The sequence below is a fragment of the Janibacter sp. Y6 genome (assembly GCF_040900765.1).
In the GTDB taxonomy this organism is placed as follows: domain Bacteria; phylum Actinomycetota; class Actinomycetes; order Actinomycetales; family Dermatophilaceae; genus Marihabitans; species Marihabitans melonis.
In genome coordinates this window covers 54,017-108,406 of sequence record NZ_JAKLYZ010000007.1, presented here as the reverse complement: position 1 = coordinate 108,406, position 54,390 = coordinate 54,017, and the positions used below count along the sequence as shown (strand labels likewise).

Genomic DNA, 54,390 nt, shown 5'->3' with positions numbered 1-54,390 from the left:
GTGCTCGCGCAGCAGCGGCCAGTCGATCTCGCGGTCGCCCGGCACGAGGACGAAGAGGTGGTCGTCGTCGCCCCGGCGCACGACGAGGGTCTTGACGATGTCGGCGGGCTGCACCCCGCGGGCGGCAGCGGCCTCGGCGAGCGAGCCCACCCGGCCGTGCCGGGTCACCTCGTGCTCGATGCCGGCGGCGAGCATCGCCGCGACCGCCCTGCGCTCGCCGTCGGAGGTCTCGGCCGGCTCGCGCTCGCTCATCGCCCCAGCGTAGGGGCGGGCGGTGTCAGCCGAGCAGCGCGGCGACGTCACGCTCGAAGAGCGCCCGGGTGTCGCGCTCCTGCTCCGCGCTCTCCCACGCGACCTCGTCGAGCTCGGCCAGGGCCTGCTCGGTGACCTCGGCGACGCCTGCGTCGGAGATGAGCCCCAGCCCCCGGGCCACGCCGGCAGCGCCGACGTAGGTGTCGACGACGTGCACGCCGAGCGCGGCGAGCCGGTCGCGCTCGGGCTGCGCCGTGGCGACGACGTCGTGGACGAAGACGGCGGGGCAGTCCTGCGGGTAGGCCTCGCGCATCCGGGTGCCGACGAGGACGTCGCCCTGCCCGGTGTCGCCGACGAAGACGACGCCGTACTCGGGGAAGGCCTGCCGGTAGCGCTCGACGTTCGCGAGCTTGACGTCGGCCATCGCGTCCTTGCTGCGCAGCCCGAGGAGCTCGCCGGCGAGCACCGATGAGGAGACGACGCCGGCCGTGCGCAGGGCGTCCTTCGTCGAGCCCTCGACGAGACCCATCGCGAGCTCGGGCCGGGCGGTGACGAAGGTGAGGTCGCCGCGCGAGAGCGGGTTGTCGACCGGTCCGTCGTCGAGGGCCTGGAGGAAGGCGAGGACCCCCGGCACCGGGGTGTGCCCGCGGGGGTAGCGCGTCTCGTGGATCATCGGGAAGACGGTGTCGTCGATGTCGGAGAGCACCTTGACCCCGACCCTGCCGAGGGCCTGCGCCTCGGCGGCGAGATGGGCGAGGACCCGTGCGCGGATCTCGTCGTCGTCGACGTCGTCGAAGAGCAGCTCCTCGAGGTCGTGGTGGTCGTCGCGCCGGTTGATCGCGTTCTTCAGCTCGGTGAGCTCGACGCCGTGCACGCCGAGGAAGATCTCCGCGAGCCGGCGCTCGTCGGCGGCACTCGTCCACCCCTCCTGCAGCTCGTGCACCTCGGCGACCAGGTCCGTGCTCATCGGGCTCCTCCTACGACGTCGACGGCGCGTCGCTCGACGCGCACCCGCAGCCGGTCGACCCGGCCCATGATGTCTCCGTCGAGCTGGACGTGCAGCGGTTGGTCCGCGGTCACCTCGAGCTCGGCGGCCCGGCGGGTGCGCAGACCGGGCACGTCCCGGCGCAGCCCGAGGACCCCCTTCGCCGCCACGGGGAGCCAGCCGACCGGGCGGGCGACGGTCACCTCGAGGACGTCGAGGAGACCGTCGTCGAGCAGGGCGCCCGGGGCGATCTGGACGCCGGCGCGCACCCGGCCGCAGCTCGCGGCGAGCACGCTCCACGCGACGACCTCGCGGGCCGGGCCGTCGTCGAGGCGCACCCGGACGGGCACGGGGCGGCGCAGCGCGTGCCGCGCCGCCGGGGTGACGTAGGCGGGCCAGCCGATGCGGTGCTTGAGGTCGTCGCGGGTGTCGGCGACGGTGGCCGCGTCGTGGCCGATGCCGGCGAGGACGACGAAGGGGTGCTCGCTCCCGTCCTCGCCGAGGCGGGCGAGACCGAGGTCGAGGGGGCGGCGACGGCCGTCGAGGGCCGTGTCGACGGCCCGGCCCGTGTCGCGGGTCGCGAGACCGAGGTTGTGCGCCAGGAGGTTCGCGGTGCCGACGGGCACGAGCGCCATCGCGGCCCCGGTGCCGGCGAGCCCGTGGGCGACGGCGCGCACCGTGCCGTCGCCGCCGCACGCGAGGACGAGCTCGGCGCCGGCCCGAGCGGCCGCGGCCGCCTGGTCGCGACCGGTCGAGTCGACGGCGGTCTCGAGCACCTCGGGCTCGGGCCACCCGCGCTCGGCGCACCCCTGCGCGACCCGGTCGGCGACCCCCTTCGCCCGCGTCTTGGAGGGGTTGACCACCACCGCGACGCGCGTCATGCCCGAAGGCTACGGGTCGCGCCCGCCCGAGATGCCGGCACGAGCGCCGGGTACGGCCCGTGGACGCGCCGCGTCTGGGGTGTTGACATACAACCGATCGGTTGTATGTTTGTCGTGTGGCTGACGACGAGGACCGCGCGGACGCGATGTTCCACGCCCTCGCCGACCGGACCCGGCGCGACATCCTGCGCCGCGTGCTGGCCGGGGAGCACTCGGTGTCAGCGCTCGCGGAGAAGTACGACATGTCCTTCGCCGCGGTGCAGAAGCACGTCGCCGTCCTCGAGCGCGCCGGCCTCATCACCAAGCGACGCGAAGGTCGCACGGCGATGGCCAGCGGAGACGTCGAGGCCGTGCGCTCGGTGGGTCAGCTGCTCGGCGAGATCGAGCAGGTCTGGCGCGGCCGGGTCGCCCGGATCGACGACCTGCTCCTGCGCGGCAGCACCGACGTCTCACCGACCACCCCACCCGAGCAGGACCGAGAGGACTGAGCACCATGCCCGTCACCGACATCACCCCCGACGTCGAGGGTCGTACCCTCACCGTCGTCGCCGACTTCGCCGCCCCCGTCGACCGCGTGTGGCAGGTCTACGCCGACCCGCGCCAGCTCGAGCAGGTGTGGGGCCCGCCGGACTACCCCGCGACCTTCGTCGAGCACTCGCTGACCCCCGGCGGCCGGATGGTCTACTACATGACCTCGCCCGAGGGTGAGAAGTACTACGGCTACTGGGAGGTCGGCGACGTCGAGGAGCCCCGCCGCTTCGACTTCGCCGACGGCTTCGCCACGGACGAGGCCGGCACGCCCGCCCCGGAGCTGCCGGTGTCGCGCGCGACGATGACCTTCGAGGCCACCGACGGCGGCACCCGCCTGACGACCGTGTCGACCTACGAGAGCGCCGAGGCGCTCCAGCAGGTGCTCGACATGGGCGTCGTCGAGGGCACCGCGAGCGCGATGAACCAGATCGACGCTCTCCTCGCCGCCTGATCCCCCTTCGCCCCCTCCACTTTCCCGCCCAGGGCGGGAAATCTGTGACTGGGGAGCGAAGGGGGACGAGGGCGAGGTCAGGCGCCGCGGCGGGAGTCGTCGTAGACGACGATCGAGCCGGAGTAGCAGGCCACCCAGACCCGCTTGTTCGTCGGCTCGTAGGTGACGCCGATCGGCAGCCCGTCAGTGGGCTCGGAGTCGACGAGCTCCATGTCGGCGGTGAGGATCTTCGAGACCCGCGCCGCGCCGTGCTCGACGACGTACAGGGCGGCGCCGTCCGGCGAGATCGCCGTCGAGCGCGGGTCGGCCGCGGTCTTCGCCTCGGCGACGACCTCCCCGCTCGACACCTCGACCTTGCTCACCGTCGCGGCCCCGCTGTTCGTCACGTAGAGGTAGTCGCCCTCGGGCGAGATGACGACGTGGCGCGGCTTGTCGCCGGTCTCGGCGAGGGTGCGCACGCTCCCCTTCGCGAGGTCGACCGCGACGGTGCGGTCGCTGCCCATGATCGCGACGTAGGCCGTCGTGCTGTCCGGGCTCACCGCGATGCCGCGGGGGTGCTGCCCGCCCGTGGGGATCGTGCGGGTCACCGTCCCCTTCGCCGCGTCGACGACGGTGAGGTCCATCGAGCACCAGTTGCTCACGAGGACCGAGCGTCCGTCGGGAGTCACGGCGACGTACTTCGGCACCGCGCCGACCTCGACGACCCGCCGCACCTCGAAGGTGCTCGTGTCGAGCTCGTAGAGATAGCTGTTGGAGATGCCGGCGCCCGAGGTGCACGAGTCGGCGCCCTCGGGGGCGAAGCCCTTGCCGTACATCGAGTACTGGCTCACCCACGCGGTGCGCCCGTCGGGGCTGAAGGCGACCTCGACCGGCGCCCCCTTGCTGCGACCGGGGTGGCCCTTCACCCCGAAGTCGGACAGGTCGACGGTGTCGGAGACCGTCGCCACCCGGGCGCCGTCGGGCCGGTAGGCGGTGACGGTGTGGCTGTACATCATGTTCTGCGCGAGGACGAGACCCTGGCCGCTCGCGACGACCGACTTCGGCGTGAGGCCGCCGGTGATCCGCTGCACCCGGACGAGCTCGGTGTCGGCTGTGCCCGCCGGCTCGCCCTGCTCCTCCTGGGGGCGAAGGGGTGGCGCCGCCTGCTCGACCGTCGTCGCCTTCTTCGCCGGCGCGTCCGCGGCGACGGGGGTGGCGGCAGCGGCGGGCTCGGCGTCATCGCCCCCGAGGAGCACCCGACCGAGCGCGCACAGCGCGAGCACGACGGCGATGACCACCGCGAGCGCGACGAGGCGGCGCCTCTTGTAGACCGGGTCGTCGTCGACGTACATCCCTGCTCCCCCTTCGGGTCTCGCGCGTCCCCCGCGCGACCCGGCCACGCTATGGCGGGTCCGTCGTCGGCCCGGGGAGGCGCACCGCGAAGGGGGTACCTGGGGAGGGGGTGCACCAGCCCGCGGGCTGAGGACGACGAGGTGGGAGGGCGCCTACCGTCGAGACGTGACCGACACGACCGACGAGACGCCCCAGATCGACATCGAGGACCCGCAGGTGTGGGTGCTCGACATCGACGGGCGCCGGCACGAGGTGCGCACCTCGCAGCGCGGCTTCCGCAACCTCGCGACGTGGTCGGTCGACGGCGTCGAGGTCGCGTCGAGCAGCGGCAGCGCGGACTCCCTCGAGCTCGTCGTGCCCGACGACCACGAGCTCGTCGAGGAGATCGGCGCGATGAAGGCCCGCTTCGCCGCGACCGGGCGCCCGCGCCGGGTGACGCACTTCGCGGGGGCGAAGTCCGCGGCGCTGCCCCGGGCGCTCGTCGGGACCGGGGGCACCGACCTCGACCCCGAGCCGGGGAGCCGGGCGCACCGCCGGGAGGAGTGGGCCGTGCGGCACCCGGTGCTCGCCTCCGCCGACGACGTCCTCGGCGGTGCGGGCAAGGTCGTCGTGCCGCTCCTCCTCGCCGCGCTGCTGCCGGTCCTCGGGCGCCTCCTCCCGGACTGGGGCCTCGACCTGCCGAGCGTGGACCTCCCCTCGATCCCGTGGCCCGACCTGCCCTCGATCCCCTTGCCCGACCTGTCGGTGCCCTGGCCGGACGTCACCCTGCCGGGGTGGCTGGGCGCGCTCCTCGGCGCCGCGAAGGTGCTGTGGCCGCTGCTGCTCGGCATCGCCATCGCGGTCGGCGAGCACCGCCGTCGGCGACGCAACGCCGCGGCGCGCGACGACCGGGAGGCTCAGCAGACGGGCGAGGGGGCTCGCGACGGGGACGCGGACGCCGGGGCGGCGCGGCCCGGCCTGGACGAGGAGGAGTGAGCTGTCGGAGGTGCAGCGTAGCGTGATCTGGTGACAACGGCCCGCCCCGCACCCGCTCCGACCAGCTCCACGAACGCCCAGGGCCCGGACAACCCCTGGCCCGCCCTCTGGGCCCTCGTCGTCGGCTTCTTCATGATCCTCGTCGACGCCTCGATCGTCTCCATCGCCACCCCCGCGCTCATGGCCGACTTCGGCGCCGACATCGAGTCGGTCGTGTGGGTGACGAGCGCCTACCTCCTCGCCTACGCGGTGCCGCTGCTCATCACCGGTCGCCTCGGCGACCGCTTCGGGCCCAAGCGCATCTATCTTGTCGGGCTCGTCGTCTTCACCCTCGCCTCGCTCGCCTGCGGCCTCAGCGGGTCGATCACCGCGCTCGTCGTCGCCCGCGTCGTCCAGGGCCTCGGCGCGGCCATGATGACGCCCCAGACGATGTCGGTCATCACCCGCACCTTCCCCGTCGACCGTCGCGGCTCCGCGATGGCGCTGTGGGGCGCGACCGCCGGCGTCGCCTTCCTCGTCGGCCCGCTCCTCGGCGGCGTCCTGCTCGACAGCGTCGGCTGGGAGTGGATCTTCTTCATCAACGTGCCCGTCGGCATCGCCGGGCTCGTCGCCGCGTGGCGGCTCGTCCCCGACCTCGAGACCCGCGGCCACTCCTTCGACTGGGTCGGCGTCGCGCTGTCCGCCGTCGGCCTCTTCGCCGTCGTCTTCGCCGTCCAGGAGGGCGAGCGCTACGAGTGGGGCACGATCACCGGACCCCTGTCGGTGCCGCTCCTCGTCGTCGTCGGCCTCGTCGTCCTCGCCGCCTTCGTCTGGTGGCAGTCCCGCGTGCGCCCCGAGCCGCTCGTGCCGCTCGGCCTCTTCCGCGACCGCAACTTCTCGCTGTCGAACATCGCCATCACGACGATGGGCCTGGCGATCACCGCGATGATGTTCCCCCTCCTCGTGTGGCTGCAGAGCGTGCGGGGCCTGTCCCCCACGCAGGCGGCGCTCGTCCTCGCCCCGCAGGCGATCGCCTCGATCGTGCTCGCCCGCCCCGTCGGCCAGCTCGTCGACCGCATCCACCCCCGGATCCTGCCGACCATCGGGCTGAGCGGCTTCGCGGTGACCCTCGTCGTCCTCGCCCTGCTCATGCGCGCCAACGCCCCGCTGTGGGCGGTCGTGATCACCTCGACCTTCGTCGGCGTGACCGGCGCCTCGATCTGGGGCCCGCTCGCGACGACCGCCAACCGCAACCTCCCGGTGCAGCTCGCCGGGGCCGGCTCGGGCGTCTACAACACGACCCGCCAGGTCGGCTCGGTCGTCGGCAGCGCGGCCATCGCCGCCCTCATGAGCTCGCGCATCGCGGCCAACGTCGGGGGTGGCGCCGGTCAGGGCATGAGCATGGAGGGCGCCGGGGCGTCGGCCCAGCAGATCCCGCCGGCCGTCGCCGACGCCCTGTCGAAGGCCTTCGGCGAGGCGATGCTGCTGCCCGCCGCCGTCCTCGTCGTCGGCGCCCTCGCCGCTGCCGGCCTGGAGCGGATGCGCCACACGAAGGGCTGAGCCCCCCGGCCCGGCGGATCACCCCTTCGCCCTCCTCTCCCGCACCCGCCGCCGCTCTCCCCCTTCGCCGAGGTATGGCAATCGGTCGGGATCCGCATCGGATCCCAACCGATTGCCATACCTCGGCGGAGCGGGGTGGTGAGGGGGCAGGGGCGAAGGGGGGTCAGGCGTGGGGGTGGTGGATCGGGCCGTCGCGGTGGGAGAGCCGGGTGCCCGCGCCGCCCCACTGGAGCGCGATGATCTCGGCCGCGATCGACACCGCTGTCTCCTCCGGGGTCCGCGCCCCGAGGTCGAGGCCGATCGGCGAGCTGAGCCGCGCGAGCTCGGCCTCGGTGACCCCGGCGGCCCGCAGCTGCGCCTCGCGCTCCTCGTGCGTGCGCCGCGAGCCCATCGCCCCGACGAAGGCGACGTCGAGGCGAAGAGCAACCTCGAGCAGCGGGATGTCGAACTTCGGGTCGTGGGTGAGCACCGTGAGCGCGGTGCGCCGGTCGATCCGCCCCGCCTCGGCCTCCTCGCGCAGGTACTGGTGAGGCCAGCGCACGACGACCTCGTCGGCGCCGGGCAGCCGGGCGGCGGTGGCGAAGGTGGGCCGCGCGTCGCACACCGTCACGTGGTAGCCGAGCAGACGCCCCTGGCGCACCATCGCCGAGGCGAAATCGATCGCCCCGAAGACGACGAGCCTGGGCCGGGGCGCGAAGACCTCGACGAAGACCCGCATCCCCTCGCCGCGCCGCTCTCCCGACGTGCCGTAGGTGAGCAGCTCCGGCGTGCCCTGCGCGAGCAGGCCCCGGGCGTCGTCGGTGACGGCGTCGAGCCCACGGCGACCGCCCGGGAAGCCCGCGGCGTCGACCTCCTCGCGCTCGTCCGACCCCGGGTGCACGACGACACGTCGCCCGACGAAGGCGGCGTCGGTGTGCTCGACGACGGTCGCCACGGCGACCGGGCGACCGGAGCGGATGTCCTGCGCGATCGCGCCGAGCTCGGGGAAGAGGTCGCGCGAGACGGGCTGCACGAAGAGCTCGAGCGTGCCGCCGCAGGTGAGCCCCACCTCGAGCGCGTCGCCGTCGCTCACGCCGTAGCGGACCAGCTGCGGGATGCCGGCGGTCGCAACCTCCTGGGCGAGCTCGTAGACCGCGCCCTCGACGCAGCCGCCGGAGACCGAGCCCACGGCGCGGCCCTCGTCGACGAGCATCGCCGCGCCGGGCTGCCGCGGCGCAGAGCGCCAGGTCTCGACGAGGGTGGCCAGACCGACGGTGCGGCCGGCTCGCCAGCTCTCGACGAGGTCGTCGAGGACGTCACGCACGGCGGGCTCCCTTCGTCACGGCCTCGGCGGTCCTCGCAGGCTAGCCCGAGCTGCCGGATCAGTAGCGACCGCTGAGCAGGCTCCCGGCATCGGGCTACTCGGTGGGCAGGCCGAGCGCCCTCGCCGAGGCCCCCCGACCAGCGCCGCCGGTCCACCGTCGACAATTCTCCCCATCCACCAGCAGGCACCACGTGTCGACAGCCACATCTTCGAGGTCGTCGTCGGCGACGGCGCCTCGACGCCGCCATAGTGTCCTGCCACCACCAATTCCGCCGCCGAGCCACCAGGCTCGGTGTCACCCGCGCCCCACGATCTACGGAGATTTGCAATGCGTACTGGCGATCAGGTCGTCCAAGACCTCCCCTGGAGATGGGATGTCCAGGGGAAGATCTTCCTCATCGGCGGCCTCGGTTACCTCTTCGACGCCTGGGACGTCGCGCTCAACGGCTTCCTGACCCCGCTCGTCGGCCTTGAGTTCGACCTCTCCCCCGGTGAGCGCGGGTACGTCGCGACGGCCAACCTCATCGGCATGGCCGTCGGGGCCATCACGTGGGGCAGCATCGCCGACCGGCTCGGGCGCAAGCGGGCCTTCAGCATCACGCTGGTGATCTTCGCGCTCTTCTCGGTGCTCGGCGCCTTCTCGCCGACGTACAGCGTCTTCCTGCTCTTCCGCTTCCTCGCCGGCTTCGGTCTCGGCGGGTGCATCCCCGTCGACTACGCGATCGTCGGCGAGTTCTCGCCGAGGGCCGTGCGCGGCAAGGTCCTCACCGCCCTCGACCTCTTCTGGCCGATCGGCGCGACCCTCGCGGGCCTGTCCGCGTGGGCCCTGCTCGAGGTCGAGCACAACTGGCGGGTCATGCTCGGCATCATGGTGCTGCCCGCCCTGCTCACCTTCTGGGTGCGCCGCGGCATCCCCGAGTCGCCGATCTACCTCGCGAAGGTCGGCCGAGAGGCCGAGGCACGGGAGATCATCGACCGGCTCGTCGTCGAGACCGGGGCCACGCCCGAGCCCTACGAGATCAAGCCGCCTGTGGTCCAGGCGAGGGTCAGCGGCGTCGTCGCCGCGTCGCGCCAGCTGCGCACCATCTGGGGTCAGCTGCCGATGATCACCTTCATGGCCTGGATGCTCTTCGTGAGCATCATGGTCGTCTACTACGCCGCCCTCAGCTGGCTGCCCACCCTGCTGCGCGACGCCGGGGCGACCTTCACCGTCGCCTTCCTCGGCTCGACGATCATGAGCGCGATCGGCATCTCCGGCTGCGCGCTGTCGGCGGTCCTCGTCGACATCACCGGCCGCAAATGGCTGCTCGGCGTCAGCGCGACGCTCGGCTCGGTCGCCCTCGTCGGCATCGGCTGCACGATCGACGTGCCGGGCGCCGCGCTCATCGCGATCGGCATCTTCGGCTTCGTCATCCAGGTCGCGATCCCGGTGCTCTACGCCTACATCGCCGAGATCTACCCCACCGAGGTCCGCGCGAGCGGCTTCGCCTGGGCGTCGTCGATGAGCCGCATCGCGACCGGCCTCGCACCGATCGTCTTCAGCGCCTGGGCCTTCCCGACGCTGGGTCTGGTCAACACCTTCCTCGTCCTCATGGGCGCCGTCTTCGTGGCCGTCGCGGTCATGGCGAAGTTCGGCCCCGAGACCAAGGGGATGGAGCTCGACGCCGTCGTCGAGGACGTCGACACCGCCGTCCCGGCACCCGCGCGCGCCGGCGCGCTCGACTGATCTCGCTGTCCCCAGCAGCTGGCCCGTGGAGCCCGCACCCGTGAGCTACCACCGCGCATCGAGCGTGCGTGACGCCGTCGCGCTGCTGACGAGCCTCGGCGAGGAGGCCGAGGTCGCCGGCGCCAGTCGCTCGGCCCGATGACGAGGTCGAGGCGGCGAACCCGCACGCGTCCGTGCACGTCGTCCCGCAGGCCGGTCACATGGTCTTCTGGGACAATGCGCAGGGGGCCGACCAGGTCCTGTCGGAGGCGCTCGACGCCGTCGACGGCGCGTGACGAGAGGGACCGGGTGAGCAGGGGCAGCACCGACGTACGACGGGCGCAGACGCCCGGCCGGCTGGGCGACGCCCCCGGTTTCGTCATCCGCAAGCTCTACCAGAGCTACACCGCGGCGTGGTCGCGCATGGTCGACACCGGCCTCACCGGGCCGCAGTTCGCCGTGCTCGCGGTGCTCGACGAGCACGACGGGTCCGACCAGGCGTCGGTGGGCTCGGCGGCGGCTCTCGACGCCTCGACGATGGTCGACGTCGCCCGTCGCCTCGAGCGCCGCTCGCTCATCGTGCGCACCCGCTCGCCGATCGACGCCCGGCGCAAGGTCGTGCAGATCACCGCGCTCGGCGAGGCCGAGCTCGCGCGCAGCCGGGAGTGCATCACGCCCCTCGACGAGGCCCTCTTCGCCCACGCGCCCCGGCGCAAGGAGGAGATCATGGCCGAGCTCAACGCCCTGAGCGTGCGCTGGGCCGAGCTCGCCGCCGAGCTCGACGCCGCGGAGAGCTGAGGCCGCTCCCCCTTCGCCGAGGTCCTCCCCCTTCGCCGAGGTATGGCGATCGGTCGGCGACCCCCGGGGGATCCCGACCGATCTCCATACCTCGCGGGAGCGCGAAGGGGGCGAGGGGCGGGAGCGCGAAGGGGTCAGATCGGGGGGAGGTCGGCGCAGGCCGCGGCGTGGGCGCTCGCGAGCGCCTCGAGATCGGCGCGGTAGTCGGCGATGCGGCAGCCGCGGCCGTTGGGCCCCACGGCGATCCCCTCGTCGGCCCACCGCTCGAAGGCTGCCACCCGCAGGTGCGGGACGTGCTCGCCGGAGGCGTTGACGACCCGCCACCACGCGACATCGCTGCCGTACGTGCTCATCACCCGGCCGACGAGCCGCGGGCCGCGCCCGACGAGCTCGCCGAGGTCTCCGTAGCTGACGACCCGGCCCGGCGGGACGAGCTCGACGGCGCGCAGGACGCGCTCGGCGACGACGTCGTCCACCCCGGGGCTACTTCTCGGTGATGGTGATCGAGTCGATCGTGTGCTCCTCGCCCGGGGAGCCGTCGGGGCTGCCGTCCTCCTCGATCTCGCGGACGGTCTCCATGCCGCTCGTGACCTTGCCGAAGAGCGAGTAGTCCGGCGGCAGCGCGACACCGGAGTCGCCGGTGACGACGAAGAACTGCGAGCCGTTGGTGTCCGGGCCGGCGTTGGCCATCGCGAGCGAGCCGATCTCGTACTCGCCGGCCGCCGGCAGCTCGTCCTCGAACTCGTAGCCCGGGCCGCCGTTACCCTGCCCGGTCGGGTCGCCGCCCTGGATCATGAAACCGGGGATGACGCGGTGGAAGGGCACGCCGTCGTAGTAGCCGTACCGCGAGAGCACGACGAAGTTGTTGACGGTCTTCGGCGCCTTCTTCGCGTCGAGCGCGAAGGTGACGTCGCCGACGTCGGTCGTCACCACCGCGGTGTAGGTCTTCGACTCGTCGATGCACATCGGCGGCGCCTGCTCGAAGGTCTGCACCGGCGTCTCGACCCCCTCGGCAGGCGGGCACTCGACCGCCGCCCCGCTCTGGCTCACCCCGGTCGGGTTCTCCGGCTCGTCGGAGCCGCACGAGGCGAGCGCGAGGGCGAGGGCGGGCACGGCGAGCAGGGCGAGGGGGGCGCGCATGCCGGTGAGTCTACGAAGCGCTCCCCGCCCTTGCCGCCCCACGACGCGGAGGTGAGGATGACGCCCATGAGCGCGAGCACGAGTGCCGGCATCCACTTCCCCGCGGTCGGTGACGAGCGGCCGACGACGGCGACGACCCGGGGGATCCTCGCCGACTCCGTCGCCGGGGTCGACGCCGCGCTCGCCCGGCGCATCGAGGCGACGCCGGACTGGCGCAAGGGATACCTCACGCACGTGCACGACATCACCGCGGCCTCGGCCGCCTCGTCGCTCGCGGCCCGCCAGATCGCGCGCGACGGCCTGGCCTCGATGCGCCGCCGTCTCGTCCTCGTCGGCGAGGACGGGTGCGAGACCCCGCTCGAGGACGTCGACCTCGGCACCTCGACCGACGGGACCGGGCACGAAGGGGTGAGCCTGACCCCCTTCGCCACCGAGTCGGTCACCGGCACCGGCGAGGCGGTCCGCGAGCTGCGGGTGCCGCTGCGCGGACGTGACCTGAGCGGCACCGCGCTCCTCGCGCAGGTGGAGCGCTGGGTCGAGGAGGGGGTCGTCGAGCCGAGCGTCGGCGACGCCGTGCGCGAGGTCGTCGCGCACCCCGAGTGGCTCACGCTGCCGGGTCGGCGGGTGCTCCTCGTCGGCGCGGGTGCCGAGATGGGCCCGCTCGAGCCGCTGCTGTCGTGGGGGGTCGAGGTGCACGCGATCGACCTGCCGCGCTCGAGGGCCTGGCGCTACAAGCGCGGTCTCGCGGCGGGTCTGGCCGGCACCCTGCGCTTCCCCGTCGACGAGCACGGCGACGCGGGTGCCGACGTCGTGCACCAGCCCCTCGAGGTGCTCGACTGGGTCCGTCGGGCGCGCGGCGACGACCCCTTCGTCGTCGGGATGCACGCCTACGCCGACAGCGGGGTCCACGTGCGGGTGAGCGCGGCGAGCGACCTGCTCATGACCGCGCTGCTCGAGCAGGAGCCGCAGACCGCGCTCGCCTGGCTCGCGACACCGACCGACACCTTCGTCGTCCCGCCCGAGGTTGTCGCCGACGCGCGGCGCCGGTGGGACGCCCGCGGTCTCGCGCTGCGCGGGGTGCAGGCCCCGGCCCGGGCGCTCGCCCGCGGGGCGCTCTTCGCGCCGGCGTACGCGGGCTCGTCCGACGGCGAGCCGGGCATCGCCGACGTCCTCGTGCCCCAGCAGGGCCCGAACTACGCCGTCGCGAAGAGGCTGCAGCGCTGGCGCGGGGTCGCGGCCGAGGCGGGCGGGCACCGGGTGTCCTTCAACGTCGCGCCCGCGACGTGGACCCGCTCGGTGGTGAAGAACCCCGTGCTCGGCGCGGCGTACGCGGGCGCGCACCGCTTCGGGATCGAGGTCTTCGAGCCCGAGACCGTCCGGCCGCTCATGGCAGCGCTCCTCGTCCACGACCTCATGGCGCCGCAGGTGGTGCGGGCCCACCCCGAGGAGCTCTTCTCCGACGGCGCCGCCCACGGCGGGCTGTGGCGCGTGGGCTACGAGCCACGCTCGGCCCTCGGGGTGGCCGCGGCGGCCGGGCTGCCGTCACGGCTGCGGGCGAAGGTGGGCCGGGGCGGGTCGGGCCGCGGGTGAAGGTCGTCGACCCTCAGGGACGCACGTGGCGGGTCTCCCGGCGGTGGGTGCCGTGGCGCCGTCGGACCCGCGTCATGGGTCCCGAGGTCCCGTCGAGCACCGGCCTCGGTGACGACCCCATCAGCATGATCATCGGTCTGGTCCTGCTCGTGCTCTTCATCCCCGTCCTGATCACCGCGCTGCTCGTCGCGGTCGAGCTGCTCCTCCTGCTGCTCCTCGTCCCCTTCGTCGTCCTCGGTCGCGTGCTGCTCGGGCGGCAGTGGCGCGTCGAGGTGCGCGAGGGCTGGACCCCCGTGTGGGACACCGAGGCCGGCGACTGGGCACGCAGCGGGCGCGCGATCAGCGAGATCGCGCAGGTGCTGCAGCAGGGACGGGCCCCGTGGCCGAGCCCGCCGCCTCAGCCGCCGACGACGGTGCCGACGAGATAGGTCAGACCCATCCCGAGCAGACCGACGACGACGTTGCGGGCGATCGGGCGGGCACGCCCGCTGCCGCCGAGCGTCGCGCTGGTCAGGCCGGTGAGGACGAGGGCGAGGACGACCGCGCCGAGCGTGAGCAGCACCCGGTGCGCCACCGGCGAGAGCACCATGACGAGCAGCGGCACGAGGGCGCCGAGGCTGAAGGCGGCCGCCGACGCCCCGGCCGCCTGCCACGGGTTGGCTCGCACGTCGGGGCTGATGCCGAGCTCGGACTCGGCGTGAGCGGCGAGCGCGTCGCGCTCGGTGAGCGCGACGGCCACCTCGTGGGCGACGTCGGCGGGGATCCCCTTGCGCTCGTAGATCCCGGCGAGCTGACGCAGCTCGCCCTCGGGGTCCTCGGCGATCTCCTGCGCCTCGTGCCGCAGCTCGGCGATCTCGGTGTCGCGCTGGCTGCTCACCGACACGTACTCGCCCCCGGCCATCGACAGCGCCCCCGCGACGAGGCCCGCGGTGCCGGCGACGAGCAGCGCGCTCGTGTCGGTCGTCGCCCCGGCGACACCCATGACGAGACCGGCCGTGGAGATGATGCCGTCGTTCGCGCCGAGGACGCCCGCCCGCAGCCAGTTGAGCTTCGCCGACAGGGCGCCGGCCTGCTCGTCGGCGGGGATCGGGGGCAGGGACTCAGGGGTCCTGGACTGGGCATCGCTCATGACCCTGATCTACTCCCACCCGTCCTGCTCTGCAAGGACGCCTGGCCTCACTCAGCAGGCCCCCACACCCGCCCCACAGCAGGCGCACAGGGCCGCGGCCTGGACTGTCATCCGACAGCGCAGCCCGGTCCAGGGCCCACCCGAGACGACGGAGGACGACATGAGCGACAGGCGTACGTACGAGGGCCGCGAGCTGCCCAGGCAGGACGAGGAGCTCGTCGACCAGGGGCTGCAGTTCGACCTCGGCACGCTGCTGGGTCGCCGCCGGGTGCTGACCTTCCTCGGCGCGAGCGGGGTGCTCGGGCTGACGGCCTGCGCGGGCGGCACCGACAGCACGAGCTCGAGCAGCACGAGCGGGGCGGCGAGCAGCAGCACGACCTCGGGCAGCAGCGCGTCGAGCACGAGCTCGGGCGCCCTCGCCGAGATCCCCGACGAGACCGCGGGCCCCTACCCCGGTGACGGGAGCAACGGCCCCGACGTCCTCGCCGAGTCCGGCGTCGTGCACCAGGACATCCGCTCGAGCTTCGGCTCCTCGACGACGACGGCCGAGGGGGTCCCGATGACCCTCACCCTCTCCCTCAAGGACCTCGCCGGGGGCGGCACCCCCTTCGCCGGGGTGGCCGTCTACGTCTGGCACTGCGACCGCGAGGGCCGCTACTCGATGTACACCGAGGGCGCCGAGGACGAGAACTACCTGCGCGGGGTGCAGGTGGCCGACGACAGCGGGCGCGTGAGCTTCACGAGCATCTTCCCCGCGTGCTACTCGGGGCGGTGGCCGCACATCCACTTCGAGGTCTACCCCGACGAGGCGAGCATCACCGACGCGGGCAACGCGATCGCGACCTCGCAGGTGGCCCTGCCCAAGGACGCGTGCGACGCCGTCTACGCGACCTCGGGGTACGAGGACTCGGTGGGCAACCTCGGCCGGCTGAGCCTGACCTCGGACAACGTCTTCGGCGACGACGGCGGGACGAGCCAGCTCGCGGACGTCACCGGCGACGTGACGAAGGGGTACGAGGTCACCCTGACCGTCGGCGTCGACACGGCGACCGAGCCGACGGGCGGCGGCATGGGTGGTGGCATGGGGGGCGCCCCCGGCGGGGGCCCGGCGGGCGGCTGAGCCCCCGGCCCTCAGGGGTGGTGCTCGACGCGGCCGGCGTCCGGGCCGACGAGCCGGGTGACGGTGCGGGCCTGCGGGTCCCACCACGTGAGGCCGGCGAGGACGACCGCCCCGGGCGGCTCCTCCTCGACGACGGCGAGCGCCCGCTGCAGGTCCTTGAGCGCCAGTCTCGCGACGAGGGTGACGTGCGGCGCCCACGGCTCGTCGGCCCGCGGGTCCTGGGCGGCGCGGCGCACCCCGTCGACGACGGTGCGCAGCTCGTCGGGCACGACGACGGGCAGGTGGAGCACGAGCGCGCGGCCGGCGAAGGTCGCCGGCTCGCCGAGCTCGACGGGCACCGGCAGCAGCGGCTCGACCGCGGAGCCTGCCTGCGCGGCGAGGTCCGCGCTCATCTTCGCCGCGGCCGCGAGGGTGACGTGCGGGCGGTTGCTCGTGCTCGCGTGGCCGTGCGGCGAGGCCAGGCCCGCGGCGTGCAGCCGCTGCCAGCACCCCCGCACGACCGCGTCGCCCACCGGGTCGAGGGTCAGGTCGAGGGAGTGCCGTGCCACACCCCCAGCATCCCCCTCCCGCCCCCGACGAGGTGCTGCTGGGTCCCCCTTCGCCCCTCCCCCTTCGTCCCTCCTCCTACAAAACCCTGCTGGCTGGGTCTTGATGTGCCAGGACCCTCTCGAAGGGGTCCGCGCACGTCAAAAGGCTGCCAGCAGGGTTTTGTAGCCCCGCGGCTGAGAGACCCTGCGGGCTGGCTACCCGGGGACCCGGGGACGAAGGGTGAGCCCGTCGGGTGGTCGTGCGTGCACGGACGTAAGGTCGGCTGGTGATGACGAGAGGCAGGCCGGGGCCGGCCGGGACGAGCCTGGTGCTGCTCGTCGCGACCGCGCTCGTCGCGCTCAACCTGCGCCCCGGCGCGTCGACCGTCGGCCCGGTGCTCGACGAGATCCGCGACGGCCTGGGCATGAGCGGGGGTGCGGCCGGGGCCCTCACCGGGCTGCCGGGTCTGTGCTTCGGCGTCGGCGGCGCGCTCGCCGTCGGGCTGGGCCGCCGGGTCGGCGCCGCCGGGGGCATCGCGATCGGCCTTCTGCTCGCCGCCGTCGGGCTCCTCCTGCGGCCGCTCGTCGACGCACCCGCAGCCTTCCTCGTGCTCTCGGCGGGCGCCCTGCTCGGCATGGCCGTCGGCAACGTCCTCGTCCCCGCGTGGGTGAAGTCCCACCGCGGCCACGAGGTCCGTCTCATGACCCTCTACGGCACCGGCCTCATCGTCGGAGGCGCGATCGGCTCGCTCCTCGCGGCCCCCGCCGCGGCCGCCGGCGGCTGGCGCACCGGGCTCGGGGTGTGGGGCGTCGGCGCCGCCGTCGCGGTCCCCCTGTGGTGGTGGCTCTCGCGCACCGAGCGCCGACGGGTCGTCGTCGGCACGGACGTCGACGCCCCGCCGAGCGCGCACGTCGTGCGCTCCCCCACCGCCCTGGCGATGACCGTGCTCTTCGGGCTGCAGTCGATGCACGCCTACATCCAGATGGGCTGGCTGCCCCAGATCTACCGCGACGCCGGTCTCAGCGCCGCGACTGCTGGCTCGATGCAGGCCCTGCTCGCCGCGGTGACGATCATCGGCGGGCTGACGATGCCCGGCGTCATCGCCCGCGGCCGCGGGCTGCGCCCGATGATCGTCGTGCTCGGGCTGCTCCTCGTCCTCGGCTACGGCGGCCTCATCGGCGCCCCGGCGACCACGCCGTGGGCGTGGGCGGTCGCGCTCGGGCTGTCCGGCTTCGCCTTCCCGCTCGTCATCGCCCTCATCACGGCGCGCACGCGCTCGCCGCTCGTCACGGCCCGGGTCTCCGGCTTCGTCCAGCCGGTCGGCTACCTGCTCGCCGGCGCGGGCCCGCTGCTCGTCGGGGTCCTCCACGACGCGACCGGTGGCTGGACCGTCGTGCTGTGGGTCCTCACCGCCACCGCCGTCCCCTTCGTGTGGGCCGGTCTGCGGGCCGTGCGCGCGGCGAGCGTCGACGACGAGCTCACGGACCACGCACGCGACGGCGTGCGTGTCTAGGCTGGTCAGATGAGCCAGGCCACGCCGGAGCAGCTCGAGGCCGCGATCCGCGAGCTCCTCGGGGCGCGCTCGGTGGAGGCGACCATCTGCCCGAGCGAGGCCGCCCGGCAGGTCGGCGGCGACGACTGGCGCGACCTCATGCAGCCGGCCCGCGACGTCGTCGCCCGGCTCGCCGACGCCGGTGAGGTCGAGGCGACCCAGGGCGGCGAGGTCGTCGACGCGCGCACCGCCCGCGGCCCGATCCGCGTACGCACCTCACGAGCCGCGCGATGAGCGAGCCCGACGAGCACTTCTTCGTCGTCGACGGCCGCCGCTGGCGCCGCGAGGACCCCCACCTGCCGAGCGAGGTCGCCGAGGAGCTGCGCTCGCACCTCGGGCGCGCCCGCTCCGCCATCGGGCGGGCCGGCCGCGAGGGCACCGACCCCGCGCCGTACCGCGCCCGGGTGAGCGCCGCGAAGCACGGGCTCGGCGAGCGCGGCACCCCGTGGTGGGAGCAGGACGACGACGCGCGTCGGCAGCGCTACGAGCAGGCCCTGCAGACCCTGCGCACGGACGACGACCCGACCTGATCCGACCACCCGGCTGCGCCCCCTTCGCACCGGTCGCGCTCGGTACGGTCGGGCGATGAGCACCCTGAGCACCGCGATCCGCGCGACCCACCTCGTCACCAACGCCGCGTGGTTCGGCGGCTCTCTCTTCGGCGCGGTCGGGCTCAACCCCGCCGCCCGTCGCGCCGGCAGCACCCGTGAGCAGGTCGACGTGTCCGGCGAGGGGTGGGAGCGCTGGGGTCCCGTGCAGGGCGCGGCGATCGGGCTGCACCTGCTGAGCGGTCTGGGCATCCTCGCCGACAACAAGAACCGCACGATGCGCCACCGCCCCACCCGCGAGGCCGTCGTCGTCAAGACCGTCCTCACCGGGGCCGCGCTGGCGAGCACCGCGGGCGCCTACGTCTTCGGCGAGCGGCTCGGCCAGCTGCGCGGCAGCGACACCGACGCGAAGGGGGAGATCGCCGCCACCCCGAGCGGTCGGCAGGAGCAGGCGCGCACCGCCGAGCGACAGCTCGCCTGGCTCCAGTGGGCGACGCCCGCGGCGACCGGCGCGCTCCTCGTGCTCGACGCCTATCTCGGCGAGCAGCAGCGCGGTCTGGCCGGCCTGCTCGACCGGCGGCGCTGAGGCGCGGCGATGAGGTCGCAGACCCGCGAGTACCGCACCGGCGGCGACGAGGTCGTCCTCGACATCACGGCCGACTGCGAGCGCTTCGTCGAGGGCGACGGGCTGCTCCATGTCTTCGTCCCGCACGCGACGGCCGGCATCGCGATCATCGAGACCGGCGCCGGCAGCGACGACGACCTGCTCGCCGCGCTGCGCGACCTGCTGCCCGCCGACGAGAGGTGGCAGCACGCGCACGGCAGCCGTGGGCACGGTCGCTCGCACGTCATGCCGGCGATCATCCCGCCGTACGCGAGCGTGCCCGTGCTCGACGGGCGGCTCGCGCTCGGGACATGGCAGTCGATCTGCCTCGTCGACCTCAACGTCGACAACGCCGTGCGCACGGTGCGGCTGAGCCAGCTCGAGGGCTGACCCCCCGGTCGCCGCGACGACGACCGGTCAGGTGGAGCCGTCGTGCCCGCGGAGCAGGTCGGCGAAGCTCGCCGACGGGGTGAGCCCGAAGGCCTTCGGGCGGGCGTCGCGCGTCGTCGGCGCGAAGCCCTCGACTGCCGTCGGCTCCGCGACGACGAGCGCCGCGAGCTCCCCGGCGGCGCGCTGGATGCGTCGCTGCAGGTCCGACCCGCCCTCGCCCCCGCCGAAGTCGTCGGTCGCCGCGAAGACGCCGGTCGGCACGACGACCGCGCGCAGGTAGGCGAAGAGCGGGCGCATCGCGTGCTCGAGGACGAGCGAGTGCCGTGGGGTGCCCGCGGTCGCGGCGAGCAGGACCGGCATCCCGTCGAGGGCCTTGGGGTCAAGCAGGTCGACGAAGGTCTTGAAGAGGCCGGAGTAGCTCGCGGCGAAGACCGGGGTCACCGCGACGAGCCCGTCGGCCGCGGCGACCTGAGCCTGGGCGGCGACGACACCGGGCGTCGGGCGGTTGCCCGACACCATCGTCTGCGCCATCTCGACGGCCAGCTCGCGCAGCTCGATCGTCTCGACCTCGACGCTCTCGCCCCGGCCGCCGACGGCCGCTCGCACGGCGTCGGCGACCTGGTCGGCGAGCAGCCGGGTGCTCGAGGGCTGGGAGAGACCGGCGGTGAGGACGACGACGCGGCGGCTCATCGGGCGACCGCCTCGGCCTGCGCCTGCTCGCGCGCACGCTCCTGCTCGGCCCGGGCGACGGGGCTGCTGATGACCTGGCGGTGCGGGCTGCCGGGACCGGCCGCGACGAGCGAGGCATGGGTGGGCGGGTCGCTCGGCACGTGCGCCGGACGACGGCGCTCGAACTCGGCGCGCAGCGTCGGCACGACCTCGGTGCCGAGCATCTCGACCTGCTCGAGGACCATCGGCAGCGGCAGCCCCGCGTGGTCCATGAGGAAGAGCTGGCGCTGGTAGTCGCCCACGTGGTCGGCGAAGCCGAGGGTGCGCTCGATGACCATCTCCGGGGTGCCGACGGTGAGCGGGGTCTGCCGGGTGAAGTCCTCGAGGCTCGGGCCGTGCCCGTAGACGGGGGCGTTGTCGAAGTAGGGCCGGAAGACGCGCTTGGCCTCGGCCTCCGTGGCAGCCATGAAGGCCTGCCCGCCGAGCCCGACGACCGCCTGGTCGGCGGCGCCGTGCCCGTAGTGCTCGAAGCGCCGGCGGTAGAGGTCGACCATCTGCGCGGTGTGCCCGAGGTCCCAGAAGATGTTGTTGTGGAAGAAGCCGTCGCCGTAGAAGGCGGCCTGCTCGGCGATCTCGGTCGAGCGGATCGACCCGTGCCAGACGAAGGGGGCGACCTCGTCGAGCGGGAAGGGCGTCGAGGTGTAGCCCTGCAACGGCGTGCGGTAGCGGCCCTGCCAGCTGACGTCGCGCTCGCGCCACAGCAGGCGCAGCAGGTGGTAGCTCTCGATCGCGAGCGGGATGCCGTCGCGGATGTCCTTGCCGAACCACGGGTACACCGGGCCGGTGTTGCCGCGACCCATCATGAGGTCGACGCGACCCCCGCTGAGGTGCTGCAGCATCGCGTAGTCCTCGGCGATCTTCACCGGGTCGTTCGTCGTGATGAGCGTCGTCGCGGTCGAGAGCTTGAGGCGCTCGGTCCTCGCGGCGATCCAGCCGAGCATCGTCGTCGGCGAGGAGGGCACGAAGGGAGGGTTGTGGTGCTCGCCGGTCGCGAAGACGTCGAGACCGACCTCCTCCGCCTTGAGCGCGATCTGGAGCATCGCGTCGATGCGCTCGGCCTCGCTCGGGGCGGTGCCGGTCGTGGGGTCGGTCGTGACGTCGCCGACGGAGAAGATGCCGAACTGCATGATGCGCTTCCTTTGATTGACGTTTCAACCATAGCAACGACGCCCCCGGCTTGGCCATTCCCTCCGGCGCGGCGCCTCGGGGGTCGGGCCCCTACCCCGGGAGGACGGCGCCGGGGTTCATCAGGCCGGCGGGGTCGAGGGCAAACTTCACCGCGCGCATGAGGTCGAGCTCGACCTTGGACGTGCGCTGCTGGTGCGCGCCGACCTTCGTGCGCCCCAGACCGTGCTCGGCGCTGATCGACCCGCCGCGCGCGGTCACCTCGTCGTAGACCGCCGCCGTCAGCTCGGGCGCGGCGGCGCGCAGCGCGTCCTCCTGCCCGACGGGCGCGGTGAGGTTGTGGTGGAGGTTGCCGTCGCCGACGTGCCCGTAGGTGACGAGACGGACCCCGGGCAGGACCGCGTCGAGCCTCGGCGCGAGCGCGGCCACGGCATCGGCGAGACCGGCGATCGGGAGGGTGACGTCGTGCTTGACCGACGGCCCCTCGACCCGCTGGGCCTCGGACACCCCGTCGCGCAGGACCCACAGCGCGGCGCGCTGCGCGGACCCTGTCGCGACGACTGCGTCCGCGACGAGACCCTCCTCGACGGCCGCGCCGAGCGCGCCCTCGAGCTGCGCGTCGAGCGCGCCCTGGTCGACCCCCGCGAGCTCGACGAGCCCGTACCAGGGGTGCACCTGGGCGAAGGGGTCCCGCGCGCCGGGCACGTGGGCGAGGACGAGGTCGAGGGCCTGGCGCCCGACGAGCTCCCACGTCGTGAGGCTCTCCGCGGCGTGCTCGCGCAGCCGACCGAGCAGGGCGACGGCCGACCCGACGTCGGGCAGCGCGACAAGTGCCGTCGCCCGCCGTGGGGTGGCCGGCAGCAGACGCAGCACGGCCGCCGTGACGACCCCGAGCGTGCCCTCGGCCCCGACGAAGAGCTGGGTGAGGTCGTAGCCGGTGTTGTCCTTGCGCAGCGCGCGGAGCCCGTGCCACACGCGGCCGTCGGGCAGGACCACCTCGAGGCCGAGCACGAGCTCACGGGTCATGCCGTAGCGCAGCACCGCGGTGCCGCCGGCATTCGTCGAGACGATGCCCCCGACGGTCGCCGAGCCCTCGGAGCCGAGCGAGACGGGGAAGAGCCGACCCACCCCCTTCGCCGCCTCCTGCAGGTCGGCGAGGACGACACCGGCCTCGACGGTCACCGTGTCCGAGACGGGGTCGACGTCGCGGATACGACGCATCCGGGTGAGCGAGAGGACGACCGAGGGGCCGTCGTGCCGCGGTGTCGCCCCGCCGTTGAGCCCGGTGTGCCCGCCCTGGGGCACGACGGCGACGCCCTCGGCCGTGCACAGCCGCACGACCTCGGCCACCTCGGCGGTGCTCGCCGGCCGCGCGACCGCGAGCGCCGAGCCGCCGACCGTGCCGGTCCAGTCGCGCAGGTAGGGCTCGAGGTCGTCGCCGTCGGCGAGCAGCCCCCGGTTGCCCAGCACCTCGCGCAGCTCCGCGACGAGCCCCGCGCTCACGAGTCCCCCCGGAGCCGGACGTGCTGCGGGCCGAACGAGGCCACGTCGGGCACCCCGAGCAGGCACATCGTGCGCTCGAGCTCGGAGCGCAGGATCTCGAGCACCGCGTCGACCCCACGACGGCCGCCGAGCATGAGGCCGTAGAGATACGGCCGGCCGACGAGCACGCCGCGAGCGCCCATCGCGAGCGCCGCCGCGGCGTCACCGCCGGAGCGGACCCCGGAGTCGACGTAGACCTCGGTGCGGTCGCCGAGCGCGTCGACGACCGCCGGCAGCAGCTCGAGCGGCACGGGCGCCCGGTCGAGCTGGCGCCCGCCGTGGTTGGAGAGCACGACGGCGTCGGCACCGGCGTCGACGGCGACGCGTGCGTCCTGCGTCGTGAGCACGCCCTTGACGACCACCGGCAGGCCGGAGCGCTCCTTGACCCAGGCGACGTCCTCGGGGCGGATCGCCTGCTCTCGCAGCGCGTTCGACACCCCCCACCGCGCGTGCTCGGACCCCTCGGGGAAGGTCGCGAAGCGCAGCGGCTCGCTCGTCAGGATGCCGCCGACCCACCCCGGGTGACGGGCCAGCCCCGCGAGCGTGCGCGGGGTCAGCTCGGGCGAGATGGCGAAGCCGTTGCGCTTGTCCTTGCGCTTCATGCCCGTGACGACCGTGTCGACGGTGAGCATGACCGCCTCGTACCCGTGCTCGCGGGCCTGCTCGAGGTGCGCCAGGCTCACCCCGCGGTCGCGCATGAGGTAGAGCTGGTACCAGTTGCGCCCGCCTGGCGCCGCGGCCGCCAGATCGGGGATCGAGGTCGTCGCGTACGTCGACAGCGTGTAGGGCACCCCCGCGTCGGCGGCCGCCGCGGCCACCGCGCACTCCCCCGTGTGGTGACTGAGCCGGGTGTACCCGGTCGGCGCGAGGACGAAGGGGGAGGCCGCGGGCCGACCGAGCATCGTCGTCGTGAGATCGGGGGTCGCGACCGCGCCGAAGACCGTGGGCCGCAGCTCGACGCGCTCGAAGGCCGCCCTGTTGCGCGCCATCGCGATCTCGGCGTCGGAGCCGGAGTGCACGTAGTCCCACACCGCGCCCGGCACCCGCCGCCGGGCCATCGCCTCGACGTCGTCGATGCTCACCGCCCGGGCGAGACGCCGCGACACCGCGTCGGCGGCGGGCCGTCGTAGGTGGAGGAAGGGCTCGACGTCGGCCCATCGGGGCACGCGTCGGGCCGGGCGCGGAGTGAGGGCAGCGGACATGGTCGACCTCTCGTCAGGTGCGGGGACGGGGGTGCGTCATCCGAGGACCGCGGCGACGACGAGCGCCACCGGCAGGGCGGCGACGGTGGTCACGAGGATGGTCTCGCGGGCGACGTCCTGCCCGACGCGGTAGCGCGTCGCGTGCAGGAAGATGTTCTGCGCGCTCGGCAGCGCGGCGGTGAGGACGACGCCGAGCAGCGCCGGGCCCTCGAGACCCAGCGCGGAGGCGACCGCCCACGCGACGACGGGCATGACGGCGAGCTTGAGACCCGAGGCCAGGGCGACCTCGGCCGTGTGACCGGAGCGGCCGACCGGGGGCGAGAGCCGCAGCGCGGCGCCGTAGCTGAGGAGCATGAGCGGGATGGCCGCGCCGCCGAGCAGCGACAGCGGCGCCTCGACGACCTCGGGCAGCGGCCAGCCCGCGATCGCGATGACCGAGCCGATGACGGCGGCGACGGTCAGCGGGTTCGTCGCGACCCGGCGCAGCGCGGCGGCAGCGCCCGCGGCCCCGCCGCGGAGCCGGTCGAGCACGACGAGGGCGATCGGCTGCACGACGAGCAGCTGGAGGAGCAGGGTGGGCACGACGACGCCGACGTCGCCGACGACGAAGGCGGCGATGGCGATGCCGAGGTTGCCGGCGTTGACGTAGCCGGAGACGAGCGAGCCGATGACGACCTCGCCCGCCGGCCGGCGCCAGGCCAGCCGTGCGACGAGCGCGTAGAGCACGAGGTTGACGGCGAGGGCGCTCGCCGACGCGACGACGTTGACCCCCGCCCCGACGAGGTCGATCCGCGAGACGGTGACGACGAGCAGCGCCGGCATCGCCGCGAAGAACGCGACCTCGCCGAGCGTGACGATCATCCGGTCGTCGACGACCCCGACGTGCGCCAGCCCGGCGCCCACGGCGATGACGAAGAGGATCGTCGCGAATCCCACGATCACGGGTGGACCTCCCTTCGACGGTCTGGACAACTCATCATACAACCTCCATACTCATCGCATGAGTTGGCGGGTCGTCTCATGCCCGCCGTCCGCCCCGCCCCACACAACCACCCGGAGGACCCCCATGGCCGACGCGATCCGCTCCCTGACCCTGTCGCACGTCGTGCTCCCGCTCGAGACGCCCGTGAGCGATGCGAAGGTCCTCACCGGCCGGCAGAAGCCGCTCACCGAGACCGTCCTGCTCTTCGTCGAGGTGACGACCGAGCAGGGCCACCGCGGCATGGGCTTCAGCTACTCCAAGCGCGCCGGCGGTCCGGCGCAGTACGCCCACCTACGCGAGGTCGCCGAGGTCGCCATCGGGCAGGACCCGGCCGACATCGACCGCATCTACCAGTCCCTCATGTGGGCCGGGGCCTCCGTCGGCCGCTCCGGCGTCGCGACCCAGGCCGTCGCCGCCCTCGACGTCGCGCTGTGGGACCTCAAGGCCCGGCGCGCCGACCTGCCCCTGGCCAAGCTCCTCGGCGCCTACCGCGACTCGTGCCGCGTCTACAACACCTCCGGCGGCTTCCTCCAGGCCTCCGTCGAGGAGATCAAGGAGAAGGCGAGCGCCTCGCTCGAGGCCGGCATCGGCGGCATCAAGATCAAGGTCGGCCAGCCCGACTGGCGCGAGGACCTGCGTCGCGTCGCCGCCCTGCGCGAGCACCTCGGCGACACCCCCTTCATGGTCGACGCGAACCAGCAGTGGGACCGCGACCGCGCCCGCCGCATGTGCCGCGAGCTCGAGGCCTTCGACCTCGTGTGGATCGAGGAGCCGCTCGACGCGTGGGACGCCGTCGGCCACGCCGACCTCTCGCGCACCTTTGACACCCCCATCGCCACCGGCGAGATGCTCACCTCCGTGCCCGAGCACATGGCGCTGATCGACGCCGGCTACCGCGGCATCGTCCAGCCCGACGCCCCGCGCATCGGCGGCATCACGCCCTTCCTGCGCTTCGCGACCCTCGCCTCGCACGCCGGGCTCGCCCTCGCGCCGCACTACGCGATGGAGATCCACCTCCACCTCGCCGCGGCCTACCCGACCGAACCGTGGGTCGAGCACTTCGAGTGGCTCAACCCGCTCTTCGAGGAGCGCATCGAGATCCGCGACGGCCAGATGTGGGTACCGGACCGCCCGGGCCTGGGCTTCACCCTCAGCGAGCGGATGCGCCAGCTGACGAAGGACACCGTCACCATCGGTGCCGCGTGAGCGACGGCGTGAACGGTCGAGGTGCGGTCGGGTGGTCTCGAGGCTCGGGGCCAGGGCCCGTCGCACCTCGACCAGCCCTGTCGTCGTCGTGCGGGCATGATGCCCGCATGACGACGACCCTCGCGCATGCCGTGGTCACCGGGCTCAAGGAGGCGATCCTGCGGGGCGACCTGCCCCCCGGGGCGAAGCTGCCCTCGGAGCCCCAGCTCGTCGAGCAGTACGGCGTCTCGCGGACCGTCGTGCGCGAGGCGGTGACCCGGCTGCGCAGCGAGGGTCTCGTCGAGACCTTCCACGGGCGCGGGTCCTTCGTCCTCGCGCTGCCCGAGCCCTCCCCCTTCGCCGCCGAGTCGACCCGGATACGCACCCACGACGACGTCCTGGCGATGCTCGACTTCCGCATCGGCGTCGAGAGCGAGGCCGCCGCGCTCGCGGCGCACCACCGCACCCCCGCCGACGAGCGGGCCATCCGCGCGGCGACGGAGGACTTCGGGCGGCAGGGGCACGAAGGGGCGGTGAGCGCCGACTTCGACTTCCACCGGGCGGTCGCGGCCGCGACCGGCAACCGCTTCTACCTCGAGCTCGTCGAGTCGCTCGGGCCGATGATGATCATGCTGCCGCGCACCCAGCTCGGCGAGCCGTACTCGATGACCGACGCGACGCACGTCGAGCGGGTGCAGCGCGAGCACGACGCCATCGCCGACGCCGTGCTCGCGGGTGACGCCGACACAGCCCGGGCCGCGATGCGCGTGCACCTCGGCAGCAGCCGGCGTCGGGTGGGGTCTACCAGCTCGCCGTCCGCGGGCTGAAGCCCGGCTCGATCGAGCGCATGTAGACGGTGTCCTCGCGACGCCGCACCCCGCACTCGAGGTACTGCTCGTGGAGCAGGCCGAGCGCGTCGCGGTCGAGCGTCACGCCGAGGCCGGGGGTCGTCGGGACCTTCACCGACCCGTCGACGAAGTCGAGCACGCCGGGCTCGACGACATCCTGCGTCTTCCACGGGTAGTGGGTGTCGCACGCGTACGTGAGGTTCGGCGTCGCGGCGGCGAGGTGGACCATCGCGGCCAGGCTGACCCCGAGGTGGCTGTTCGAGTGCATCGACAGGCCGAGACCCCATGTGTCGGCGATGCCGCCGAGCAGGGCCGAGCGGCGCAGACCGCCCCACAGGTGGTGGTCGGACAGGACGACCTGGACCGCGTCCTGCGCGATCGCCGGCGGCAGGTGCTCCATGGCGATGACGCACATGTTCGTCGCGAGGGGCAGCGGGCTCTGCGCCGCGACGGCGGCCATCCCCTCGATCCCGGGCGTCGGGTCCTCGAGGTACTCGAGGACCCCGTCGAGCCGGCGGGCGACCTCGATCGAGGTGGGGACGGTCCACGCGCCGTTGGGGTCGAGCCGCAGCGGCATGTCGGGGAAGGCCTCGCGCAGCGCCTCGATCGCCGCGCACTCCTGATCGGGCGGGAAGACGCCGCCCTTGAGCTTGAGCGAGCCGAAGCCCCAGCCGTCGACGAGCCGGCGGGCCTGGGCGACGACCTGGTCGGGGGTGAGCGCCTCGCCCCACTCGTCGTCGGGCGCGCCGGGGTGACCGGCCCACTTGTAGAAGAGGTAGCCGGAGAAGGGCACCTCGTCGCGCACGGCGCCGCCGAGCAGGTCGCTCACGGGCACCCCGGCGCGGTGGCCCTGGATGTCGAGGCAGGCGACCTCGAAGGGGGAGAAGACGGTGTCCGACGCGGAGTCGACGTCGAGCATCCCGCCGAAGCTCGCGCCCGCGCCGCCGTCGCCCGTCGCGAGCACCTCGGCGACGAGCCGGCGCAGTCCGTTGAGGTCGTAGGGGTCGGTGCCGGGCATCCGGGCGGCGACCGCCTCGAGCCGGGCGAGGTGGGTCTCGTCGCCGTAGGTCTCGCCGAGCCCGAGCACCCCGTCGTCGGTGTGCACCTCGACGACCGCACGCAGCGCCCACGGCTGGTGGACGCCGACGACGTTGAGCAGGGGCGGGTCGGCGAAGGCGAGCGGGGTGACGACGACGCGGGAGATCTTGGCGCTGCTCATGCGGTCGGCTTCACGGCGAGGACGGGGACGTCGAGACCGAGGAGCAGGCGCTCGGCGTCGCTGCCGAGGACGAGCTTGCCGACAGGGCTGCGGCGACGCAGACCGATGACGACCATGCTCGCGCCGGTGCTCGCGACGAGCCCCTCGAAGGTGTCGACGATGTCGGAGCCGTGCAGCGGCTGCTCGACGGTGGCCTCGACGCCCGCCGCGCGGGCGGCGCCGAGGATCCGCTCGCGGGCCTCGTCGTCGACCATCTCGGCGTCGACGGTGCTGCCGCGCCGCGGGCTGTTGACGACGACGACGTCCTGCTGGAGGGCCGCCGCCATCTCGAGGCCGCGGGCCAGCGCGGCCTCGCCCTCGGGGGTGGGGACGTAACCGACGAGGATGCTCACGGGTCTCTCCTTGGGGTTCGTGCGGGGGTGCGGTGCGGGATGGGCACGGGGTCAGATGGGCACGGGGTCAGATGGGCACGGGGTCAGATGGGCACGGGGGTCAGACCCGCAGGTCCTCGCGGTCCGGCTGGTCGGCGACCGCCGCGGCGCGGCGGCGCTTGCGGACGCCGCTGACGATCGGCCAGGCGGCGACGAGCACGAGGACGAGCAGGATCGTGCCGGAGATCGGGCGCGTGACGAAGCCGGTCGGGTCGCCCTCGAAGATGATGAGCGAGCGCCGGATGTTCGCCTCGACGAGACCGCCGAGGACGAAGGCGAGGACGAGCGGCCCGGGCTCGAAGCCGAGCTTCTTCATGAGGTAGCCGATGACGCCGAAGATGATCATCACGTAGATGTCGAAGACGCTGTTGTTGATCGTGTAGACCCCGAGGACCGTGATGAGCACGGTGATCGGGGCGAGGATCGCCGGGCGCACCCGCAGGATCCGCACGAAGATGCCGACGAGCGGGATGCTGAGGAGCAGCAGGATGAGGTTGCCGACGTACATCGAGTTGATGGCGCCCCAGAAGAGGTCGGGGCGCTCGTCGACGAGCTGCGGGCCGGGCGTGACGCCGAGGATGAGCAGCGCGCCGAAGAGGATGGCCATCGAGGCGTTGGCCGGGATGCCGAGGGTGAGCAGCGGGATGAAGGACGAGGTCGCGGCGGCGTTGTTGGCCGTCTCGGGGGCGGCGACGCCCTGGATGGCACCGCGGCCGAAGCGCTCGGGCGTCTTGCTGATCCGCTTCTCCGTCGCGTAGGCGGCGAGCGAGGACATCACCGCGCCACCACCGGGCAGGACGCCGAGGAGGAAGCCGATGCCGGACCCGCGGGCGATGGCGCCCGAGGACTCCTTGAGGTCGGCGCGCGAGGGCCAGACGTTGCCCACCTTCGCCGGGGCGTGGACCTTGCCGTGGCGCTCCTCGAGGTTGTAGAGGATCTCGCCGACGCCGAAGAGGCCCATGGCGACGACGACGAAGTCGATGCCGTCGGAGAGCTGCAGGCTGCCGAAGGTGAAGCGCTCGGCGCCGCTGAAGCTGTCGCGGCCGACCGTCGCGAGGAGCATGCCGATGCCGGCGGCGATGAGCGCCTTGAGCATGTGGCCGCTGCCGATGGTCGAGACGAGGAGCACGCCGAGCAGGGCGAGGGCGGCCATCTCGGGCGGGCCGAAGTCGAGGGCGTAGCCGGCGATGACCGGGGCGAGCAGGCTCAGGCCGATGATCGACACGGTGGCGCCGATGAAGGAGCCGATCGCCGCGATGCCGAGCGCGGTGCCCGCCTTGCCCTGCTTGGCCAGGGCGAAGCCGTCGAAGACGGTGACGACCGATGACGCCTCTCCTGGCAGACGGAGCAGCACCGAGGTGATCGTGCCGCCGTACTGGGCGCCGTAGAAGATGCCGGCGAGCATGATGATCGCCGAGACCGGGTCGGTGCCGTAGACGATCGGCAGGAGGATCGCGATGGTCGCCGCCGGGCCGAGGCCTGGCAGGACGCCGATGAGCATGCCGATGAGCACACCGATGAGGCAGTAGAGGAGGTTGCGGGGCTCGGCGACGACGCTGAAGCCCTCGAGGAAGGCGCTGACATCCATGACGACTCCTTGTCAGAGGGCGATGAGGTGCGGCAGCGGGATGCGCAGGCCGTAGAGGAAGAGGACGTAGAAGACCGCGACGGTCCCCACGGAGACGGCGATCGAGGTCCGCCAGCTCTCGCCGCCGAGCCAGCGCAGCCACACGAGGCACAGGAGCAGCGAGGGGATCTCGAAGCCGATGACCGGCAGCAGGACCGCCACGCCGAAGAAGGTGGCCAGGCCGACGAGCGGCAGCAGGCTGGAGCGGCTGAAGACCTCGGTGTCGGTCAGACCGCGCCCGAAGACGAGCAGCAGGACACCGAGCGCGGCGATGCCGACCGAGATGATGAAGGGCCACAGGCCCGGGCCGGGGTCGCGGGGCGACCCCAGCCCGTAGCCTGAGGCGAGCACCGCACCGGCGATGCCGATGACGAGCGCGACGAGCGCGCCGGCCACCTGGTAGCCGGGCCCGCCCGCGGGCGGACGCTCCTCGGCCAGCTCCTCGGCGACCTCGGCCTCGAGCTCGGCGAGGACGTCGCCCTCCGGTGCCGTCCGGGGGCTGCCCGGTGCGCGCTCGTCGCTCATGCTCTTCTCCTTCGGTCCTGCGAGGTGGTGCGGGTGCTGTGCGTGATGGTGCAGGTGGTGCGGGTGCCGTGAGGCGTCAGATCACTGCTTGGCCAGGTCGAGGTCGTACTTCTCGACGAGCTCCGCGTAGCGCTTCTTGTCGGCCTCGAGCTGGGTGGTGACCTCCTCGCCGGAGACCTCCATCGGCGTGAGGCTGTTCTGCTCGTTGAACTTCTTGTACGCGTCGGTGGCGAAGGTGTCCTTCATCCCCTTCGCGATGGTGTCCTTGACGTCCTGGGGCGTGCCCTTGGGGACGGTCATGAAGCGGTACTGGAAGACCTCGACGTCGAGGCCCTGCTCCTTGGCGGTGGGCACGTCCTTGAGGTACTCGATCCGCTCGGGGGCGAAGACCGTGACCGGCGTGAGCTTGCCGGACTCGATGTTCTCGACCGCCTCGCCGATCTGCAGGCAGGCCGTGTCGACCTGGCCGCCGAGGACCGCGGTGAGCGCGGGGGCGCCGCCGTCGAAGGGGACGGGCTTGGAGGTCGCGCCCGCCGTCTCGAAGGTGAGAGCGCAGGAGAGCTGCGCCCCGGTGCCGACACCGGTCGTCGCGTAGGTGAGCGTCTTCGACGCGCCCTTGATGTCGTCGAGGTCCTTCAGACCGCTCTTCGGGCTCGTCACGAGGACGTAGTCGTCGCGGCTGACGCCGCCGACGACCTCGACGTCGTCGATGCTCGTCACCTCGGACTCCTTCACGGCGAGCGGGGTGATCGCGAAGAGCGAGGCGTTCTGGATGCCGATGACGGAGCCGTCGTTCTTGGCGTCCTTGATCTCGGCCGCGGCGAGCGCGCCGTTGGCGCCCTCGCGGTTGATGACGGCGAAGGTGCCGCCGAGCGAGTCGGACAGCCCCTTCGAGACCGCGCGGCTGATGAGGTCCGAGGACCCGCCGGCCGAGGCGCCGACGTACATCTCGACGGTGCCGGAGGGGTAGGACGCGTCGTCGCCGCCGCCTCCACCCGTCGAGGTCTGGACACCGCCGCAGGCGGTGAGGGCGAGGACGCTCGCGCCGGCGAGGGCGGCGAGGGCGGGGGTCTTCGTGGGCATCGTTGCTCCTAAGGGGTTCCGCGTGACGAGGGATGACACTAGGAGGGGGTGTCGATGCACGTCCAAGCCCAAGTGAGCATGGAGTGATCCACGCAAGGCATCACGAAGGGAGGACGACGACCCGACCGGCTGCAGCGCAGCCCTCGCCAGGGCCCCCCTCCTGGGGACTACCGTCGGGAGATGTCTCCTACGGACGTAGAAGCCCCCATCCGGGTCGCCCTGATCGACGACTGCGAGGTGGTGGCCCGGGGAGTCGCGGCCATGCTCGCCGACTACCCGGGTCGGGTCGACCTCGTCGAGGCCGACCACCGGCTCGTCGTCGCGCAGCCCGTCGACATCGCCCTGTGGGACGCCTTCGCCCCCGGGGCAGGCGGCGAGGACCGCTTGGTCGACGACTCCCTCGTGCGCCGCACGGCGCTCTACACGTGGGACGTCTCGAGCCGGAGCGTGCTGCTCGCCCAGGAGCGTCACCTGTCCGGGGTGCTGTCGAAGTCGGCGAGCGCCGGCCGGCTCGTCGACGCCCTCGAGCGCGTCGACGCCGGCGAGAACGTCGTCATGAGGCCCGAGCACGAGATCGCCGAGGAGCGGGCCGAGGAGGACGGGTGGCCGGGCCGGGCCGAGGGCCTGACCCGGCGGCAGTCCGACGTCGTCTGCCTCGTCGTCGCCGGTCTGAGCAACCAGCAGATCGCTCACGCGTGCTACCTCAGCATGAACTCGGTGAAGTCCTACATCCGCGCCGCGTACCGCACGATGGGCGTCAGCTCGCGCAGCCAGGCGGTGCTGTGGGGCGTCGACCACGGCTTCCGCCACCACCTGCCCTGACGACGGGGGACCCACCGCGGGTCGGCCAGGAGCACCCACGGCGGGCCGCTCTCCACGCTACGGCGGTGGCCTGGTCGACGCAGGCCCCCTTTCGGGCGGTCCCGCTCAGGTGCGGGCCGCGGTCGGCTGGTGGGAGCGGCGAGGGTCGAGCACAGCGTGACGAGTGCGTGACCTCGCCGAGCTGGGCCCTCCCTCGTCGCCCTCGTCGCTCCCATCCCCCCAGCGGCCGTGGTGCGCCGATGCGACGACGGTACTCGCGTCTCTTTACTGCGTCTTTACTTTCGCTTTACTACTCCTAGAGAATTTCTCAGCGCTGGACAGCGACCGGGCTGCTCGCAGGAGACAGTGCGAGGGTGAGGGCTCACCACCCCTTCGACGTCTGGACGCCTCCCATCCCTGCTGCAGCAGCCCGTGCCCGAGCCCGCCGGTGGGCGCACGTCGACCCGGCCCGACGAGGCCTCGTGCTGGCGTGGGTGGGCTTCACCCTCACCTTCGCCCTCGCGCGCCTCGTCACCGGGGTCATCAAGATCGGCGACCAGGACACGGGTGACGTCGTCGTCGGCGGCGTGCACCTGCACCACTACCTGTGGGGCATCGCCATCGTCGTCGTCGCCGTCGCGATCTACGGGCTCGTCGACCGCAGCGCACGGACCCGGTCCGTCATGGGTGCCGCCCTGGGCGTCGGCGTGGCGCTGATCGTCGACGAGATCGCGCTGCTCGTCACCCTCGAGGACGTGTACTGGACGAGCGAGGGCTGGTCCAGCGTCGCCGTCGCGGTCATCATCATCGGCGTCGTCGGCAGCGCGCTCGTCGCGACCCGCAGCGGCCGGCAGGACGACTGAGCCGCCGTCGCTCAGCACCGGTTCGACGAGGGGGCGTCACCTCGAGGTGACACCCCGTCTTCGACCCACCGCCCGCGTACGCTCGGCCTCGTGATCACCCTCGACCAGGTGCGCTGCTTCGTCGCGGTCGCCGAGGAGCTGCACTTCGGGCGCGCGGCGCAGCGGCTGCAGATGACGCAGCCGCCGCTCTCCCGCCAGATCCAGAAGCTCGAGCGCGCCGTCGGCGCCCACCTGCTCGAGCGCGACAACCGGCACGTCGAGCTGACCGGGGCCGGCCTGGCCTTCCTCGACGAGGCCTACCGTCTGCTCTCCGTCGTCGAGAGCGCCGGCGACGTCGCCCGCCGGGTCGACGCCGGCGCCGCAGGCGTGCTGCGCCTGGGCTTCACCGCCGTCTCTGCCATCTCCATCCTCGGCCCGCTCCTGCGCCGGCTGAGCACCGAGCTGCCCGACGTCGAGGTGCTCCTGTCCGAGCGCGTCACCGGGGCCCAGGCCGATGGCATCCGCCGCGGCGAGCTCGACCTCGGGCTCGCGCGACCCCCCTTCGACACCGGTCTGCTCAGCTCGCGCGTCGTCCTGCGCGAGCCGCTCATGGCCGTGCTCCCCACGGGCCACCCGCTCGCCGGGCTCGACCGCCCGCTGACGCCGGAGGACTTCGACGGCGAGCCCGTCATCGCCTACGACCCCCGGCAGTCCCGCTACTTCCACGAGCTCCTCGTGCGCTTCTTCGCCAACGCCCACCCGCGCGTCGACCAGCGGGTGCACCAGGTGCTCACCGCCCTGCTCCTCGTCTCCGCCGGCCGCGGCACGACCCTCGCGCCGAAGTCGGCCCGCTCCCTCGGCGTCTCCGGGGTCGTCTTCGCCGAGCTCGCGCACGGCGGCGGGCGCACCGGTCTCGACGCCGACCCCGAGCGGCCGGTCGAGCTCCACGCGATCTGGGACCGCTCGTCGGTCAGCCCGGTCGTGCGCCGGGTGCTCGACGTCGTCCGCGACGTCTCCACCGGGGCCGGTCGAGAGCACACCCGACCGAGCGCGTAGCTCTCCCCCGTACCGGGCCCCGCCCGTCCTGCTCACGTCACGATGTCGATGCCCGGGGGGTATTGCGGGATACATCTTTGGGCTTGGACAGGCATCGTCCACCCCTCCTAGCGTGACCGACGAACCCCCACCGGTACGACGACAAGGACGACAGCGTGACCGCCTACAGCCCCGCAGACCTGGCCGAGCAGCTCAAGAGCGGACTGCTCTCCTTCCCGGTCACGCACTTCACCCCCGACCTCGAGCTCGACCTCGACGCGTACCGCCAGCACCTCGCCTGGCTCGCCGAGCACCCCGTCGCCGGTCTCTTCGCCGCCGGCGGCACCGGCGAGGGCTTCAGCCTCAGCCTCGCCGAGACCGACGCCGTCGTGCGCGCCGCCGTCTCCGAGGTCGCCGGGCGCACCCCGGTCCTCGCGCCCGCCACCGGCGCGACCGTCAACGCCGTCGCCCAGGCTCGTGCGGCCGCCGACGCCGGCGCCGACGGCATCCTGCTCATGCCGCCCTACCTCACCGAGGCCGGGCAGGACGGCCTCTACGAGCACGTGAGCCGCGTGTGCGAGGCCACCGGCCTGGGCGTCGTCGTGTACTCGCGCGCCAACGCCGTGCTCCACGCCCCGACCGTCGCCCGTCTCGCCGAGGCCAACCCGACCCTCATCGGCTTCAAGGACGGCATCGGCAACGTCGAGCAGATGACGCGCACCTACGCCACCGTCGGCGACCGCCTCATGTACATCGGCGGCCTGCCGACCGCGGAGACCTTCGCCCTGCCGCTGCTCCAGCTCGGCGTGAGCACCTACTCCTCCGCCCTCTTCAACTTCGTGCCGGAGTGGGCCGTGGCCTTCTACGACGCCGTGCGCCGCCAGGACACCGACGCGGTCTACCGTCGGCTGCGCGAGTTCGTCCTGCCCTACCTCGACATCCGTGACCGCACCCCCGGGTACGCCGTCTCGATCGTCAAGGCCGGGCTCGAGGCCATCGGCCGTCCCGCCGGCCCGGTCCGCCCGCCGCTGACCGACCTGCGCCCGGACGAGCGCGCCGAGCTCGCCACCCTCGTCGAGCGCACCCGCCTCGTCGAGACCGCCCGCTGAGAGGACACCACATGACCGCCCAGCCCACCTCGATCGTCGCCGGCGCCGAGAGCGCCACCGCCGACGTCGCCGCCGCCACCCAGGCCGCCGAGGACGCTTTCGCGCAGTACCGCGCGACGACCCCGCAGCAGCGCGCCGACTTCCTCGAGGCGGTGGCCGCCGAGATCGAGGCCGACACCGACGCCCTCGTCGAGGCCGCCGTCGCGGAGTCGCACCTGCCCCAGGGCCGCATCACCGGTGAGGTCGGTCGCACGACCGGCCAGCTGCGGATGTTCGCCGGCGTCGTGCGCCGCGGTGACCACCTCGGCGTGCGGGTCGACCCGGCCCAGCCGGACCGCACGCCGCTGCCGCGCGCCGACATCCGCCAGCGGATGATCCCGCTCGGCCCGGTCGCCGTCTTCGGGGCGAGCAACTTCCCGCTCGCCTTCTCGACCGCGGGCGGCGACACCGCGTCCGCGCTCGCCGCCGGCTGCCCGGTCGTCGTCAAGGGCCACCCCGCCCACCCGCGCACCGGCTACCTCGTCGCGAAGGCCGTCTCCCGCGCCGTCGCGAGCGCCGGTCTGCCGGCCGGCACCTTCTCCTTCCTCCTCGGCGACGGGATCGAGCTCGGCCAGGAGCTCGTCCGCGACCCGCGGATCACCGCCGTCGGCTTCACCGGCTCGCGCGGCGGCGGTCTCGCCCTCGTGCGCGCCGCGGCCGAGCGCGAGGTGCCGATCCCGGTCTACGCCGAGATGTCCTCGATCAACCCCGTCGTCGTGCTCCCCGGGGCGCTCGAGGGCGACGTCGCCGGGCTGGCGCAGGCCTACGTCGGCTCGCTCACCCTCGGGTCGGGCCAGTTCTGCACCAACCCCGGCCTGCTCTTCCTGCCCCGCGGCGAGGCGGGCGACGCCTTCGTGGCCGCCGCCGTCGAGGCGGTCGGCCAGGCCTCCGGCACCCAGATGCTCACGTCCGGCATCGCCCAGGCGTACGCCGAGGGCACGGCCCGCCAGTCCTCCGGCGACGGCATGACCGTGCTCGCGACCGGCTCCGTCGGTGAGGGCTCCGACGCCCCTGCGCCGCAGCTCACCGAGGCCGCCTCCGCCGACTCGCCCGTCGTCGCCGACGAGGTCTTCGGCCCCGCCGGCGTCGTCATCCGCTACGACTCGGTCGAGGGTCTCCTCCCTTCGCTCGCCGACCTCGAGGGCCAGCTCACCGCGACGGTCCACGCGGCCGCGGGCGACGCCGAGGCGGCACGCGCGCTGCTGCCGACCCTCGAGCGCAAGGTCGGACGCATCCTCTTCAACGGCTGGCCCACCGGGGTCGAGGTCGGGCACGCGATGGTCCACGGCGGTCCCTTCCCCGCGACCTCCGACAGCCGCACGACCTCGGTCGGCTCGCTGGCGATCGAGCGCTTCCAGCGTCCGGTGGCCTACCAGGACGTCCCGGCCGACGTGCTGCCCGAGGCGCTGCGCGACGACAACCCGTGGGGTCTGCTGCGGCGCGTCGACGGGGAGCTGCAGGCGTGAGCACGACGATCGCCCGCGTCGAGGTCGTGCCCGTCGCCGGGCACGACTCGGCGCTGCTCAACCTCAGCGGCTGCCACGGCCCGTACTTCACCCGCAACATCGCGATCGTCACCGACTCGCAGGGTCGCGAAGGGGTCGGCGAGGTGCCCGGTGGCGAGGCCATCCGGCGCACCGTCCTCGACGCCTCCGAGCTGCTCGTCGGTCAGCCGGTCGCCCGTTTCCGCTCGCTGCTGCGCGACGTCGCCGCCGCCTTCGCCGACCGGGACTCCGGTGGGCGCGGGCTGCAGACCTTCGACCTGCGCACGACGATCCACGCGGTGACCGCGCTCGAGTCCGCGCTGCTCGACCTCTCCGGCCAGGAGCAGGGCGTGCCCGTCGCCGAGCTGCTCGGCGACGGCCAGCAGCGCACCCACGTGCCGATGCTCGGCTACCTCTTCTACGTCGCCGACCCCGACGAGGTGGGCGGGGCCTACCTGCGCGAGCCGGACGGCGCCGACGACTGGGAGCGGGTGCGCCGCGAGGTCGCGATGACGCCCGAGGCCGTCGTGCGTCTCGCCGAGGCCGCGCAGGCCCGGTACGGCTTCACCGACTTCAAGCTCAAGGGCGGCGCGCTGCCCGGCGAGGAGGAGGTCGCGGCCGTCACCGCGCTGCACGAGCGCTTCCCCGACGCGCGGATCACGCTCGACCCCAACGGCGGGTGGCTGCTCGCCGACGCGATCCGCCTGCTGGGTGGCACCGGTGACGTCCTCGCCTACGCCGAGGACCCGTGCGGTGCCGAAGGGGGCTACTCGGGTCGCGAGATCATGGCGGAGTTCAAGCGGGCCACCGGTCTGCGGACGGCGACGAACATGATCGCGACGGACTGGCGCCAGATGGCGCACGCCATCCGGACGGACGCCGTGGACATCCCCCTCGCGGACCCGCACTTCTGGACGATGGCCGGCTCGGTGCGCGTCGCGCAGATGTGCCATGAGTTCGGGCTGACCTGGGGCTCGCACAGCAACAACCACTTCGACGTCTCGCTGGCGATGTTCACCCACGTCGGCGCGGCCGCCCCGGGCGAGATCACCGCGCTCGACACGCACTGGATCTGGCAGGACGGGCAGGGGCTGACGACCGACCCGCTGCAGATCCGCGACGGGCAGATCGAGGTGCCGACGGCTCCTGGCCTCGGGGTGACGCTCGACCGCGAGCGCCTCGCCGAGGCCAACGCCCTGTACGAGGAGCACGCGCTCGGCGCCCGCGACGACGCGATCGCCATGCAGGCCCTCGTGCCGGGCTGGACCTTCGACCCGAAGCGTCCCGCCCTCGTGCGCTGAGCCGAGCACGACGAAGGGGGACCCCGACCGGATCGGTCGGGGTCCCCCTTCGTCGTGCGGCGGGGCCGGTCACCACTGCGCACGCTCTGCCGCGCGCTACGGCGCAGTACTGGTCGCGATCGCGACCAGTACTGCGCCGTAGCTCGAGGGGTGGCGGGGTCGGTCAGGCGACGGGCTGGTCCTGCAGGACGAGCGCGCGGGTCGCGGCGACGAGCTGGTCGACGAGGACGTCGAGCTCGCCGGCGCGACGCTCCTGAAGCTGCAGGCCGTCCTGGCCGAGCTCGGTGAAGAGGCTGAGCGCGACCTGCTGACGCACGGCGTGCATCGAGAAGTTCGCGACGACGGAGCGCCAGTGCTCGACCGCGCGGATGCCGCCGTCGGCGCCGTAGGAGACGAAGGCGACCGTCTTGCCCATCCACTCGGGGGCGAGGGAGTCGAAGGCGTTCTTGAAGGCGCCGGGGATCGAGTGGTTGTACTCGGGGGTGACGAAGACGAAGCCGTCGTACTGGTCGATCGCCTGGCCGAAGCGCACGACGCGCTCGTCGTCGTACTGGCGGTTCGCCATGCCGGGGATGACCGGCGACGTGAGCATCGGCAGGTCGAAGTCGGCGAGGTCGACGATCTCGAAGGTGGCCTCCTCGCGCTGGTCGGCGGTGGCCTGGACCCACTCGGCGACGGTGCGGGCCGCGCGGCCCTCGCGGACGGAACCGACGACGATGCCGATCTTCATGTGGTGCTCTCCTTCGGTGATGCTACGTGCATTGGTTTAACTCTCAACTAACACGATAGCCGATCCATTCCCCGAGTCCCAATCGCCGTCGTTTCGTGGGGTACCGACGGCCGCGGCGGCCGGGAGACGATGTCGCCATGAGCCCGCACGAGATCGCCGACCCGACGACCCCGCGCAGCAAGACCCCCTTCGTCGTCGCCGGCGTGCTCGCCGCCGGGGTCGCGGTCGCGGCGACCGCGGGCCTGGCCTGGCGCGCCCTCGACCCCACGACCGAGGTCACCGGCCAGGTCGTGCTGACGAGCGAGGCCCTCGTGCGGATCGGGCCCGGCGGGTGGTACTACGAGTCGGGACGGCGCGGGGCGCCGGACCTCGTGCGCCAGGTGGGCACCGACGCGTCGTGGGAGGTGCCCGAGATGGAGTCGGGCCTCAGCGCGACCCCTGACCTGCTCACCGAGGACGGCACGGTGCTCCTGCTCGACGGCGACGCCGTCGAGATCCGCACCGCCGACGGCACTCAGCGCGCGGACGTGCGCGACGTCGCGCAGGCCTACGGCGAGGACCTGTGGCCCGGCGAGCGGCTCGAGCTGGTCGGTGCGAGCGCGACCCACGCCGTCGTGCGCAGCTGCCTCACCGACGAGTCCGACGGCGCCGCCCAGGACGTCACCGTGCTCGCCGGCGTCGCGCTCGACGACGGCGACGTCTCGTGGGCCACCCGGGTCGCCGCCTCCTGCGACCCCGAGGTCGCCACCTACACAGCGCGCCATGTCCCCGCCCAGCGGTACACCTTCGTCGAGACCCCGGACGAGGTCCTCGCCGTCGACCTCTCCGACGGCGACGTCGCCCAGCGGTGGCGTGGCCTGGAGATCCACGACGTCGCCGTGCGCGGCGACGACGCGCTCGTCACCGTCGGCGACCGGGTGCGGGCGATCTCCCTTCGCTCCGGTCGTACGCTCGACGAGCAGGAGTGCCGGGTCGCCTCGCTCGGCGACGACATCGGCATCGACGGTCAGGTGAGCGAGCTCGGCGCGCTCTCGGCCGGGTGCATGGAGCGCTCCTGGGTGTGGGACGGCGAGCAGCTCGTCGAGGGCCCCGACGACGGGGGCGGGATCAACGAGCCCCTCTCCGAGGGCCGCGAGGTCGCCCGCGGCCGGCTGGCGCTGACCCGCGAGGGCACGACGCTGCACGTGCGCGACCTGCTCGGCGAGCGGCCCGACCAGCAGGTGGCGATGCAGTCCGAGGACGCCGTCGTCGCCGCGTACCAGCCCGGTGGCCGCCTGCTCGTGCTCGCCGAGGTCGGCGACGACCACGCCTCGTCGATGCGTCTCGTCGACCTGCAGACCGGCGACCTCGTCGCCGACGCGACGGGGCGCCTGGACTTCAGCGCCGACGTCACGCCCGACGGCTACGCGCTCGTCGAGTCCGCCGACCACGAGACGCACTGGGTCGTCGGGGTGGCCCGATGAGCCGCGCGCGCCCGGTCCGAGTCCTCGTCGGCGTCGCGGTGGCCGTCGTCGCCCTCCTCGTCGTGCTCCTCGGCGCCGGCGTCCTCGGCCCGAGCCGCGCCGAGCGGGCCGCCGGGGTCGACGACCCCACCGGCCCCGACGACGCCGTCGGCGTCGTGTGGTCCGGCGAGAGCCGCTTCGTGACGATGGGCCCCGGCGGGTGGTTCTCCACCTCCCCGAAGGGGGACGCGGACGTCCTCATGGTCCACGGGCCGACCGGTCGGCAGTGGTCGATGCCCTCCTTCGACAGCCCCGACGCCATCACCTCCGACGGGCGGGCCATCTCGCTGCTCGGCGGTGACGTCACGATCATCAGCGAAGACGGCACCCGCGTCGAGGCGAGCGCCCGAGATCTCCTCGTCGCCTTCGGCGACCGCCGCCTCGACGCCGGCGAGGACGCCGTCTTCGTCGCGCTGTCGGACGAGCACGTCGTCCTCGCGACCTGCCTCTCGACGGACGGGGCGCGGCTCGACGAGGAGGCGCCGGGCGGGCGGACCGTCGTCGCGGCGGTGGGGCTCGACGACGGGCGGGTCGCCTGGACGCACGACACCGAGGTGGGCTGCGAGGCCGACGTCGCGGGCTACCGCTCGATGGCCCAGCCCGAGCAGCGCTACGTCGCGATCCACCCCTCGCAGACCCGCACCGACGTCCTCGACCTCGCCACCGGCGTGACCGTCGCGAAGCTCACCGACCGCACGACCGGCCGGGTCGTCGTCCAGGGCGAGCGCGCGATGCGGCGCGACGGCGACACCGTCGAGGTCACCTCGCTGCGCACCGGGCGCACGGTCGCGACGACGACCTGCCCGGGCGCCCGGCTGGGCAACCCGGGCGACACCCAGGGTCGCCTCTCCGAGGACGGGGTGCTCACCGTCGAGTGCGGCGACTCGGTCCGCCTGCTCGACGGGTCCACCTTCGTCACGGTCGACGCACCCCCGGTCGGCAAGGACCAGCAGGTGCCCGACGGCGGGTCGGTCAGCCACGACCGGCTCGTGCTGACCCGCACGGGCGACACCCTCGCCGTCCGCGACGCGCTCACCGAGCGCGACCTCGGCACCGTCGAGGTGCCGGAGGGCATGCGCATCGCCACGAACGAGCCGCGCGGCCGGGCCCTCGTCCTCTACGAGACGAAGGAGAGCTCGTGGTTCACCGGCAACCGCCTGCGCACGAAGGTCCAGGTGCTCGACACCCGCACCGGCGAGCTCGTCGTGAGCACCGACCGCGGGCTGTCGCCGGGCAGCTCCGTCTCGCCCGACGGCTTCGTCGCGATGAGCGCGTCGGTCGACGGCCGGTCGACGACCTCACGCCGGTCGCGCTACCGCGAGGACTCGGTGCACTCCTGGGTGGTCTCGGTGCGCGAGGTGAGCCCGTCGTCGGTCACGGCCGGACGACGGTGATGCCTGCGGGCGCGCCCGCGCCCAGCGCGACGAGCGCGTCCGGGGCCTCGTCGAGGCCGACGACCCGCCCGACGAGCGCGGTGAGGTCGATCCCGTCGGCGACGAGGTCGAGCATCGCGGGGTAGTCCGCGGCCGCGAGGCCGTGGGTCCCGTGCACCGACAGCTCCCACCCGACAACCCGGTCCATCGGCAGGGCGGCGTCGGCCTGGTCGCCGAGGAGCAGACCGGCCTGGACGTGACGCCCCCGGCGGCGAAGGGAGAGGACGCTCGCCCGCGCGGTGGGGACGGACCCGTAGGCGTCGAGGGAGAGATGGGCACCGCCGCCGGTCGCCGCGACGACCTCGGCCGCGACCTCCTCGGGGGTGCGGCCCGACCCGTCGACGACGGCGTCCGCCCCGAGGGTGCGCGCCAGCTCGAGCGCGCTCGGCGCGACGTCGACGACCGTGACGCGTGCGCCCAGGGCGCGCGCGACGAGCAGCGCGGACAGGCCCACCCCGCCGGCGCCGTGGACAGCGACCTCGTCGCCGGGAGCGACCCCGCCGTGCTGGGCGACGGCGCGGTAGGCGGTCGCGAAGCGGCACCCCAGTGCCGCGGCCTCGACGTCGCCGACGCCCTCGGGCACGGCGACGAGGTTGTGGTCGGCGGCGTGCAGGGCGACCTGCTCGGCGTAGCTGCCCCACCCGGTGAAGCCGGGCTGGGTCTGGTCGGGGCAGACCTGGCCGTCGCCCTGCGCGCACCACTGGCACCGGCCGCATCCGCAGACGAAGGGAGCGGTGACCCTCTCCCCCACCTGCCAGCGGGTGACCTCGGGGCCGACCTCTCGGATCGTGCCGACGAGCTCGTGCCCGGGCACGTGGGGCAGCTCGACCGGGTCGTGACCCATCCATGCGTGCCAGTCGCTGCGGCACACGCCCGTCGCCGTCACGGTGACGACGACGCCGTCGCGCGGGCAGGCGGGGTCGGGCACCTCGGTGACCTCGGGGCGGGTTCCGGTGCGGGTGACGAGGACGGCGCGCATGGTCGTCATGATGCCTGGCGCACATACCCCTATGGGGTATATGGTCATGATCATGGACACCACCGCTCACCACGAGGACGCGCACGACATGTCCGGCATGGCGGTCAGCGCGACCTTGCACTGCCTCACCGGGTGCGCCATCGGTGAGATCGCCGGTCTGATGATCGGCACGGCGCTGGGGTGGCACACGCTCGGCACCACGGCTCTGGCGATCGCGCTGGCCTTCGTCTTCGGGTACTCGCTGTCGGCCCTGCCCCTGGTGCGGGCCGGGATCGCCCTGGGCTCGGCACTCACCCTCGTGCTCGCCGCGGACACCCTCTCGATCGCGACGATGGAGGTCGTCGACAACGCGGTCATGTGGCTCGTGCCGGGCGCGATGGAGGCGGGGCTGGGCGACTGGCTCTTCTGGGTCTCGATGGGGCTCGCCCTGACGGTCGCGTTCTTCGCCGCGCTGCCGGTCAACCGCTACCTGCTGCGACGAGGCCGGGGTCATGCGATCACCCACGAGGCCACCGGGCACGCGGCGATGGACAACCGCCCGCTCGTCTTCGGCATCGTCGGCTTCCTGCTCGGCGGGCTCGCTGCCGCCACCGGGTCGGTGCTGTCGTGAGCGACACCGATGACGTGCGCGCGGCCTACGACGCGATGGCGCAGGCGTACGCGACCGCGTACCCGACGACCGAGCCCGAGAGCGCGCCCGAGCTGGCGATGGTCGACCATCTCGTCGAGCTCCTCGGCCCGGCGGCCCGGGTGATCGACGCCGGGTGCGGCACGGGCCGGATGAGCCGCTACCTCGCCGACCGAGGGGCGGTCGTCGAGGGCGTGGACGTCTCGCCGGGGATGCTCGAGCAGGCGAGAGCCGCGCACCCCGACATCCGCTTCGAGACCGGGTCGCTGGTCGACCTCGGTGGCGACGACGGGCGGTACGACGGGGTGCTCGGGTGGTACTCGCTCATCCACCTCGACGACGCAGACGCGGCGCTCGCCGTGCGAGAGATGGCGCGGGTGGTCCGGCCCGGCGGGCTCGTGCTCGTGGGCTTCCAGACCGGGTCGGGGGTGCGCGACCTCGGCGAGCGGATGCGCGAGCGCGGGCTGGCCGTCGATCGCCTGCCCCGCTGGCACCGCGAGCCCGACGCGGTGCTGTCGATGCTCGCCCGAGCCGGCCTCGTCGAGGTCGCGGTCATGCGCCGGGCCCCGGTGGGCGCCGAGCAGGACGGCCAGGCCGCGGTGCTCGTCCGTCGCGGGACCTGAGGCCTCGGTCGCGACGCCGCCAGTGATGGTCGAGGCGCGGAGGCCCGCCAGGGCCGGAGCCTCGAGACCACGCCTCGGTCGTGACCCGCGGGTACGACGACCACCGGGGTCACCCCCTTCGCGCCGGTCCCGCGATCGCGGGACCGGACGAGTGCGGCGGCACGGCAACGGTCGTCGCCCGCGCGCTGCCCGAGCAGCGGCCGGATGTGCGGAGCATGACCGGGGTCTACTTCCTGCCCTTCTCGGCGCACGTCTCCGCGCGCCGACCCGTGTCATGCCTTACCGGCAGGTCGTCCACCCACGAAGAGTAGAACCGCACCCGGTCGGGTCTCGATCAGACGACGGGCTCGCCGGGTGCCGTCCCCGCGGCCGCGAGCCCCGCCAGCGTCACGCCATGACAGTGCTGGCACGCGCACGCCGAGGCCGGACCCTCCGCGCGCTCCCGCTGAGCATCGGCCTCGTGGTGCTGGGTGCGTGCGGGGGCGACGTCCAGGAGAGCGACGACGGCGCACGTCTGGTGACCGGGCGCCTGGCGTCGATGGACGACGCGCTGAAGACCTTCACGGTCACGGGCCTCGACGACCAGGGATGCGTCACCGCCACGTACGAGTCCCCGACGTCGACCACGACCGGCGTCCTCGTCGTGCCCGAGGGGGCCACGGTGTCGGGAGGTGCCGAGGACCTCGTCGTGCGTCTGGATGACGAGACCGAGCTGCGGGCCGGGGACAGCGTCGAGGGGGGTGGCACGAGCCTGCAGGCGACGAACCGGGCCACGATGGATGCCGCGAACGCCTCGGTGCTCGACCGGGTCGAGCAGACCTGCGGGGCAGACGTGGCCGTCGTCGTCAACAGCTGGTGATGACCGCCCCCGACGCCACCTACGATCTGGTCCATGCGTGCGAGCTGGCGGATCAGGACAGGTGCGGTGGCGGCGACGGCCCTGGGGGTGACGGCGCTGTCGGCGTGCGGCGCCCGCAGCGCTCACGACACGGCGGACGACTTCGCCTCGGCGATCGCGGACGGCACCGTCTCGGAGCACCCCGAGCTCTTCGAGCCCGCGCCGAGCGCTGCGCAGATGGCGGTGCTCGACGACTTCCACACCCGGTGCTCCGTCGACGACGACTCCGCCGAGGTCGCCCCGGGTGAGCTCACCCCGCAGATGCGCAGCATGGTCGTCGTCGTCGAGTGCGACGGCCAGACCATGCTCATCGGGACGCAGGTCACCGAGCCGAGCTACGGCAGGGACGACAGCAGCGACTTCGTCATCGAGCCGCATTTCCTGCCCGGCGGCGAGCGGGACGGCGAGTTCTCCCGCTCCGGCCTGCCCGACGACGTCAAGCACCTCGACCGGGTCCCCGCCGCCGGTTAGTCCGCGGGGAGCAGCGCTGCGTGCGGGTCCATGACCCGATGATGCCGCCCACGACCACCTCGAGGTATGGCGATCGGTCCTGGATCCGTGGATCCGGGGCCGATCTGCCATACCTCGGCGAAGGGGGAGTCAGGCCCGCCGGCGCGGTCCGTCGCCGACGACCCCGCTCGAAGGGATCATCACCTATCTCAGGTCGAGACGCATGACGATGCGGGGCATCTTCGAGGCGACGGCGTCGGTGACGCCGACCTGCTCGAAGCCCGCCCGCTCGAAGATCGCCCGCGTCCCGACGAAGGCCATCGTCGTGTCCATCCGACCCTCCGGGTCGACGGGGTACGCCTCGACCGCCGGGGCGCCGCGGCTGCGGGCGTACGCGACCGCGCCCTCGACGAGGGGGGCGGTGACACCCCTTCGCCGGTGACCTCCGCGCACGACGAGGCAGATGATCGACCAGACGGGCACCTCGTCGACCGGGCGGATGAGCTCGGAGCGCACGAGCCGCGGGATCTCGTCGCGTGGGCTGATGTGGCACCAGCCGACGGGCACGCCGTCCTCGTAGGTGATGACGCCGGGGCGGCTGCGGCGGGCGGCGAGCGCGCGCATCGCCTCCTCGCGGCTCCCGCCGCCGAGCTCCTCGATCTCGCCCGCGCGCAACCGGTGCGACAGGCACCAGCAGTGGGTGGCCCGGCGGTTCGGGTTGATGACGTCGGCGAAGTCCTCGAAGCGTGCGGGGGTCAACGGGTGGGTCTCGAAGGCCACGGCTGCCCCCTTCGCTCGACGTCACGTCGAGCATGGCACCGCGACGAGCGCGAGGCGACCCACGACCTACCCTTCGTGCGTGCCTCGCCTCGACCGCCTCGACGCCGACCGCGTCCAGGCCACCATCGCCACCCTCGAGGAGCGCGTGACGACGCGCTTCCCGGACCGCAACCTCCCTCGCGTCGCCCGCGAGCTGTCGACGCTGGCCGACGAGGTCGAGGACGTCTCCGGTGCCTCGCGGGTGCGGCTGCGGATGACGCGATGGCTGTCCTTCGCGCTCGGCCTGGTCATCGTCGGCGTCACGCTCTACGTCGTCGCCGCGGTGCTGCGCGAGGTCATGGGCACCTACGAGGGCGAGGCCGGCCGCTGGGTGCCGCTCGTCGAGTCGGGCATCAACGACGTCGTCTTCGCGGCGATCGCCGTGTGGTTCCTCCTCGCGCTGCCCTCGCGGCTCGAGCGTGCCCGGATCCTCGCCCTGCTGCACCGGTTGCGCTCGCTCGCGCACGTCATCGACATGCACCAGCTGACGAAGGACCCCGAGCACCTCAACCCCGCGTACGTCCCCACCGAGGCCTCGGTCGGCGACGCGATGACCCGCGCCCAGATGGCGCAGTACCTCGACTACTGCTCCGAGCTGCTCTCGCTCACCGGCAAGGTCGCCGCCCTGTGCGCCGAGGCGAGCGAGGACGACGTCGTCCTCGACACCGTCTCCGACGTCGAGACCCTGTGCTCGGGCCTCGCCGCGAAGATCTGGCAGAAGATCTCGCTCCTGCCGGGGTAGCCGCTCGCGGGCAGCCGGGGTGGACAAGAACCCCCGTCGGCCCACCCCCCGCGTGTCAGGGTGGAGGCATGAGCGACCAGCCCACCAGCGACAACACCGACCGCGAGATCGTCGGGCTCGACGAGCACCTCGACGAGGCTCAGCAGGACGTCCGGATCGGCTCCGACGAGACCGACGACCTGCCCATCACGCCCCCCGACATGCAGCCGCGCAACACCGAGCGCGAGATGGCCGGCTGGGCCGAGGGCGAGGAGACCATCGACGAGCGCATCGCGCAGGAGGTGCCCGAGGAGGGCACCGCCTACGGCGCCCCCGACAACGAGAGCGGCCTGGACCGCGAGCCGCGCGTCGGCGGCGACGACCCGCTGTCGATCCCGGCCGAGGACGACTTCGTCTCCGACTCCGCGGCCGACGAGCGGCACGTCTCGCAGGACGACCCGGCCGAGGAGGCCGCGATGCACGTCGAGGGCGACGAGCCCCTCGACGACACGGTCTGAGCGGCGCCCGAACCCGCCGCCCCTCTCTCCACCCGCTGCCCGCCCGGGGCCTGCGACGCCGAGACCCGCTCGTGGTCCGTGACACCCGCTCCTCGCCGACCGGCGGGCACCGGGCCTCGCGGACGACGAGCGGGTCTCGGCGCGGCGGGCGGCCTCAGCCCACCCCGCGCGCGACGAGCGCGTCGAGCACCCGGGCCGGCAGGACCCTCGCGGCGACGGTCGCTGGCTTCGCGCCCGCGCCGATCGCGTAGCGGATCCGGGGGCGATCGGCCGTGGCGGCGTGCTCGATCGCCTTGGCCACGACGTCCGGCGACGACGCGATGCGCTCGATGCCGCTGGAGAGCCCCTTCGCCATCCGCCGCACCCGCGCCGCGTACGGCCCCTCGCCGGACACCTCGACCGCCGAGTCGGTGGCGATCCCGCCCCATTCGGTCTTGATGGCGCCGGGCTCGACGACGCTCACCCGGATGCCGAAGGGGGCGACCTCGGCCCGCAGCGAGTCGCTGAGACCCTCGAGCGCGAACTTGCTCGCGTGGTACCACCCGCCGAAGGGCCCGGCGAAGCGCCCGCCCATCGACGAGACGTTGATGATGCGTCCGGATCCCTGCGCGCGCATCGTCGGCAGGACGAGCTGGATCATCCGGGCCAGGCCGATGACGTTGGTCTCGAGCTGGCGCCGGGCCTCGTCGAGCGGCACCTCCTCGACCGACCCGTACGAGCCGTACCCGGCGTTGCCGACGAGCACGTCGACCCGGCCGTGCTCCTCGAGCACCTGCTCCACCCCGGCCACCATGCTCGCGTCGTCGGTGACGTCGAGGACGAGGGGGCGCACCCCGTCGCCGAGCTCGGCGAGGCGGTCCGCCCGGCGGGCGGCGCCGTAGACGACGAAGCCCGCCCGCGCGAGACGGCGGGCGGTGGCCGCCCCGATGCCCGAGGAGGCACCGGTGACGATCGCGACGGGCGACGAGGTGGGACCGGCCATGACAGCTCCTGGGGTGGGTGAGGGCGGGCACCCATCGTCACCCACGACGGTCCCCCCTTCGCCCGCCGACGTCCCCCTTCGCGCCGGCTCGCCCCCCTTCGCCCGCCGAGCCCCGCTCGTGGTCCGTCATGCCCGCTCCTCGCGGGGCGGCGACGAGCGGGGCTCACGGACCACGAGCGGGGTTCGCGGACCACGAGCGGGGTTCGGCGCGGGGGGGTGGGGGCGAAGGGAGACCGCAGTCCCTCAGTGGTGGAAGGCCGGCAGCCACCGCGGGCCGCGGTGGGCCCGGTCGCCGAGCAGCGCGAGCACCGCGGGGAGCAGCAGGGCGCGGACGACGGTCGCGTCGAGGAGGATCGCGACGGCCAGCCCGACGCCGAGCTGCTTCATGTCGAGCACCGACAGCGTGGCGAAGATCGAGAAGACGCCGATCATCACCGCCGCCGCGCTCGTGACGACCCCGGCGGAGCGGGCCACCCCGAGACGGACGGCCTCGCGCGGCGACGACCCGGCCAGCCGCGCCTCGCGCACCCGGCTCGTGACGAAGACGTGGTAGTCCATCGACAGCCCGAAGAGCACGACGAACATCAGCAGCGGCAACCAGGCCGCGATCGCGCCGGTCGAGTCGAAGTCGAGCACCGACTCGGCCCACGTGCCGGAGAAGATCGCGGTCATCACGCCGTACGCGGCGCCCACGGAGAGCAGGTTGAGCCCGATCGTCGCGGCAGCCAGCCACAGCGACCCGAAGGACAGCGCCATGACGACGAAGGTCAGCGCGAGGACGAAGCCGACGACCCACGGCAGGCGTGAGTCCATCCACTGCGTGAGGTCGGTCGACGCGGCCTGACCGCCGACGTGCACCTGCGCGCCCGGCACGTCGGCGAGACCCGCGCGGATGTCGTGGGCCTCGTCGCGCACCTGGGCGACGACACCGGGCAGGCGCTCGTCGGACGCGCTCATGCCGACACCGACGTCGAGCACGCTCACCGTGCGGTCGCCGGACACCTGCGGCTGGGGCGCCACCCCGGAGACGTGCGGCAGAGCCGCGAGGTCGCCCGAGGAGGCCTCGAGCGCCCGGGCCACCTCGGCCTCGCTGCCGGCCGGAGCCCTGACGACGACCTGGACGGCGGTGCCGTCGCTCGGGATCGCCCGCTCGAGCTGGTGCGTGGCGGCGACGACGGGCAGGTCCTGGGGCAGGGTCTCGACCCCGCCGAGCGCGGTCTTCATGCCGAGCGCGGGGGCGGCGAGCGCGACGAGGAGCGCGGTGACGATCGCCGCCCACGCGAGCGGGCGGCGGGTGGCCACGCCGGCGACGCGGCCCCAGACGGAGCGGCCGGCGGCGCGGCGCGTCTCTCGGCGACGGGCGAAGGGGAGCCGCAGCGCGTCGACCCGGTCGCCGAGGACGGCGAGCAGGGCGGGCAGCACGGTGGCGGAGAAGACGACGGCGAGCGCGACGACGACGATCGTGCCGACCGCGAGCGAGGAGAAGAGCCCGCCCGCGACGAGCATCCCCGCCATCGCGACGACGACGGTGACGCCGGAGATGACGACGGCCCGGCCCGCGGTGGCACCGGCGACGGCGATGGCGTCCTCGACGCTCGCCCCCGCGGCCCGCTCCTCGTGGGCCCGGCGCAGGACGAAGAGCGCGTAGTCGACACCGACGGCCAGCCCGATGAGCAGGACGAGGCTCTGGGCGTTCGGGTCGACGTCGACGGCGCCACGGCTCAGCGCGGCCGTGATGCCCATCGCCGTGACGACGCTCAGCAGACCGAGCACGAGCGGCACGCCCGCGGCGACGACCGCGCCGAAGGCGATCGCGAGGATGACGAGGGTCAGCGGGATGCTGAAGAGCTCGGCCCGGGCGAAGTCCTCGCCCATCGACTCGTCGAGCGCCAGGGAGGCCGACCCCTCGCCGACCTGCCCGACCTCGAGATCTGGGTGCGCCGCACGCACGTCGTCGGTCACGGCGAGGACCGGGCCGACGACGTCGGAGGCGCTCGGCCCCTCGGCCTCTGCGCCTCCGGAGCTCGAGACCGCGTCGAGCTCGACGGGCAGCACGACGCTCGCGCCGTCGGCCCCGGGGACCGGGTCGCCGACCGAGGCGACGCCGTCGACCCCTTCGTAGGCGGCGGTGAGCTCGCGACCGAGAGCCGTCCGCTCGGCCACCGACATCGAGCCGTCCCGCGCGGTGACGACGACGTGCTCGACGGGGGCGCCGCCGAGGTCGGACGCCATCTGGATGTCGACCGCCGCGCGGGAGTCGCCGACGAGCTGGGCCTCGGGCGGGGTCGTGACGATGCCCCGGCTCGCGGCGGCCCCGCCGCCGAGGAGGGCGACGAGGGCGAGCGCGAGGACGACCCACCGGTGGCGAGCGCACCACCGGGCTAGCGGGGACCCGACCGGGCGGGTCGACGCCGGGGTCGGCGGGGGCGTGGGCGGTGCAGGGTCGCGGTGCGGCGTGAGGACGGACATGGGTGGCTCCATGGGGTGGCGAAGGGGTGAGACGTGGCGTGGTCGTGCGCCTCCAACCTCTCGCCGGGCACCCGTGCGCCGCACTGGTGCCGGCGCCCGTCCTCACCGCCGCCGACCCCACCTCGGGGGTGGGGCCAGCCCCACCCCCGACCTGGGTGCCCGCGGGGCAGACGTGGCGAGCGGGTCCTCCTAGGTTTGTCGTCATGACCAGCACCGCCGTCGCCGCCCCGACGCACCCACCCGGCCTGGCCCGCACCTGGGTGCGCGGCTGGGGCTCGCTCGCCCTGCTCCTCACCGACCTGCTCACCGGTGTCGTCGCGATCGTGCTGTCCTCGGTGCTCCTCGCGAGCATCGTCAGCCTGCCCGGTGCCTTCGTCACCCTGCCGCTCGCGGTCGGCACGCTGCTGCTCGGCGGCTGGCTCGGCCGGGCCGAGCGCCACCGCGTCGGTGCCCTCACCGGGGCGACGATCGACCCGCCGACGGTGCGCACCGACCAGCCGCTGTGGCGCCGCCTCGTCCTCGACCCGGCCGACTGGCGGGCCGCCGCGTACTGGGCGCTGCACGCGCTGTGGGGCACCTTCATCGGGGCGGTGACGCTCGCCGTCCTCGCGCAGGCCCTCCTCCTCGCGCTGCTGCCCCTCATCCGTCTCGGCGTCGACGTCGAGACGGTCCGGATCTTCTGGGGCATCCCCATCGGCGACGGGAGCGGGCCGTGGGTCGGCACCGCGATCGGCGTCGTCGTCCTGCTCCTGCTGCCGCTGGCCGCCCGCGCCCTCGCCGCCGTCGACATCAACCTCGCCCGGTGGCTGCTGGGCGCCGACCGCCGCCGCGAGGTCGAGCAGCTGAGCGCCCGGGTCGACACCCTCACCGAGAGCCGGCGCGAGACGGTCGACTCCGTCGAGGCCGAGCGCCGCCGGATCGAGCGCGACCTGCACGACGGTCCCCAGCAGCGGCTCGTCTCGATCGCGATGAGCCTGGGCATGGCCCGCGACGCCCTCGAGCGCGACCCCGCCACGGCCCGCGAGCTCGTCGACGAGGCGCACGCCTCGGCGAAGGAGGCGATCGTCGAGATGCGCCAGGTGGCGCGCGGCATCGTCCCCCCGATCCTCGCCGACCGCGGGCTCGACGCCGCGCTCTCCGCGCTCGCCAACCGCAGCCCGCTGCCCGTCTCCGTCACCGTCCGCGGGGTGGGCCGGGTCGACCCGACGCTCGAGGCGATCGCCTACTTCGTCGTCTCCGAGGCGCTGACCAACGTCGCCAAGCACGCCGCGGCCACCTCGGCCACGGTCGACGTCAGCCGCGCGACCGCCGCCGACGGCGAGGTGCTCGCGCTCACCGTGAGCGACGACGGCCGCGGCGGTGCCGACCCCTCGCGCGGCACCGGGCTCGCCGGCCTGCAGCAGCGCGTCGCTGCGGTCGACGGCCAGCTCTACGTCACCTCCCCCGCCGGCGGGCCCACCACCCTGCACGCCGTCCTCCCCCTTCGTCCCGGCAGGAGCCAGTCATGACCACCCCCACCCCCACCGACCTCACGGTCGTCCTCGCCGAGGACTCGGTCCTCCTGCGCGACGGGCTGGTGCGGCTGCTCGGCGCGTCCGGCATCACCGTGGCCGCCGCGTGCGGCGACGCCGAGAGCTTCTTGCGCGCAGTTGCCGAGCACGAGCCCGACCTCGTCGTCGTCGACGTACGGATGCCGCCGACGTACACGAGCGAGGGGATCAAGGCCGCGCTCGTCGTGCGCGAGCAGCACCCCGACACCGCCGTCATGGTGCTCAGCCAGTACGTCGAGGAGCAGTACGCCACCGAGCTCGTCGCCTCGCGGCCGCGCGGAGTCGGGTACCTGCTCAAGGACCGCGTCGCCGACACCGGCGACTTCGTCGCCGCGCTGCACGAGGTGCACGGCGGCGGCACCGTCCTCGACCCCGAGGTCGTCGGCCAGCTGCTCTCGCGGGCCGCGAACCGCGACCCGCTCGCCGCCCTCACCCCCCGCGAGCGCGAGGTCCTCGGGCTCATGGCACAGGGCCGGACGAACTCCGCGATCGGTGCCGCCCTCTTCGTCTCCGACGGGGCCGTCGAGAAGCACGTCTCCTCGATCTTCACCAAGCTCGACCTGCCGCCGGCCGAGGGCGACCACCGCCGCGTGCTCGCCGTCCTGCGCTGGCTCGACCACGGAGAGGAGCGCTGAGATGGCCGCCGACGACCGCACCCAGCCGGTCCCCCCGCCCCCCGCGGGCTCGACCCCGACCGCGACCCTGGCGACGGCACGACCCGCAGGTGCGGGCGGCCCGGCGGCCCTGCCCGGTCTGCCCGGCACCTCCGGTGCACCCGGCGCCCCCGGCCAAGGGGCACCGCCCCAGCGCCCGCGCGGCGGCCCGACGACCCGGTCTCTCGCCTGGCTCGTCCGGCTCGTCGCCGGGGTCCTCGCCACCCTGCTCGTCCTCGGCGTGATGTCGGGACTCGTCGGGCCGATGATCACCAAGGAGGACCGCCAGGAGCAGGCCCTCCCGGCCGGGATGACGAGCCTGCGCGTCGCCGGGGGCACCGGGTCCGTGCAGGTCCGCGCCGCCGACCCGGGCGAGCGACCCTCGCTGGTGCGCACGACGCGGTGGAGCTTCGTGCGGCCGGAGGTCTCGGTGAGCACGGCCGGCGACGAGGTCGTGACCAGCAGCGAGTGCCGCAGCGGGCCCTTCAGCAACCCCTGCGAGACGCGGTGGGTGCTCGTCGTGCCCGAGGGCACGCAGGTGGGCGTCGACCTCGACGTCGGCGAGATCCGCGTCGCCGGCACCTCCGGCGACGTCGACGTGCAGACCGACGTCGGGGAGATCCGCGTCGTCGGCACGACCGCTGAGCGGGTGACCGCCCGGGCGGACGTCGGCTCGGTGCGGGTCGTCGCGGCGTCTCCCGTCCGCTCGGCCGACGTGAGCACCGACGTCGGCGAGGCCGTCCTCGTCCTGCCCCGCGGCAGCGAGCGCTACCGGGTCGACGTGCAGGCCGACGTCGGCAGCCCCGTCGTCGAGGTCGACGACGACCCGACCGCGGACCGATCGGTGCAGGTGAGCAGCTCGGTCGGCGACGCCCGGGTCCAGTACGCCGACTGAGCCCGAGCAGGAGCACGATGGGGGCATGAGCGTGCAGGGCGTCCTCGAGCCCCTCGACACCGTCCGCGCCGAGCTCGA

The 54,390-nt window shown here is 73.7% G+C and carries 58 protein-coding genes (2 of these 58 only partly in view); 34 read left to right on the top strand and 24 right to left on the bottom strand.

Annotated features, from left to right (window positions below; translation table 11 throughout):
- The 3 genes in view from L6241_RS15085 to L6241_RS15075 are tightly spaced (at most 25 nt apart) and all read right to left on the bottom strand, a layout consistent with a single transcriptional unit that may run on beyond the window.
- Nucleotides 1-252 carry the start of an aminoacyl-tRNA deacylase gene (locus tag L6241_RS15085; RefSeq protein WP_368246926.1) on the bottom strand. Its footprint begins 252 nt before the window's first position, so 252 of the gene's 504 nt are visible here — the first part of the coding sequence; it begins with the start codon at nucleotides 250-252; its stop codon lies beyond the left edge, outside the window.
- A 25-nt stretch (nucleotides 253-277) separates the two neighbouring features.
- Entirely contained in the window at nucleotides 278-1,219 is a 942-nt protein-coding gene (locus L6241_RS15080; protein WP_368246925.1) for a phosphatase domain-containing protein, read from the bottom strand.
- Nucleotides 1,216-2,118 carry a diacylglycerol kinase family protein gene (locus L6241_RS15075; RefSeq protein ID WP_252976084.1) on the bottom strand — a complete coding sequence of 301 codons (903 nt, stop codon included), beginning with the start codon at nucleotides 2,116-2,118 and terminating at the stop codon, nucleotides 1,216-1,218. The genes L6241_RS15080 and L6241_RS15075 overlap by 4 nt, the downstream gene beginning before the upstream one ends.
- Nucleotides 2,119-2,264: 146 nt before the next feature.
- Between L6241_RS15075 and L6241_RS15070 the strand changes: the two genes are divergently transcribed.
- Both L6241_RS15070 and L6241_RS15065 read left to right on the top strand, forming a co-directional pair.
- Complete coding sequence (locus L6241_RS15070; protein ID WP_068272399.1) at nucleotides 2,265-2,606, top strand: helix-turn-helix transcriptional regulator; 342 nt, start codon at nucleotides 2,265-2,267, stop codon at nucleotides 2,604-2,606.
- 5 nt (nucleotides 2,607-2,611) lie between these two features.
- Complete coding sequence (locus L6241_RS15065) at nucleotides 2,612-3,100, top strand: SRPBCC domain-containing protein (RefSeq protein WP_191564410.1); 489 nt, start codon at nucleotides 2,612-2,614, stop codon at nucleotides 3,098-3,100.
- 77 nt (nucleotides 3,101-3,177) lie between these two features.
- Here L6241_RS15065 and L6241_RS15060 read toward each other — a convergent pair whose 3' ends face one another.
- Nucleotides 3,178-4,431, bottom strand: coding sequence for a YncE family protein (locus tag L6241_RS15060; RefSeq protein WP_368246924.1), 1,254 nt, complete (start codon nucleotides 4,429-4,431; stop codon nucleotides 3,178-3,180).
- 166 nt (nucleotides 4,432-4,597) lie between these two features.
- Between L6241_RS15060 and L6241_RS15055 the strand changes: the two genes are divergently transcribed.
- Both L6241_RS15055 and L6241_RS15050 read left to right on the top strand, forming a co-directional pair.
- The gene (locus tag L6241_RS15055; RefSeq protein WP_368246923.1) at nucleotides 4,598-5,407 is read left to right on the top strand and encodes a hypothetical protein; all 810 of its coding nucleotides are present in this window, start codon (nucleotides 4,598-4,600) and stop codon (nucleotides 5,405-5,407) included.
- A gap of 30 nt (nucleotides 5,408-5,437) precedes the next feature.
- A complete protein-coding gene (locus L6241_RS15050) occupies nucleotides 5,438-6,946 on the top strand; it encodes a DHA2 family efflux MFS transporter permease subunit (protein WP_368246922.1) in 1,509 nt (502 codons plus the stop codon).
- A 163-nt stretch (nucleotides 6,947-7,109) separates the two neighbouring features.
- On the opposite strand, the gene L6241_RS15045 is transcribed toward L6241_RS15050, so the two are convergent.
- Nucleotides 7,110-8,249, bottom strand: a complete 1,140-nt coding sequence (locus L6241_RS15045; protein ID WP_191565167.1) for an XdhC family protein — start codon at nucleotides 8,247-8,249, stop codon at nucleotides 7,110-7,112.
- Between the two features lie 328 nt (nucleotides 8,250-8,577).
- Between L6241_RS15045 and L6241_RS15040 the strand changes: the two genes are divergently transcribed.
- Both L6241_RS15040 and L6241_RS15035 read left to right on the top strand, forming a co-directional pair.
- Nucleotides 8,578-9,975, top strand: a complete 1,398-nt coding sequence (locus tag L6241_RS15040) for an MFS transporter (RefSeq protein WP_368246921.1) — start codon at nucleotides 8,578-8,580, stop codon at nucleotides 9,973-9,975.
- Nucleotides 9,976-10,263: 288 nt separating this feature from the next.
- Nucleotides 10,264-10,752, top strand: a complete 489-nt coding sequence (locus L6241_RS15035) for a MarR family winged helix-turn-helix transcriptional regulator (RefSeq protein WP_368246920.1) — start codon at nucleotides 10,264-10,266, stop codon at nucleotides 10,750-10,752.
- Nucleotides 10,753-10,886: 134 nt separating this feature from the next.
- Here L6241_RS15035 and L6241_RS15030 read toward each other — a convergent pair whose 3' ends face one another.
- Both L6241_RS15030 and L6241_RS15025 read right to left on the bottom strand, forming a co-directional pair.
- Entirely contained in the window at nucleotides 10,887-11,228 is a 342-nt protein-coding gene (locus L6241_RS15030) for an MGMT family protein (protein ID WP_368246919.1), read from the bottom strand.
- Nucleotides 11,229-11,235: 7 nt separating this feature from the next.
- On the bottom strand, nucleotides 11,236-11,892 hold the full coding sequence (locus L6241_RS15025; protein WP_368246918.1) for a peptidylprolyl isomerase: 657 nt from the start codon (nucleotides 11,890-11,892) through the stop codon (nucleotides 11,236-11,238).
- Between the two features lie 66 nt (nucleotides 11,893-11,958).
- Between L6241_RS15025 and L6241_RS15020 the strand changes: the two genes are divergently transcribed.
- Nucleotides 11,959-13,482 (top strand): hypothetical protein, encoded by a 1,524-nt coding sequence (locus L6241_RS15020; protein ID WP_229300140.1) that lies wholly within the window; start codon nucleotides 11,959-11,961, stop codon nucleotides 13,480-13,482.
- 74 nt (nucleotides 13,483-13,556) lie between these two features.
- The gene (locus L6241_RS15015) at nucleotides 13,557-13,910 is read left to right on the top strand and encodes a hypothetical protein (RefSeq protein WP_148041597.1); all 354 of its coding nucleotides are present in this window, start codon (nucleotides 13,557-13,559) and stop codon (nucleotides 13,908-13,910) included.
- Here L6241_RS15015 and L6241_RS15010 read toward each other — a convergent pair.
- Nucleotides 13,880-14,611, bottom strand: a complete 732-nt coding sequence (locus tag L6241_RS15010) for a VIT family protein (RefSeq protein ID WP_368246917.1) — start codon at nucleotides 14,609-14,611, stop codon at nucleotides 13,880-13,882. The genes L6241_RS15015 and L6241_RS15010 overlap by 31 nt on opposite strands.
- A gap of 160 nt (nucleotides 14,612-14,771) precedes the next feature.
- Here L6241_RS15010 and L6241_RS15005 point away from each other — a divergent pair, with 160 nt between their 5' ends.
- Nucleotides 14,772-15,731 carry an intradiol ring-cleavage dioxygenase gene (locus L6241_RS15005; RefSeq protein WP_368246916.1) on the top strand — a complete coding sequence of 320 codons (960 nt, stop codon included), beginning with the start codon at nucleotides 14,772-14,774 and terminating at the stop codon, nucleotides 15,729-15,731.
- A gap of 11 nt (nucleotides 15,732-15,742) precedes the next feature.
- Here the strand turns inward: L6241_RS15005 and L6241_RS15000 are convergent, their stop codons facing one another.
- A complete protein-coding gene (locus L6241_RS15000; protein ID WP_368246915.1) occupies nucleotides 15,743-16,279 on the bottom strand; it encodes a 2'-5' RNA ligase family protein in 537 nt (178 codons plus the stop codon).
- A 269-nt stretch (nucleotides 16,280-16,548) separates the two neighbouring features.
- On the opposite strand from L6241_RS15000, the gene L6241_RS14995 reads away from it, so the two are divergent.
- The 5 genes from L6241_RS14995 to L6241_RS14975 are packed head-to-tail and all read left to right on the top strand — an operon-like array spanning nucleotide 16,549 to nucleotide 19,353.
- Nucleotides 16,549-17,772, top strand: a complete 1,224-nt coding sequence (locus L6241_RS14995; RefSeq protein WP_368246914.1) for an MFS transporter — start codon at nucleotides 16,549-16,551, stop codon at nucleotides 17,770-17,772.
- A 9-nt stretch (nucleotides 17,773-17,781) separates the two neighbouring features.
- On the top strand, nucleotides 17,782-18,045 hold the full coding sequence (locus tag L6241_RS14990; protein ID WP_123092663.1) for a DUF3253 domain-containing protein: 264 nt from the start codon (nucleotides 17,782-17,784) through the stop codon (nucleotides 18,043-18,045).
- Nucleotides 18,042-18,341 carry a hypothetical protein gene (locus L6241_RS14985; RefSeq protein ID WP_123092664.1) on the top strand — a complete coding sequence of 100 codons (300 nt, stop codon included), beginning with the start codon at nucleotides 18,042-18,044 and terminating at the stop codon, nucleotides 18,339-18,341. The genes L6241_RS14990 and L6241_RS14985 overlap by 4 nt, the downstream gene beginning before the upstream one ends.
- A gap of 55 nt (nucleotides 18,342-18,396) precedes the next feature.
- On the top strand, nucleotides 18,397-18,945 hold the full coding sequence (locus L6241_RS14980; protein ID WP_368246913.1) for a hypothetical protein: 549 nt from the start codon (nucleotides 18,397-18,399) through the stop codon (nucleotides 18,943-18,945).
- A gap of 9 nt (nucleotides 18,946-18,954) precedes the next feature.
- Nucleotides 18,955-19,353, top strand: coding sequence for a YjbQ family protein (locus L6241_RS14975; protein ID WP_229300133.1), 399 nt, complete (start codon nucleotides 18,955-18,957; stop codon nucleotides 19,351-19,353).
- Between the two features lie 27 nt (nucleotides 19,354-19,380).
- Here the strand turns inward: L6241_RS14975 and L6241_RS14970 are convergent, their stop codons facing one another.
- The 5 genes from L6241_RS14970 to L6241_RS14950 form a co-directional block, all read right to left on the bottom strand.
- On the bottom strand, nucleotides 19,381-20,043 hold the full coding sequence (locus L6241_RS14970) for an FMN reductase (protein ID WP_368246912.1): 663 nt from the start codon (nucleotides 20,041-20,043) through the stop codon (nucleotides 19,381-19,383).
- Complete coding sequence (locus L6241_RS14965; protein ID WP_368246910.1) at nucleotides 20,040-21,209, bottom strand: LLM class flavin-dependent oxidoreductase; 1,170 nt, start codon at nucleotides 21,207-21,209, stop codon at nucleotides 20,040-20,042. The genes L6241_RS14970 and L6241_RS14965 overlap by 4 nt, the downstream gene beginning before the upstream one ends.
- Nucleotides 21,210-21,300: 91 nt before the next feature.
- A complete protein-coding gene (locus tag L6241_RS14960; RefSeq protein ID WP_368246909.1) occupies nucleotides 21,301-22,710 on the bottom strand; it encodes an FAD-binding oxidoreductase in 1,410 nt (469 codons plus the stop codon).
- Nucleotides 22,707-23,951 (bottom strand): alpha-hydroxy acid oxidase, encoded by a 1,245-nt coding sequence (locus L6241_RS14955; RefSeq protein WP_368246908.1) that lies wholly within the window; start codon nucleotides 23,949-23,951, stop codon nucleotides 22,707-22,709. Before L6241_RS14955 ends, L6241_RS14960 begins: the two co-directional genes overlap by 4 nt.
- A gap of 36 nt (nucleotides 23,952-23,987) precedes the next feature.
- Nucleotides 23,988-24,893 (bottom strand): AEC family transporter, encoded by a 906-nt coding sequence (locus L6241_RS14950; protein WP_368246907.1) that lies wholly within the window; start codon nucleotides 24,891-24,893, stop codon nucleotides 23,988-23,990.
- Between the two features lie 124 nt (nucleotides 24,894-25,017).
- Between L6241_RS14950 and L6241_RS14945 the strand changes: the two genes are divergently transcribed.
- Both L6241_RS14945 and L6241_RS14940 read left to right on the top strand, forming a co-directional pair.
- Complete coding sequence (locus L6241_RS14945) at nucleotides 25,018-26,139, top strand: mandelate racemase/muconate lactonizing enzyme family protein (RefSeq protein WP_229300126.1); 1,122 nt, start codon at nucleotides 25,018-25,020, stop codon at nucleotides 26,137-26,139.
- Between the two features lie 107 nt (nucleotides 26,140-26,246).
- The gene (locus L6241_RS14940; protein ID WP_201464691.1) at nucleotides 26,247-26,945 is read left to right on the top strand and encodes a FadR/GntR family transcriptional regulator; all 699 of its coding nucleotides are present in this window, start codon (nucleotides 26,247-26,249) and stop codon (nucleotides 26,943-26,945) included.
- On the opposite strand, the gene L6241_RS14935 is transcribed toward L6241_RS14940, so the two are convergent.
- From L6241_RS14935 to L6241_RS14915, 5 genes are all read right to left on the bottom strand, one after another.
- Entirely contained in the window at nucleotides 26,920-28,185 is a 1,266-nt protein-coding gene (locus L6241_RS14935) for a glucarate dehydratase family protein (protein WP_368246906.1), read from the bottom strand. The two genes, L6241_RS14940 and L6241_RS14935, sit on opposite strands and share 26 nt — an antisense overlap.
- A complete protein-coding gene (locus L6241_RS14930) occupies nucleotides 28,182-28,577 on the bottom strand; it encodes a universal stress protein (RefSeq protein ID WP_368246905.1) in 396 nt (131 codons plus the stop codon). The genes L6241_RS14935 and L6241_RS14930 overlap by 4 nt, the downstream gene beginning before the upstream one ends.
- Before the next feature lie 100 nt (nucleotides 28,578-28,677).
- Nucleotides 28,678-30,204, bottom strand: coding sequence for a tripartite tricarboxylate transporter permease (locus L6241_RS14925; RefSeq protein WP_368246904.1), 1,527 nt, complete (start codon nucleotides 30,202-30,204; stop codon nucleotides 28,678-28,680).
- A gap of 12 nt (nucleotides 30,205-30,216) precedes the next feature.
- Nucleotides 30,217-30,768 carry a tripartite tricarboxylate transporter TctB family protein gene (locus L6241_RS14920; RefSeq protein WP_368246903.1) on the bottom strand — a complete coding sequence of 184 codons (552 nt, stop codon included), beginning with the start codon at nucleotides 30,766-30,768 and terminating at the stop codon, nucleotides 30,217-30,219.
- An 81-nt stretch (nucleotides 30,769-30,849) separates the two neighbouring features.
- Nucleotides 30,850-31,851 carry a tripartite tricarboxylate transporter substrate binding protein gene (locus L6241_RS14915; RefSeq protein ID WP_123092675.1) on the bottom strand — a complete coding sequence of 334 codons (1,002 nt, stop codon included), beginning with the start codon at nucleotides 31,849-31,851 and terminating at the stop codon, nucleotides 30,850-30,852.
- Between the two features lie 180 nt (nucleotides 31,852-32,031).
- Between L6241_RS14915 and L6241_RS14910 the strand changes: the two genes are divergently transcribed.
- From L6241_RS14910 to L6241_RS14885, 6 genes are all read left to right on the top strand, one after another.
- Nucleotides 32,032-32,673 carry a response regulator transcription factor gene (locus L6241_RS14910; RefSeq protein WP_368246902.1) on the top strand — a complete coding sequence of 214 codons (642 nt, stop codon included), beginning with the start codon at nucleotides 32,032-32,034 and terminating at the stop codon, nucleotides 32,671-32,673.
- Nucleotides 32,674-33,134: 461 nt separating this feature from the next.
- Nucleotides 33,135-33,515, top strand: a complete 381-nt coding sequence (locus L6241_RS14905) for a hypothetical protein (protein WP_368246901.1) — start codon at nucleotides 33,135-33,137, stop codon at nucleotides 33,513-33,515.
- A gap of 90 nt (nucleotides 33,516-33,605) precedes the next feature.
- Nucleotides 33,606-34,550: a LysR family transcriptional regulator gene (locus tag L6241_RS14900; RefSeq protein WP_368246900.1), complete on the top strand. Its 945-nt coding sequence runs from the start codon at nucleotides 33,606-33,608 to the stop codon at nucleotides 34,548-34,550.
- Between the two features lie 155 nt (nucleotides 34,551-34,705).
- Nucleotides 34,706-35,638 (top strand): 5-dehydro-4-deoxyglucarate dehydratase, encoded by a 933-nt coding sequence (gene kdgD / locus L6241_RS14895; RefSeq protein ID WP_368246899.1) that lies wholly within the window; start codon nucleotides 34,706-34,708, stop codon nucleotides 35,636-35,638.
- 11 nt (nucleotides 35,639-35,649) lie between these two features.
- On the top strand, nucleotides 35,650-37,143 hold the full coding sequence (locus L6241_RS14890) for an aldehyde dehydrogenase (NADP(+)) (RefSeq protein WP_368246898.1): 1,494 nt from the start codon (nucleotides 35,650-35,652) through the stop codon (nucleotides 37,141-37,143).
- Complete coding sequence (locus tag L6241_RS14885) at nucleotides 37,140-38,462, top strand: enolase C-terminal domain-like protein (protein WP_368246897.1); 1,323 nt, start codon at nucleotides 37,140-37,142, stop codon at nucleotides 38,460-38,462. Before L6241_RS14890 ends, L6241_RS14885 begins: the two co-directional genes overlap by 4 nt.
- Nucleotides 38,463-38,625: 163 nt before the next feature.
- Here L6241_RS14885 and L6241_RS14880 read toward each other — a convergent pair whose 3' ends face one another.
- Nucleotides 38,626-39,192, bottom strand: coding sequence for an NADPH-dependent FMN reductase (locus L6241_RS14880; protein WP_368246896.1), 567 nt, complete (start codon nucleotides 39,190-39,192; stop codon nucleotides 38,626-38,628).
- A gap of 137 nt (nucleotides 39,193-39,329) precedes the next feature.
- On the opposite strand from L6241_RS14880, the gene L6241_RS14875 reads away from it, so the two are divergent.
- Both L6241_RS14875 and L6241_RS14870 read left to right on the top strand, forming a co-directional pair.
- Nucleotides 39,330-40,655, top strand: coding sequence for a hypothetical protein (locus L6241_RS14875; RefSeq protein ID WP_368246895.1), 1,326 nt, complete (start codon nucleotides 39,330-39,332; stop codon nucleotides 40,653-40,655).
- Nucleotides 40,652-42,088, top strand: coding sequence for a hypothetical protein (locus L6241_RS14870; protein WP_368246894.1), 1,437 nt, complete (start codon nucleotides 40,652-40,654; stop codon nucleotides 42,086-42,088). The genes L6241_RS14875 and L6241_RS14870 overlap by 4 nt, the downstream gene beginning before the upstream one ends.
- Here the strand turns inward: L6241_RS14870 and L6241_RS14865 are convergent.
- Nucleotides 42,069-43,106 (bottom strand): alcohol dehydrogenase catalytic domain-containing protein, encoded by a 1,038-nt coding sequence (locus L6241_RS14865; protein ID WP_191564155.1) that lies wholly within the window; start codon nucleotides 43,104-43,106, stop codon nucleotides 42,069-42,071. The two genes, L6241_RS14870 and L6241_RS14865, sit on opposite strands and share 20 nt — an antisense overlap.
- Nucleotides 43,107-43,158: 52 nt before the next feature.
- On the opposite strand from L6241_RS14865, the gene L6241_RS14860 reads away from it, so the two are divergent.
- From L6241_RS14860 to L6241_RS14845, 4 genes are all read left to right on the top strand, one after another.
- Nucleotides 43,159-43,716, top strand: coding sequence for a DUF4396 domain-containing protein (locus L6241_RS14860; protein ID WP_368246893.1), 558 nt, complete (start codon nucleotides 43,159-43,161; stop codon nucleotides 43,714-43,716).
- Nucleotides 43,713-44,357, top strand: coding sequence for a class I SAM-dependent methyltransferase (locus L6241_RS14855; protein WP_368246891.1), 645 nt, complete (start codon nucleotides 43,713-43,715; stop codon nucleotides 44,355-44,357). The genes L6241_RS14860 and L6241_RS14855 overlap by 4 nt, the downstream gene beginning before the upstream one ends.
- 394 nt (nucleotides 44,358-44,751) lie before the next feature.
- A complete protein-coding gene (locus tag L6241_RS14850; protein ID WP_368246890.1) occupies nucleotides 44,752-45,216 on the top strand; it encodes a hypothetical protein in 465 nt (154 codons plus the stop codon).
- 33 nt (nucleotides 45,217-45,249) lie between these two features.
- Nucleotides 45,250-45,726 carry a hypothetical protein gene (locus tag L6241_RS14845; RefSeq protein ID WP_368246889.1) on the top strand — a complete coding sequence of 159 codons (477 nt, stop codon included), beginning with the start codon at nucleotides 45,250-45,252 and terminating at the stop codon, nucleotides 45,724-45,726.
- A 183-nt stretch (nucleotides 45,727-45,909) separates the two neighbouring features.
- On the opposite strand, the gene L6241_RS14840 is transcribed toward L6241_RS14845, so the two are convergent.
- A complete protein-coding gene (locus tag L6241_RS14840) occupies nucleotides 45,910-46,485 on the bottom strand; it encodes a GNAT family N-acetyltransferase (RefSeq protein WP_368246888.1) in 576 nt (191 codons plus the stop codon).
- 79 nt (nucleotides 46,486-46,564) lie between these two features.
- On the opposite strand from L6241_RS14840, the gene L6241_RS14835 reads away from it, so the two are divergent.
- Entirely contained in the window at nucleotides 46,565-47,266 is a 702-nt protein-coding gene (locus L6241_RS14835; protein WP_068271266.1) for a hypothetical protein, read from the top strand.
- 68 nt (nucleotides 47,267-47,334) lie between these two features.
- Nucleotides 47,335-47,763, top strand: a complete 429-nt coding sequence (locus tag L6241_RS14830; protein ID WP_123092697.1) for an adenosine deaminase — start codon at nucleotides 47,335-47,337, stop codon at nucleotides 47,761-47,763.
- A 154-nt stretch (nucleotides 47,764-47,917) separates the two neighbouring features.
- On the opposite strand, the gene L6241_RS14825 is transcribed toward L6241_RS14830, so the two are convergent.
- Nucleotides 47,918-48,745: an oxidoreductase gene (locus L6241_RS14825; protein WP_368246887.1), complete on the bottom strand. Its 828-nt coding sequence runs from the start codon at nucleotides 48,743-48,745 to the stop codon at nucleotides 47,918-47,920.
- A 243-nt stretch (nucleotides 48,746-48,988) separates the two neighbouring features.
- Entirely contained in the window at nucleotides 48,989-51,214 is a 2,226-nt protein-coding gene (locus L6241_RS14820) for an MMPL family transporter (RefSeq protein ID WP_368246886.1), read from the bottom strand.
- A gap of 203 nt (nucleotides 51,215-51,417) precedes the next feature.
- On the opposite strand from L6241_RS14820, the gene L6241_RS14815 reads away from it, so the two are divergent.
- The 4 genes in view from L6241_RS14815 to L6241_RS14800 are tightly spaced (at most 25 nt apart) and all read left to right on the top strand, a layout consistent with a single transcriptional unit that may run on beyond the window.
- Nucleotides 51,418-52,722, top strand: a complete 1,305-nt coding sequence (locus L6241_RS14815; protein ID WP_368246885.1) for a sensor domain-containing protein — start codon at nucleotides 51,418-51,420, stop codon at nucleotides 52,720-52,722.
- Nucleotides 52,719-53,399, top strand: coding sequence for a response regulator transcription factor (locus tag L6241_RS14810; RefSeq protein WP_123092701.1), 681 nt, complete (start codon nucleotides 52,719-52,721; stop codon nucleotides 53,397-53,399). Before L6241_RS14815 ends, L6241_RS14810 begins: the two co-directional genes overlap by 4 nt.
- Nucleotide 53,400: 1 nt before the next feature.
- A complete protein-coding gene (locus tag L6241_RS14805; RefSeq protein WP_368246884.1) occupies nucleotides 53,401-54,312 on the top strand; it encodes a hypothetical protein in 912 nt (303 codons plus the stop codon).
- 25 nt (nucleotides 54,313-54,337) lie between these two features.
- Nucleotides 54,338-54,390: the 5' end (the start) of an amidohydrolase gene (locus L6241_RS14800; RefSeq protein WP_368246883.1), read on the top strand. 1,141 nt of this gene lie beyond the right edge of the window; the window shows 53 of its 1,194 coding nt (coding positions 1-53); its start codon is at nucleotides 54,338-54,340; the stop codon falls past the right edge of the window.

What these genes read in the sequence shown, in the direction of transcription:
- L6241_RS15080 (WP_368246925.1), bottom strand. Translation starts at nt 1,219, where the DNA reads ATGAGCACGGACCTGGTCGCCGAGGTGCACGAGCTGCAGGAGGGGTGG.
- L6241_RS15075 (WP_252976084.1), bottom strand. Translation starts at nt 2,118, where the DNA reads ATGACGCGCGTCGCGGTGGTGGTCAACCCCTCCAAGACGCGGGCGAAG.
- L6241_RS15070 (WP_068272399.1), top strand. Translation starts at nt 2,265, where the DNA reads ATGTTCCACGCCCTCGCCGACCGGACCCGGCGCGACATCCTGCGCCGC.
- L6241_RS15065 (WP_191564410.1), top strand. Translation starts at nt 2,612, where the DNA reads ATGCCCGTCACCGACATCACCCCCGACGTCGAGGGTCGTACCCTCACC.
- L6241_RS15060 (WP_368246924.1), bottom strand. Translation starts at nt 4,431, where the DNA reads ATGTACGTCGACGACGACCCGGTCTACAAGAGGCGCCGCCTCGTCGCG.
- L6241_RS15040 (WP_368246921.1), top strand. Translation starts at nt 8,578, where the DNA reads ATGCGTACTGGCGATCAGGTCGTCCAAGACCTCCCCTGGAGATGGGAT.
- L6241_RS15025 (WP_368246918.1), bottom strand. Translation starts at nt 11,892, where the DNA reads ATGCGCGCCCCCCTCGCCCTGCTCGCCGTGCCCGCCCTCGCCCTCGCG.
- L6241_RS15020 (WP_229300140.1), top strand. Translation starts at nt 11,959, where the DNA reads ATGAGCGCGAGCACGAGTGCCGGCATCCACTTCCCCGCGGTCGGTGAC.
- L6241_RS15015 (WP_148041597.1), top strand. Translation starts at nt 13,557, where the DNA reads ATGGGTCCCGAGGTCCCGTCGAGCACCGGCCTCGGTGACGACCCCATC.
- L6241_RS15010 (WP_368246917.1), bottom strand. Translation starts at nt 14,611, where the DNA reads ATGAGCGATGCCCAGTCCAGGACCCCTGAGTCCCTGCCCCCGATCCCC.
- L6241_RS15005 (WP_368246916.1), top strand. Translation starts at nt 14,772, where the DNA reads ATGAGCGACAGGCGTACGTACGAGGGCCGCGAGCTGCCCAGGCAGGAC.
- L6241_RS14995 (WP_368246914.1), top strand. Translation starts at nt 16,549, where the DNA reads ATGACGAGAGGCAGGCCGGGGCCGGCCGGGACGAGCCTGGTGCTGCTC.
- L6241_RS14990 (WP_123092663.1), top strand. Translation starts at nt 17,782, where the DNA reads ATGAGCCAGGCCACGCCGGAGCAGCTCGAGGCCGCGATCCGCGAGCTC.
- L6241_RS14985 (WP_123092664.1), top strand. Translation starts at nt 18,042, where the DNA reads ATGAGCGAGCCCGACGAGCACTTCTTCGTCGTCGACGGCCGCCGCTGG.
- L6241_RS14980 (WP_368246913.1), top strand. Translation starts at nt 18,397, where the DNA reads ATGAGCACCCTGAGCACCGCGATCCGCGCGACCCACCTCGTCACCAAC.
- L6241_RS14975 (WP_229300133.1), top strand. Translation starts at nt 18,955, where the DNA reads ATGAGGTCGCAGACCCGCGAGTACCGCACCGGCGGCGACGAGGTCGTC.
- L6241_RS14970 (WP_368246912.1), bottom strand. Translation starts at nt 20,043, where the DNA reads ATGAGCCGCCGCGTCGTCGTCCTCACCGCCGGTCTCTCCCAGCCCTCG.
- L6241_RS14965 (WP_368246910.1), bottom strand. Translation starts at nt 21,209, where the DNA reads ATGCAGTTCGGCATCTTCTCCGTCGGCGACGTCACGACCGACCCCACG.
- L6241_RS14955 (WP_368246908.1), bottom strand. Translation starts at nt 23,951, where the DNA reads ATGTCCGCTGCCCTCACTCCGCGCCCGGCCCGACGCGTGCCCCGATGG.
- L6241_RS14945 (WP_229300126.1), top strand. Translation starts at nt 25,018, where the DNA reads ATGGCCGACGCGATCCGCTCCCTGACCCTGTCGCACGTCGTGCTCCCG.
- L6241_RS14940 (WP_201464691.1), top strand. Translation starts at nt 26,247, where the DNA reads ATGACGACGACCCTCGCGCATGCCGTGGTCACCGGGCTCAAGGAGGCG.
- L6241_RS14935 (WP_368246906.1), bottom strand. Translation starts at nt 28,185, where the DNA reads ATGAGCAGCGCCAAGATCTCCCGCGTCGTCGTCACCCCGCTCGCCTTC.
- L6241_RS14925 (WP_368246904.1), bottom strand. Translation starts at nt 30,204, where the DNA reads ATGGATGTCAGCGCCTTCCTCGAGGGCTTCAGCGTCGTCGCCGAGCCC.
- L6241_RS14920 (WP_368246903.1), bottom strand. Translation starts at nt 30,768, where the DNA reads ATGAGCGACGAGCGCGCACCGGGCAGCCCCCGGACGGCACCGGAGGGC.
- L6241_RS14915 (WP_123092675.1), bottom strand. Translation starts at nt 31,851, where the DNA reads ATGCCCACGAAGACCCCCGCCCTCGCCGCCCTCGCCGGCGCGAGCGTC.
- L6241_RS14910 (WP_368246902.1), top strand. Translation starts at nt 32,032, where the DNA reads ATGTCTCCTACGGACGTAGAAGCCCCCATCCGGGTCGCCCTGATCGAC.
- L6241_RS14890 (WP_368246898.1), top strand. Translation starts at nt 35,650, where the DNA reads ATGACCGCCCAGCCCACCTCGATCGTCGCCGGCGCCGAGAGCGCCACC.
- L6241_RS14880 (WP_368246896.1), bottom strand. Translation starts at nt 39,192, where the DNA reads ATGAAGATCGGCATCGTCGTCGGTTCCGTCCGCGAGGGCCGCGCGGCC.
- L6241_RS14875 (WP_368246895.1), top strand. Translation starts at nt 39,330, where the DNA reads ATGAGCCCGCACGAGATCGCCGACCCGACGACCCCGCGCAGCAAGACC.
- L6241_RS14870 (WP_368246894.1), top strand. Translation starts at nt 40,652, where the DNA reads ATGAGCCGCGCGCGCCCGGTCCGAGTCCTCGTCGGCGTCGCGGTGGCC.
- L6241_RS14865 (WP_191564155.1), bottom strand. Translation starts at nt 43,106, where the DNA reads ATGCGCGCCGTCCTCGTCACCCGCACCGGAACCCGCCCCGAGGTCACC.
- L6241_RS14860 (WP_368246893.1), top strand. Translation starts at nt 43,159, where the DNA reads ATGGACACCACCGCTCACCACGAGGACGCGCACGACATGTCCGGCATG.
- L6241_RS14850 (WP_368246890.1), top strand. Translation starts at nt 44,752, where the DNA reads ATGACAGTGCTGGCACGCGCACGCCGAGGCCGGACCCTCCGCGCGCTC.
- L6241_RS14845 (WP_368246889.1), top strand. Translation starts at nt 45,250, where the DNA reads ATGCGTGCGAGCTGGCGGATCAGGACAGGTGCGGTGGCGGCGACGGCC.
- L6241_RS14830 (WP_123092697.1), top strand. Translation starts at nt 47,335, where the DNA reads ATGAGCGACCAGCCCACCAGCGACAACACCGACCGCGAGATCGTCGGG.
- L6241_RS14825 (WP_368246887.1), bottom strand. Translation starts at nt 48,745, where the DNA reads ATGGCCGGTCCCACCTCGTCGCCCGTCGCGATCGTCACCGGTGCCTCC.
- L6241_RS14820 (WP_368246886.1), bottom strand. Translation starts at nt 51,214, where the DNA reads ATGTCCGTCCTCACGCCGCACCGCGACCCTGCACCGCCCACGCCCCCG.
- L6241_RS14815 (WP_368246885.1), top strand. Translation starts at nt 51,418, where the DNA reads ATGACCAGCACCGCCGTCGCCGCCCCGACGCACCCACCCGGCCTGGCC.
- L6241_RS14810 (WP_123092701.1), top strand. Translation starts at nt 52,719, where the DNA reads ATGACCACCCCCACCCCCACCGACCTCACGGTCGTCCTCGCCGAGGAC.
- L6241_RS14805 (WP_368246884.1), top strand. Translation starts at nt 53,401, where the DNA reads ATGGCCGCCGACGACCGCACCCAGCCGGTCCCCCCGCCCCCCGCGGGC.